Here is a 56,717-nt window from a genome sequence, read left to right as displayed (position 1 = left end):
TGGTGGCCGGCTACCTCGGGCAGACCGCGACGAAGACCGCGGAGGTGATCGCCTCCGCGCGCGGCGGCGTCCTCTTCATCGACGAGGCCTACGCGCTCGCGCTCGACCAGTACGGCGCGGAGGCGGTCACCACCCTCGTGAAGGACATGGAGGACCACCGCGGCGACCTCGTCGTGATCGTCGCCGGCTACTCCGGGCCGATGCAGGGCTTCCTCGACACGAACCCGGGACTCGCCAGCCGCTTCTCGACCACGATCGACTTCGCCGACTACTCCGACGACGAGCTCTCGGCGATCTTCGGCCGCCTCGCCGCCTCCGCGGACTTCGAGCCGACGGAGGAGGCGCTCGCCGCGTTCGCGGGCCTCGCCTCGGCGCAGCAGCGCACGGAGGCGTTCGGCAACGGGCGCTGGGTCCGCAACGTCCTCGACGCGGCGATCGCCCGGCACGCCTGGCGCCTCCGCGACGTGGAGGAGCCGACGCTCGACGAGCTGCGCATCCTGCTCCCCGAGGACGTGGTGGAGAGCCCCGAAGCCTCGAGCAGCCCGGACGGAGCCGGCGACGACGACGAGGGCGCGGTCGACGGCTCTGAGGAGGCCTTCGGGCAGGCGGACGCCGCCCCGAGCGGCACGGCCGTCCCCGTCACCGACGACCCCGAGGAGGAGAGCCGTTGAGCACCGCACCCGCCGCGCCGCCCGCGCAGAGGATCCCCGAGCCGCCCCTCGTCCAGGTCGCCAACCGGCCGGCGCAGCGGAAGCCGTCGCTGCTGGCCCGCGCGACCGCGACCACTCCGGCCACCCTGCGCCTCCTGCTCGCCCTGACGGCGCTGGCGGCCGTGCTGTTCGGCGTGTTCGCGCAGCAGGCAGGAGCGATGCAGGCGCGCGCCGCGACCACGGCCCGGGAGCAGTCGGCGCAGCTGCTCGGCGTGCAGAACGTCCGCACGCTGCTGGTGGACGCCAACGCGATCGCGGCCAACACCTTCCTCGTCGGCGGACTGGAGCCGACCGAGCTGCGGGCGTCGTACGTCTCGAGCCTCACCGGCGCCGCCTCCGCGATCGCCGGGCTCTCGGCCGCCGACTCGGCGGACACCCGGGCCCTCGCCCGGGTCGCCAGCAGCATCACGACCTACAGCGGGCTGATCGAGCAGGCGCGAGCCAACAACCGGCAGGGCTTCCCCGTCGCCTCGGCGTACCTCGACCAGGCGTCGACGGCCCTCTCGGGAGACGGCGGCATCCTCGAGGACCTCGACGGGCTCGTCGACTCCGGTGCCGACCGGGTCGCGGCCGCCTACGACGCCGTCCGATGGAGCGTCCTGCTCATGATCGGCTCGCTCGTGATGCTGGTCCTCCTCCTGGCGGCGCAGCTCTGGCTCGCCCGCCGCACGCACCGCTACCTCAACCGCCCGCTCGCCACGGGGACCGCCCTCCTGCTGGTCGTCGGCGTCGGCGGGGCGCTCGCCTACGGATCGGTCGCGGCGGACGCGGGGACGGCGCGGGTCGAGTCCTATCGCGAGGCGCTCACCGTGTCGAACGCGCTCATCGCCGCGAGCGACGCCAAGTCGCTCGAGAGCTTCACGCTGATCAAGCGCGGCTCCGGCGCCGCCCTCGAGGAGCGCTACACCCAGGCCGTCGACTCCGCCCGGGAGAAGCTCTCGGGCGACCTGCAGGACGAGCTGGCGAGGACGCGGCTCGTCGACGAGTTCGGGCAGTGGCAGTCGTTCCACGAGGAGATCCGCGCCGCGGACGACGCCGGGAACTGGGACCAGGCCGTCCGCGTCGCCACGATCACCGGGAACGGCACGCCGAACGACCTCTTCACCACCTTCTCCGACGACGCCCGCGACGTGGTGCAGGAGAAGGCTCTGGCCGCCGCCGCCACGCTCGACCGAGGTGCGGAGTTCGCGACCCTCGTCTCGTGGATCCTGCTGGCGGCCGGTCTCGCCGGAGCCGTGTTCGCCTGGCGCGGCATCGCCCAGCGACTGGAGGAGTACCGATGAACCGCCTGCGCGCCGCCGCCCTCGCCATGGCCGCCGCCGCGGCACTCTCCCTCACCGGCTGCACGACGGGGGCGGACGACCTCGGCACGCCCCTCGCCGCGGCGACCCCGACTCCGACGGCGAGCGCGTCCGCTCCCCCCGCTCCTGCCGCGGCGGACTGCTCGCCCTCGGCGGTCACCTCCTACGCGCCGACCGGCGTGACCGACAGCACCAGGCTCGCGGAGATCCGCGGGCGCGGGACCCTGCGCGTCGGCGTCTCGGCCGACACCCTCCTGATGAGCGCCCGCAACCCGATCACGGGGGCGATCGAGGGCTTCGACGTCGACATCGCCCGCGAGGTCGCCCGGGCGATCCTCGGCAGCGACTCCATCGACTACGTCGTGATCACCTCCGCTCAGCGCCTCCCCGCGCTCACCGGCGGCGACGGCGCCCCGCAGGTCGACATGGTCGCCCGCACCCTCACGATGACCTGCGACCGCTGGAGCTCGATCGCCTTCTCGTCCGAGTACTACGACGCCGGCCTCAAGGTGCTCGTCTCCGACGACCCCGACGGCGTCCCGATCACGGGCATCGGCGACCTCGACGGCGAGAGGGTCTGCGCGCCCAGCGGCACCACGACGCTCAGCCGCCTGCAGAACGACTACCCGGAGGTCGAGGCCGTCGAGGCCGCCACGCACTCGCAGTGCCTCGCCCTCTTCCAGGCCGGCGAGGTCGACGCCATCGCGGGCGACGACACGATCCTCGCGGGCTTCGTGGCGCAGGACCCGTACGCGAAGGTCGTCGGCGACGCCCTGAGCTCGGAGCCCTACGGCCTCGGCCTGCCCGCCGACGACCCCGACTTCGTGCGCTTCGTCAACGCCTCGCTCGAGAGCATCCGCAGCGACGGCCGCTGGCAGAGCATCTACGAGCGCTGGCTCGGGGTCCTCGGCGAGGCCTCGCCGCCGGCCCCGGTGTACGGCCGATGAGCACCGGTCTCGCGGAGGGAACGCCCGTCGCTCCGGGCCGGCTGGGGGAGGCCGCGCCGCAGCGCGAGCTCTTCGAGTACCTCGCCGCTCTCACCCGCTGGCTGCAGCGGACGACGCGCGAGCTCTCGCGGCTCGACGCCGCCGCGCTGGCGTCGCCGCAGGCCGAGAACTACACGGCCGACGTGGTGCTCGCCCAGTCGCTCCGCGAGTCCGTCACCCGGCGCCTGGCCGAGCTCGAGGCGGTCTGGGACTCCGGCCGCGTCGACGTCGTGGCGCGCGAGCGGATGTCGCAGCTGATCTGGGGCCGTCTCGACGCCTCCGGGAGCGGCGCGGTCTCGCTGGTGGAGGCGGTGCGCCTCTGCGACGCGGTCGTCGGCCAGCTGCGCTCCCGGCTCGAGCTCGACCCCAGCGGCACCGACGTCGCCGGGCGGATCGTGGGGGTGCGCGCCGAGATCGAGCGCTGCCGCGACCTCACCCGTGACGGCGGCGGCACGGTCGACCGCGAGCGGGCGGAGCGGGTCGCCGTGCTGCGCTCCCGCCTCGACGCGCTCGCCGAGCGGGCGGGTCGGGGAGCCGACGTGTCGGGGCCGCTCGGCCAGCTCGAGAGCGACTCCGCCCGGCTCGAGCGCGACCTGATCATCGCCGCGTCCGAGCGGCGCGGACTCGAGCGCGACCGCCGTCGGGCGCGCGAGCTGGCGGAGGCGGCCGAGCGCCGCGAGGCGCCGCTGCGCGAGCTCGTGGCCCGCTGCCGCCGCGAGATCGCCGACCCGCCGCGGCTGGCCGTGCCCGACGTCTCCCGGCTGGGCGATCCTCCGTCCGACCGCGAGGCGCTCGACGCGCACCTCGCCCGCCTGGCCGCCGTCGGCCGCGCGTTCGACGCGGTCGAGGCCGCCTACACCTCGCCGCTGCGCGAACGGGCCGCTCTGGGCTTCCGCCTCCGGGCGCTGCGGGAGCGGGCCGAGGGCAACGGCCGCGCTGCTACCGCCGTCGGCGTCGCGGCCGAGGAGGAGGTGCGCGCCGCCCTCGACGCGGTGCCCTGCTCCGTTCCGCTCGCCCGCCACCTGGTCGAGCAGTACGACGTCGTCACCCGCGACCTCCCGCACCCCGACCCCGCGCACCACCGGAAGGCCACTTTATGAACGGCGCCCCCTGCACCGCGACTCCCGGCTGCACCGGGACGATCGAGGACGGCTACTGCAACGTCTGCGGCCTCCCGCCCGAGGAGGGCGCCGCCGCCTCCACGCCGACCGCGCGTCGCGCCGCTCCGGCCTCCCCGCCCGCCACCGCCTCCGCCGCCTTCGGCACCGGCTTCGTCGAGGGCACCCCCGGCGCCACGGCACCCGGGCCTGCCGAGGAGTCGGCCACCGCGCGCAGCACGCGCACCTCCTCCGCCCGCCTCGCCACCGCCGCCCTCGGTTCCGCCCGCACGGCGCAGACCGGCTCGAAGGTCACCCGCCGCGTCGGCACCACCTCGACCCGACTGCGCGGCCCGAGGCTCGGCGCCGGGCTCACCACTGTCCCGTCCCGCCCGGCCGCCGACGCGATGGCCGCCCTGATGACCGAGGCGGTCCTCCCCGAGCGCAAGCGCTTCTGCTCGCACTGCGGCACGGCCGTCGGCCGCGGGCGCGACGGTCGGCCCGGCCGCACCGAGGGGTTCTGCCCCAACTGCCGCACGCCGTTCTCGTTCACTCCGCAGCTGGTGAAGGGCGACGTCGTCGGCGGCCAGTACGAGGTCGTCGGCTGCCTGGCCTACGGCGGCCTCGGCTGGATCTACCTCGCGCGCGACCGGAACGTCTCGGGGCGCTGGGTGGTGCTCAAGGGCCTGCTCAACTCCGGCGATCCCGATGCGTACGCGGCGGCCGTCACCGAGCGCCGGTTCCTGGCCGAGGTCGAGCACCCGCTGATCGTCGAGATCTACAACTTCGTCCTGCACGACGGCGCCGGCTACATCGTGATGGAGTACGTCGGCGGGCCGAGCCTCAAGCAGATCCTGAAGGAGCGGCTGGACGCCAACGGCGGCGCCGCGGATCCGCTGCCGGTGGATCAGGCGCTCGCCTTCGTGCTCGAGGTCATGCCCGCCTTCGCCTACCTGCACGACCACGGCCTGCTCTACTGCGACTTCAAGCCGGACAACATGATCCAGGTGGGCGACCAGGTCAAGCTGATCGACCTCGGCGGAGTGCGCCGGATCGACGACGAGGACTCCGCCATCTACGGCACCGTCGGCTACCAGGCTCCGGAGGTCGCCGACCTCGGTCCCTCGGTCGCCTCCGACGTCTACACGATCGGCCGCACGCTGGCCTCGCTGGTGCTCGACTTCCGCGGCAACCAGACGACCTTCGTCGCCTCGCTGCCGCCGGTGTCGGAGACGCCGCTGTTCCAGCGCTACGACTCCTTCTACCGCCTGATCGCGAAGGCATGCGCTCCCGACCCGCAGGACCGCTTCGCCACGGTGGACGAGATGCGCGGCCAGCTGCTCGGAGTGCTGCGCGAGGTCGTCGCGACCGACCGCGGTCCCGGACACCCCGCGCTGCACTCGACGGAGTCGGCCCTGTTCGAGGCGCCCGTGGCCGACGTGGTCGACCGCGTCCCGCCGTGGGACGCGCTGCCGGCGCTCCGCCGCGACGAGTCCGATCCCGCCCGGTCGTGGCTCGCGGGCGTGAACGTCGCCGACCCGATCGTGCGCCTGCGCGCTCTCGCGCTCGCGCCCACCGTGACGGTCGAGGTGCGGCTCGCCCGCGCCCGGGCGGCGATCGAGGCGCAGCGCTGGGAGGAGGCGGCCCGCGCGACGGGCGAGATCCTCACGGAGGACCCGTGGGAGTGGCGGGCGGTCTGGATGAGCGGTCTCGCGCAGCTCGCGCGCGGCGACGACATCGGGGCCCGCGCCTCCTTCAACACCGTCTACGGGCAGGTCCCCGGCGAGCTCGCCCCGAAGCTCGCGCTCGCCGCGGCGTGCGAGGCGAGCGGTGAGCCCGAGGTCGCCGAGTCCCTCTACGTGATCTGCGCCCGCGCCGACGCGAACTACACGGCACCCGCCGCCTTCGGTCTCGCGCGGGTGCGGCAGCTGCGCTCCGACCTCGACGGGGCGCTAGACGCGCTCGACATCGTCGCGCCCACGCGCTCCTCCTACTCCGACGCGCGCCGCCGCCGGGCGGAGCTGCTGGCGGAGTCGGGCCGCGGGCTGCCCGCGCTCTCGGCCGCCCTCGCGAGCGTCGACTCCGTGTCGATCGATCAGCGGACCCGCCTCGAGCTCACGACTCAGGTCCTCGCCTCCGCCCTCGAGCTGGTGCGGCGCGACGGCCCGGCCGAGGGAGCGACCCTCGGCGGGGTCGAGGCGAACGAGGCCGCCATCCGCGACGGCCTCGAGGCCTCCTACCGCGCGCTCGCCGCCTCCACTCGCGAGCGCGACGAGCGCCTGCGCCTCGTCGACCGCGCCAACGAGGTCCGACGCTGGACGCTGACATGAGCGGCGCGCTGTCGACTCCCTGCCCGAACTGCGGCGAGCCGGTCACGACCGGCGACGCCTTCTGCGAGGCCTGCGGGACGCCGCTGATCGTCGCGGCCGCCCCCTCCGCTCCGCCCGTCGCCGTAGGAGGATCTGCCACCTGCGTCTACTGCGGGGGAGCGGTCGCCGAGGACGGCTACTGCGAGCAGTGCGGACGCCCCGCTCCGACCGAGCGCGAGCACTGGGCCGAAGCGCCGCACCCGCTGGTCGGCGGCGTCTGCGACCGCGGGCTCCGGCACCCGGCCAACGAGGACGCGATGGCGCTCGGGGCGGTCATTGGCGCCGACGGCTCTCTGAGGACGGCGCTGCTCGTGGTCTGCGACGGGGTCTCCTCGACCCCCGACTCCGACAAGGCGTCGCTCGCCGCGGCCCGTGCGGCACTCAGTGCGCTGCAGGCCGAGGTCGGCGGGGAGAGCGCGGGAGCGGACCGCTGGCGCGCGCTGCTGCAGATGGCCACCGCGCGCGCCTCCGGAGCGATCGACGCGGCCGTGCCCGAGAAGCGGTCGAATCCGCCCTCGTGCACCTTCACCGCGGCGGTGCTGGACGGCGCGCTGCTCGTCACGGGCAACGTGGGCGACAGCCGCAGCTACTGGATGCCGGACGCGGGCGAGCCGCGGCAGCTCACGGTCGACGATTCGTGGGCGCAGGAGCAGATCGCCTCGGGAGTGCCGCGGGAGCAGGCCGAGACGGCGCCCGACGCTCACGCCATCACCCGCTGGCTCGGCGCCGACGCGCACGACGAGGAGCCGCGGGTCGCCTCCGAGGAGCTGACCGAGCCGGGCTGGGTGCTGGTCTGCTCCGACGGGCTCTGGAACTACGCGTCCGCCGCCGAGGACCTCGCGCGCGTGCTGCGCGAGGCGCAGGAGAGGGTGGGCGCGGATCCGGTCACGCTCGCGGAGGCGCTGGTCGCCTGGGCGAACGAGCGCGGCGGGCACGACAACATCACGGCCGCGCTGGCGCGGTTCGACCCGGCGGGTGCGGCGGAGACTGCGGCTGAAGCGTCCGCTGCCGAGGTGAACGGTGAGGAGACCGGTACAGCCGAGCAGGATACCGCCGACGCCGGCGCCGCCGACCTCGGCGCTGCGGATCCCGGCGCTGCGGATCCCGGCGCTGCGGACCCGAGCGCGGCCGACCCCGCCGCCTCGAGCCCCGACGCGGCCACCCCCTCGCCCGACGCCGACGCCGACGCCTCCCGTCCCACCGACTGAGCGCGCCGATCCGTCCAGACCACCCCTCCACCGCTGGACGGATCGGCACCCCCGCGGCCGTGGTCACGCCCCTACAGTCGTCGCCATGAGCATCGCCGAGCCCGCCACCGCCCTGTCCGTCGTCGGCCACTGGATCGACGGGGCTCCCTCGGCCTCCTCGTCCGGCCGCACCGCTCCCGTCTACGACCCGGCGCTGGGAGTCGCGACCAAGGAGGTCGCGCTCGCCGACTCCGCCGAGGTGGACGCCGCCGTCGCCTCCGCGAAGGCCGCGTTCCCCGCCTGGCGCGACACGTCGCTCGCGAAGCGGCAGCAGATCGTCTTCCGCTTCCGCGAGCTCCTCGAGGCGAAGAAGCAGGAGCTCGCCGAGCTGATCACGTCGGAGCACGGCAAGGTCGTCTCGGACGCGCTGGGCGAGATCACCCGAGGGCAGGAGGTCGTGGAGTTCGCGACGGGGCTCGCGCACCACCTCAAGGGCGAGTACTCGGAGCAGGTCTCCACCGGCGTCGACGTCTACTCGACCAAGCAGCCGCTGGGCGTGGTCGGGATCATCTCCCCCTTCAACTTCCCGGCGATGGTGCCGATGTGGTTCTTCCCCATCGCCATCGCCGCCGGCAACACCGTCGTGGTGAAGCCCTCCGAGAAGGACCCGTCCTCGGCGATCTGGCTCGGCGCCCTCTGGAAGGAGGCCGGCCTCCCCGACGGCGTCTACACGGTGCTCAACGGCGACAAGCAGGCCGTCGACGGGCTGCTCGAGCACCCCGACGTCCGCTCGATCTCGTTCGTCGGGTCGACCCCGATCGCGCAGTACGTCTACGAGACGGGCACGAAGCACGGCAAGCGGGTGCAGGCGCTGGGCGGGGCGAAGAACCACATGCTGGTGCTCCCCGACGCGGACCTGGACCTCGTCGCCGACTCCGCCATCAACGCCGGCTTCGGCTCGGCGGGGGAGCGGTGCATGGCGATCTCGGTCGTCGTCGCGGTCGAGCCCGTCGCCGACGAGCTCATCACCAGGATCCAGGACAGGGCGTCGAAGCTGCGCATCGGCGACGGACGCCGCGGCTGCGACATGGGCCCGCTGATCACCGAGGCGCACCGCGACAAGGTCGCCTCCTACATCGCGATCGCGGAGGAGGACGGCGCGGAGGTCGTCATCGACGGGCGCGGGATCGAGGTGGACGGCGACGCGAACGGCTTCTGGCTCGGCCCGACCCTGCTCGACAAGGTCCCCACCACCTCCCGCGCCTACACGGAGGAGATCTTCGGCCCGGTGCTCTCCATCGTCCGCGTCGCCTCCTACGAGGAGGGCGTCGCACTCATCAACAACGGCGCCTTCGGCAACGGCACGGCCATCTTCACCAACGACGGAGGAGCGGCACGCCGCTTCCAGAACGAGGTCGAGGTCGGCATGATCGGCATCAACGTCCCCATCCCCGTCCCCGTCGCCACGTTCTCCTTCGGCGGATGGAAGGCGTCCCTCTTCGGCGACACCAAGGCCCATGGAGCCGAAGGCGTCCGCTTCTTCACCCAGCAGAAGGCCATCACCAGCCGCTGGCTCGACCCCTCCCACGGCGGCATCAACCTCGGGTTCCCGCAGAATTCATAGGCTCTCTCCTCCTGGCGTCGTCGATCGCCCGCAGTCGGCTCGGGAGGGTGGTCGGGTCTTGCAGAGCGTCGCGCGTTCCGCGCACGTCGATCCGCTGGGACGCGGATCGCCGGTTGCGCTCCGCGGTGCTCGTGAGGCTCTCTCCTCCTGGCGTCGTCGATCGCCCGCAGTCGCGGCGCTGGTGAGCCTCTCTCCTCCTTCGTCGTCGATCGCCTGCGGTCGGCTGGGGAGGGTGGTTCCGTTCTCGAGGGCGTCGAACGTTCCGCGCACGTCGATCCGCTGGAACGCGGATCGCCGGTTGCGCTCCGCGCCGGCGGGAAGTGCTCGGTCGACCGGAGAGGCTCCTGAGCACCGCCGAGCGCAACCGTCGATCCGCGTGTGAGCGGATCGTCGTGCGCGGTACGCGACCCGCTCTGCGGAACGCGACCACCCTCCCCGGCCGACCGCGGCCGATCGACGACGAAGGAGGAGAGAGGCTCTTGAGCACCGCGCAACCGGCGATCCGCGTGGGAGCGGATCGTCGTGCGCGGTACGCGACCCGCTCTTCCCAGCGCGACCACCCTCCCCGGCCGACCGCGGCCGATCGACGACGCAGGAGGAGAGAGGCTCTTGAGCACCGCGCAACCGTCGATCCGCGTGTGAGCGGATCGTCGTGCGCGGTACGCGACCCGCTCTTCCCATCGTCCCCAACTTCTGAGGCCGACCGTGGCCGACCGACGACGAAGGAGGAGAGAGGCTGCTGAGCACCGCCTAGCGCAACCGTCGATCCGCGTGTGAGCGGATCGTCGTGCGCGGTACGCGACCCGCTCTTCCAGCGTCCCCACCTCCTGAGACCGACCGCGGCCGATCGACGACGCAGGAGGAGATCGGCTATGAGTGGAGCCGCAGCGCCGTCCAGAGCTCGGTGCGGGCGGAGACGTCGTCGAGGTCGAGGCCGAGGGCGCGCTCGACGGCGGTGATGCGGTTGCGGAGGGTGTGACGGTGCACGCCGAGGTCGCGGGCGGCGGGCTCCCAGGCGCCGTTGCGGCGGAGCCAGACGCGGGCGCTCTCGAGCAGCACGGCTCCCTCCGGGGTCAGCAGCGGTGCGAGCATCCGGCGGGCGAGCGGTGCGGCTCCGGCGGCGGCGAGGAGCCCGATCATCCCCTCGGCGGCGACGTCCTCGAACCGGACCACCGTCCCGTCTCCTGTCCGCTCGGCGGCGCGCCGCGCCTCCTCGAGGCCCCGGTCCAGGTCGGACCAGCCGATCGGGACGGAGGCGCCGGCGCTCGCGCCGTGCCGCTCCAGCACGGCGGTCAGCGGCTCGAGTCCGTCGGCGGCGGCGACGGCGACGAGCGAGCCGTCCCTCTCGGCGAAGAACAGGCGCGCGCCGTCCTCCTCCGCCACGACCTCCAGCTCGTCGAGGAGCGAGTCGCCGTGCACGGGCGCGCTCAGCACGACCACCCGCACGGGCTCGGCGGGCAACGGGCTCCCCAGGCGCCGTGCGGTGCTCTCGGCGACGTCGAAGGCTCCCGCCGCCAGCAGCTCGAGCAGTCCGGAGCGCAGCTGCCGGCGGGAGGAGTCCAGCGCCCGCCGCTGCTCCAGCGCGATGCTCGCCAGGGCGATGACGCTCGCGACGAGGTCGCTGCCCGCCGGGTCCAGCGGCGTGCCCGTGCCCACGGCGAGCACCCCGCGCAGGTGGTCGCGGCGCCCGATCGTCTGCAGCGTCACACCGCCGCCGTCGTCGAGCCGCAGTCCCGCTCGGCTGCCGCGGGTCAGGGCGTGCCTCGCGGCCGCGGCGACCGCCTCCTCCGCCGGCACGTCGAGCCGGGTGGGCAGGTGCACCCTCTGCCCGGCGGCGTCGTAGAGGGCGACCCAGCAGTCCAGCTGCCGCTCCAGCTCGGTGAGGATCGCCGCGAGCCCGTCCGGCCGCAGCGCCGCGCGGGCGACCCGCCGCTGCGCCTCGAGCGACCACTCCAGCCGCTCGCGCTGCTCCCGCGAGATCACGTCGGCGACGAACCGGATGATCCCCATGAACGGAGTCAGGTCCGCCACCTCCAGCAGCGGCAGGCCCTGGCGCTCGCACGCCGTGACGAGAGCGGCGGGCACCTCGTCGTGCACGATGCGGGTGGCGAAGCCGAGCGCGCGGATGCCGCGGCCGCGCAGCCGGGCGACGTACTCCTCCGAGAACTCGGCGCTGTCGTGCCCGGTGAAGTGGACGCCGTCGGTCAGCAGCAGCTGGCCCGACTCGAGCCAGGGCGTCGGATCGACGAGGTCCGAGGAGTGCGCCCACACCAGAGGGGCGTCGAGGTCGGCCTCGTCGTGGACGCCGGCGAGCACGCGGAGGCGGAAGGCCGGTTCGGCCAGCAGATCGCGGACGGTCGCGGGCATGCGCGGCTCCCTTCGACGTTCCGTCCATCGTAGGGTCCGCGGATCGACGGATCCGCACGCCCGCTTCCGAGGCGCGCGCGGCACGATGGGGAGCATGACGTCCTCGACCGCCCCCACCGTCCGCGACAACGCCTCGGTCACCGCCGCCGACCGGTCCCGCGTGTTCCACTCCTGGTCGGCGCAGGGCGCGCTGAACCCGCTGCCGATCGCAGGCGGTCTCGGCGCGGAGGTCTGGGACGTCGACGGCACCCGCTACCTCGACTTCTCGAGCCAGCTCGTGAACGTCACCATCGGCTACCAGCACCCGAAGGTCGTCGCCGCCATCCAGGAGCAGGCGGGCGTCCTCACCACGGTCGGCCCCGCCTACGCGAACGAGACCCGCGCCGAGGCGGCCCGCCTGATCACCGAGCGGGCGCCCGAGGGCATGGAGAAGGTCTTCTTCACCAACGGCGGCGCGGACGCGAACGAGAACGCGATCCGCATGGCGCGGCTGTTCACCGGCCGCGACAAAGTCGTCTCGCTGTACCGCTCGTACCACGGCAACACGGGAGCGGCGATCGTCTCGACCGGCGACTGGCGCCGCATCCCGAACGAGTACTCCCGCGGGCACGTGCACGCCTTCGGGCCCTACCTGTACCGCAGCGAGTTCTGGGCCGAGAGCCTCGAGCAGGAGTGCGAGCGCGCCCTCCACCACCTCGAGCGCGTCGTGCAGGCGGAGGGGCCGGAGTCGATCGCCGCGTTCCTCCTCGAGACCATCCCCGGCACCGCCGGCGTGCTCACCCCGCCGCCCGGCTACCTCGCGGGTGTCCGCGAGATCGCCGACCGGTACGGCATTCAGCTGATCCTCGACGAGGTCATGGCGGGCTTCGGGCGCACGGGGGAGTGGTTCGCCTTCGACGCCTTCGACGTGCGCCCCGACCTGATCACCTTCGCGAAGGGCGTCAACTCCGGCTACGTCCCGATCGGCGGCGTCGTCATCTCGGATCCGATCGCCCACCACTTCGACGAGCGCGTCTTCCCCGGCGGCCTCACCTACTCGGGCCACCCGCTCGCCGCGGCCAGCGTCGTCGCGACGCTCGAGGCGATGGAGGAGGAGGGGATCGTCGACAACGCGCGCACCATCGGCTCGGAGCACCTGGCCCCCGGCCTGGCGGCGCTCGAGGCGAAGCACGACCTGATCGGCGAGGTCCGGGGCTCCGGAGTGTTCTGGGCCCTGGAGCTGGTCACCGACCGGGCCGCGCGCACCCCGCTGCCGGCGGCCTCCGTCGCCCGCCTCAAGAACGACCTGCTGTCGCGCGGCCTCCTGCCCTTCACCGCCGACAACCGGATCCACGTGGTCCCGCCGGCCGTCATCACCCCCGCCGAGGTCGCCCGCGGCCTCGGCATCCTCGACGACGCCCTCACCGCCTTCAGCGGCTGACCGCACTCCGTTCCGCGGGGAGCGGCGTCCTCGCGGGGCGTATCCGGGGATTCGCGTTCCAGCGGATCCGCGTCGCCGTGCGCGACCCGCTCCTCGGGACCCGGCCCCGCGCTGGAGCCGACTGCGGGATGCCGCGAAGGCAGCGGCGCCCTCGCGAGGCGTATCCGGGGATCCGCGTTCCAGCGGATCCGCGTCGCCGTGCGCATCCCGCTCCTCGGGACCCGGCCATGCGCTCGAGCCGACTGCGGGACGCCGCGCGGGGAGCGGCGTCCTAACCAGCACTGTGCAAGGCGAACGCCGTCACGAACCCGAGGACCGCGTACAGCCCGGTGAGCACGTCGTCGCGGTCGAACGCCTCGGGGATCATCGTGTTCGAGATCATGGCGAGGATCGCGCCGGCGGCGACGGTCGTCACGAAGGCCACGACCGCGCCCGGTGCGGTGGCGAAGACCAGGAAGCCGACCAGCGCCGCGGCGGCCGAGATCGCGGCGATTCCGCCCCAGACGGTGAAGACGTAGCGGGCGGAGCGGCCGTCGGCTTTCATGCCGACGGTCGAGGACAGGCCCTCGGGGAGGTTCGAGATCGCGACCGCGGCGACGATGGGCACGCTGATCGCCGCTCCCGCTCCGCCCTGGGCGACCGAGAGGCCGAGCACGATCGATTCGGGGACCCCGTCGATCAGGGCGCCGGCCGCGATGGCCGCGCCTCCTCCTCCGCCCGACCCCTTCGCGCTCTTGCGGTTCCCCGCGCCGGCGCGGGTGAGCAGCGCGTCCGCGCCGACGAAGACGACGGCTCCCGCGAGCGTGCCGAGGATCGTCGGGAGCAGTCCTCCGTCGTCCGCCGCCTCCTGCACGAGCTCGTAGGCGAGCGCCGAGATCAGCACCCCTGCTCCGAACGCGGAGATCGCGGCGGTGAGCTTCGGGGGCACGCGCACGAACCAGGCGAGCGCGGCGCCGATCAGGAGGGTGGCGCCGCCGATGGCGCCGCTGGCGAGGGCGAGGGTCCAGGGAGGCACGGCTCCACCCTGGCACCGGCGGTGTCCGGCCGCGGCGGGCTTGACGGGGGCGCTCCGGCGGCGCTCGACCCGCCTCCGCCGGCCCCGACAGCTGTCGTGCAGGCGTCGGGCCGCGATGCCCGGCCGATCCTCGGCGATGGAGGGCCGCTCGGGCCGGGCGTCCCCGTAAACTGCCGGAATGGCGGAGTTCAGCGCGAGTGTTTTCCAGAACGAGTTCCTCTCGGACGGCGCCACCGACGTGCACGCCATCGTCACGGTGACCGCGTCCGGCACGGGGGTCGCCGGGTCCGACGGGGCCGCGGCCGAGATCATCATCGTGGACTGCTCCGGATCGATGACCGGCGAGAACATGACGGCCGCGAAGCGCGCTGCCGCCGTGGCCGTCGACCAGATCCTGGACGGCACCTTCTTCGCCGTCGTGGCCGGGTCCGAGCGCGCCGACCGCGCCTTCCCGTACCCCAACGCCACCGTCTCGATGGTGCGGATGGAGCCGGGGGCGCGAGCCGCGGCGAAGGAGGCGATCGGCTACCTCCAGGCCGACGGCGGCACCGCGATGGGCACCTGGCTGACCCTCGCCCGCCAGCTGTTCGCGACCGTGCCGGAGGCGACGCAGAGGCACGCGATCCTCCTCACCGACGGCAAGAACGAGCACGAGTCGCGGATGCAGCTGGACGCGGCGATCCGCGCGGCGTCGGGCGACTTCCAGTGCGACGTGCGCGGCGTCGGCTCCCGCTGGATCGTCGAGGAGGCGCGCACCATCGCGAGCGCCCTGCTGGGCACCGTGGGCCTGATCGCGAACCCGGCCGACATGGCGGCCGACTTCGAGTCGCTGATGCGGGCGTCGATGGGCCGGGGAGTCGCCAACGGCGAGCTGCGCGTCTGGACTCCGCAGGGCGCGCAGCTGCTCTTCGTCCGCCAGGTCGCGCCGAACCTCGAGGACCTCAGCTCCCGGCGGAACGCCGTGAACCCGCTCACCGGCGCCTACCCGACCGGCGCCTGGGGCGACGAGTCGCGGGAGTACCACGTGGCGGTCCGGGTCGCGTCGAAGCCGGTCGGCTCGGAGCAGCTCGCCGCGCGGGTGCAGCTCAGCGTGCGCGACGAGGTGGTCGCCTCCGCCCTGGTGAAGGCGCGCTGGACGGACGACTCCGCCCTGACCGCCCGCATCGACCCCGCCGTCGCCCACTACACCGGCCAGACCGAGCTCGCCTCGGCGATCCAGGACGGGCTCGCGGCCAAGGCGCGGGGCGACGAGGCGACCGCCACGGTCAAGCTCGGGCGCGCGGTGCAGCTCGCCTCCGTCACCGGGAACGACGAGGCGACCGCGAAGCTGCGGAAGGTCGTCGAGATCGACAACCCGAACGAGGGCACCGTGCGGCTCAAGCGCGGCGTGGACCGCCTCGACGAGATGGCGCTGGACACCGCGTCGACCAAGACCACGCGGGTGCGCAAGTGAGCTTCCGCTGCCCCGAGGGGCACACCTCGCAGTCCGGCGACTACTGCGACGTCTGCGGGGCGCCCATCGGTGCCGCTGCGGCCCCGTCGCCCGCTCCCGCCGCGCCGACCACCGCGATCCCGACCGGCCCCTCGGTCTGCCCGCACTGCTCGTTCCCGAACGAGCCCGGCGCCCTGTTCTGCGAGAACTGCGGCTACGACTTCACGACCGGCTCCCTCCCCGAGGCCGATCCGTTCACCTCCTCCGGCGCCGTCCGCGCTCCGGGCGAGGTCGGCGGCTCCGCGACGCCGTCGGGGGACCCGGCCCAGCACCTGGGCGAGGCGCCCGCGCCGCAGGCCGATCCCGCGGCTCCCACCGAGCTGGTCCCGGAGCAGGAGGCCGGCTTCGACACCCCCGTCGCGACCGCGCCGCCCGCCGCTCCGCCGACCGAGGTGATCCCCGAGGCCCCTGCACCCGAGGCCGCAGTCCCCGACGCGGCACCCGAGGCCTCAGCGTCGGAGGAGGAGTCCGCGTCCGCGCCGGCCACCGGCTCCGCCCGCCCCGCCGCCGCCTCCGCGGACCCGGACCGCCCGTGGATCGCCGAGCTCTGGGTCGACCCGGAGTGGTACGCCGAGCAGCGCGCCGACGACCCGATGCCCTCGCCCGGCCCGCCCGCGACCGTCGTCCTCCGCGAGCGCACCCTGCTCGTCGGCCGCCCGTCCGTCTCCCGCGGCATCTCGCCGCAGGTGGACTGCGGCTCCGACTCCGGTGTCTCGCGGCGCCACTGCCAGCTGAGCACCGACGGCTACCGCTGGTGGGTCGAGGATCTGCAGTCGGCGAACGGCACGTACCTCGCCCCGGCCGGGGCCCCGCTCCCGCAGTCGCCGATCGCCGCCGGTCAGCGCCGCGAGGTCGAGGAGGGCGATCGGATCTACGTAGGCGCCTGGACGCGGATCGTGCTCCGTCCCGCGTTCCCCGGCGAGGCCTAGGGCCCCGCGCCCGGTCGTTCAGCGACCGGCGAGCGCTCCGAGCATCCACGACAGCGCCGCGATCGCGCCGACGCCGACCACGCTCGAGCCGATGATCACGGAGCGCCGGATCCGTGCCGCGCGCGAGTCCGAGGCGGTCGGCGCGCCCGAAGCCGAGCCCGTCGTCATCCCGCCGCGGAGCCGGTGCGCGACCTCGTCGGCGGTCGGCCGCTTCTCCGGGTCCCTCTGTGTCATCGAGGTCAGCAGCGCCCGCCACTCCGCCGGCAGGGCGTCGGGCACGGAGGGGCTGCGGTGGAGGCGGGCGATCGCCGCCTCGAGGACGGTGCCCGAGTACTCCCGGTGACCGGTGATCGCCTCGAGGAGGACCAGGCCGAGGGAGAAGACGTCGCTCGCTCCACTGATCGGCTCGCCCGCGACCTGCTCCGGGCTGACGAAGCTCGCGGTGCCGATCACGACGCCGTCGCTGGTGAGGCGGGAGCCGTCCATGAAGTGGGCCACGCCGAAGTCGGTGAGCTTGGCGGTGCGGGTGTAGCCGCTGGAGGCGACCTCGCTGACCAGGATGTTCGCGGGCTTCACGTCGCGGTGCACGACGCCGCGCTCGTGCAGGTAGGCCAGGGCCTCGGCGAGCTGCGTGCCGATCGCCGCGACCTCCGCCGCCGGGAGGGGGCCGGACTCGAGCCGCGCCTCCATCGTGGGGTCGGCGACGAGCTCCATCACGACGTAGCGGCGGACCTCGCCGCCGAAGTTGTGCAGCCCCGCGTCGAAGAGGTTGACGATGCCGGGGTGGGCGAAGGAGCTCAGCATCCGCACTTCGCGCTCCTGGCGGGCCACGTCCTCGGGGTTCGAGGCCTCCGCGCGGAACACCTTCACGGCGACCTCGCGCTGCACGGTCTCGTCGCGGGCCCGGTAGACCGAGCCCATCCCGCCGGAGCCGATGCGCTCGATCAGGTAGTAGCGGCCGGCCACCTTCTGCTGGGCGGCGTTCGCGGCGACGGTACTCATGGCGATCCCGCCTTCCGCTCGAACGGTGCGCTCCGGAGCGCACGAGGTGGGCGCCTGCGACGACGGTACCCCGGGGCGGCGCCGGCCGGGTCGGCGGAACGGGGGGATTGACACTCCCGGCCCCGGACGGGGGGACGAATGGCCGCTCAGCGCACCGATCGGCATCCCCCGCCGCGGGGTCAGCGGAGGCCGCTGCGCGCGAAGCCCAGCACGAAGTAGCGCTGGAACACCAGGAACAGCACCACCATCGGCACGACGTTCACCAGGGCGAACGCCATGGTCGCTCCGTAGTCGCTGCCGAACTGCCCCTGGAGGAAGAGCAGCCCGATCGGGAGCGTGAACAGCGCGTTCTCCTTCAGGGCGATGAGCGGCCAGGCGAAGTCGTTCCAGGAGCCGAGCAGCGACATGAAGAAGAGCACGGCGATGAGCGGCTTCGAGAGGGGGAGGACGATGGCCGTGAACACGCGGAAGTGCCCGGCGCCGTCGATCCGGGCCGCCTCGATCAGGTCCCGCGGGATCGCGAGGATGAACTGCCGCGCCAGGAACAGCCCGAACGCCGATGCCGCCGTCGGCAGGATCACCGCCCAGTAGCTCCCGTAGAGGCCGAGGTCGGTGACGAGCCGGAACAGCGCCACCATGATCACCTGCACGGGCAGGGTGAGCGTCGACAGAGCCAGGAGGAAGAGCACGCCGGATCCGCGGAACCGCAGCTGCGCGAAGGCGTAGCCGCCGAGCAGGTTGATCGTCACGGTGATCAAAGCGGTGACCAGGCTGATCGCGAGGGAGTTGCCGAACCAGGTCGCCACGGGGAACGACGAGAACACGCGCTCGAAGTTCACCAGCGTCAGCTCGCGCGGCCAGAGGCGGAGGGTGCCGCCGAGCAGCTCGGACCGCGAGGAGAACGCGACGACGACCATCCAGTACAGCGGGAAGACGATGACCACCGAGACGGCGAGGGCGAGGGCGAGGCGGAGCAGGCGCGAGGTGCGCGACGTGCGGATCATTCGACGAGGTCCCTCGAGCGGTTGGTGCGCCACTGCACCGCGGTGAAGATCATGGTCAGGATCAGCAGCACGATGCCGATGGCCGCGGCGTAGCCCTGGTCGCGGGTGACGAATCCGGTGTCGTAGGCGTAGGTCACGAGCACCGAGGTCGCGTTCTGCGGTCCGCCGCCGGTGAGCACGAAGACGATGTCGAACACCTGGAACGAGTAGATGACGTTGAGGATGAGCAGGAAGAACGACGACGGGCCGACCAGCGGCAGCGTCACGTGGCGGAACTGCTGCCACGCGTTCGCTCCGTCGAGCCGGGCCGCCTCGTAGAGCGCCGGGTTCACCCCCTGCAGCCCCGCCAGGTAGATCAGCATGTTGAAGCCGGTGCGCCACCACAGGGTGACGAGCACCACGGAGGCGAAGGCCGCCGCTCCGCCGGACTGCCAGGCGATGCGGGGGAGGCCGATCGTCTGGAGCATGCCGTCGAGCACGCCGCTGTTCTCGTCGAAGATCAGCACGCCCATCAGCGCCGTCGCCACGCCGGAGACCGCCATCGGCAGGATGAGGATGCTGCGGAACACCGGACGCGCGGGCAGCACCGAGTTCATCAGCACCGCCGCGCCGAGGCCCAGCGCCATCGAGAGCGGGGTCACGATCAGGGTGAACAGCGCCGTGTTCAGCGTCGAGCGCCAGAAGAGGCCGTCGCCGAGCAGCCGCGCGTAGTTGTCGAGCCCGACGAAGACGCCGTCGCCGAAGCCGTTCGTGCGCTGGAAGCCGATCAGGAACGCGCCGCCCAGGGGGACGAACACGAACAGCCCGAGCATCAGCAGGTTCGGCGCGAGGAACGCGTAGGCGGCCGCCGTCTCGCGGGCGGGGGCGCGGGAGGTGCGCCGGGGGCGGGCGGTCACCGCCTCCGGCGCGAGGACCGACCGGCTCACTGCGTCGCGGCCGCGATGCCGGAGGTGAGGCCGGCGATGGTGTCCTCGGTGCTGCGCCCGCCGACGAAGGCCTGCTCCAGCTGCTCCTTGAGCACCGTGATGATCGCGGCCATGTCGGGCGAGGCGACCTGCGCCGAGTCGGACGCCTGGACGGCGCCCGCCTGGCCGAGGAACACTTCGGCGAGCTCGGGGCGCACGGCGAACTCGATGCCCGACTCCGTGAGGTCGCGACGGGTGGGGAGGAGGGAGGCGCCGGCGCAGAAGTCGCGCATCGCCTCCTCCTCCGTCACGAACGCGAGGAAGGAGGCGGCCAGCTCCGGGTTCTTCGCGGCCTTGGTCGCGACGAGGGCGTTGCCGCCGAAGTCGCCGCCTCCGCGCACGTTGCGCGGGGAGTAGGTGGCGCCCCACTCGAAGTCGAGGGTGGAGTCGGCGTCGGGGATGAGGAACGCGCCGGCGAAGGTCATCGCGGTGGTCTGCGAGTACCAGAGGTCGCTGGCGTAGGTGGTCGCCTGCACGGAGCTGCTCGGCGGCACGAGGCCGTCGGTGAAGAAGCTGCGGCTGAAGTCGATCGCGGCGCGGCCGGCGGCGGAGTCGATCGCGGGCCCGGACAGGTCCTCGGTGAGGAAGCGGCCGTCGGCCTGGAAGAGCAGGCTGAGCCAGCGCGTGACGCCGTTGCCCTGCCAGTTGTAGGCGAAGGGGTAGCGCTCGGCGGGGAGCGAGGCGCGCAGCTTCCGCCCGACCTCGGTGAACTCCTCCCAGGTCCACGCCTCCTCGGGCGAGGAGGGGAAGGAGGTGACGCCCGCGTCGGCCAGCACCTGCGTGTTGTAGAGGATCAGCGAGGTGTCGGTGTGGTGGGGGACGCCGAAGGGGCTCCCGCCGCTCTGCACTGCGGCCCAGGCCGGATCGGTGAACCGCTCGGCGACGTCGGAGTCGAGGAAGCCCGACAGGTCCAGGAGCTGGTCGCGGCCGGCGTAGCTGCCGAACGTGTAGTACGGGACCCGGAAGACGTCCGGCGGGTTCCCCGCCTGCAGCTGCGCGTCGATGTTGGTGAACATCTGCTCGTACGGGACCGCGTTGAGGGTCACGGTGGCGCCGGCGTTCGCCGTCTGGAACGCGTCGATCGCGCGCTGGAAGCCGGCCAGCTCGGCGTCGGTGCCCCAGGTGGTGAAGGTGAGGGTGTCGCTGCCGGCGCTCGCCGCGGGGCCCGCGGGGGCGAAGCCGCAGCCGGAGAGGACCGGGACGGAGGCGGCGACGCCGAGCGCTCCGAGGAAGCGGCGGCGGTCGAGGACCGCGCGTCCGAGCTGCGAGAGGTCGAGAGCCCCCGCGGGGAGCCCCTTGCTGGTCAGGCCCATGACGGCCTCCTTCCGGGGGCCAGCGGCAGGCTCCCGGGGGCAGGCTATTCCGGCAGGGCCGCGGGAATCGCGGCTGGACGGATCGGCCGATCCATGAGAGGAGCGGCCGATCCGCGCGGCGGGCGTTCAGCCGCGGCGGCCGAGCATCCCCTCGAACGAGCCGTCGAGCGCCCACGGGTCGGGCGCGGAGCCCGAGCGGGAGGAGCGGGCGGCTTGATCGGCCAGCTCGCGTCCGGCGCGCTCGATGCGCGAGGGCAGTGCCCGTCCGTCCTCGGTCGCGCCGCCCCAGTCGTCCGTCGCCGCGAACACGGTGGTCGCGAGGGGCGCCGCGTGCAGGTAGGTGAAGAGCGGGCGCATCGCGTAGTCGACGGCCAGGGAGTGGCGGGGGGACCCGCCCGTGGCCGCCAGCAGCACGGGCAGGCCGCGCAGCGCCTCCGTGTCGAGCACGTCGACGAACGACTTGAAGAGCCCGCTGTAGCTGGTGGTGAAGATCGGCGTCACGGCGATCAGGCCGTCGGCGCCGGTGACCGCGTCGAGCGCGGTCTGCAGAGCGGGGCTCGCGAAGCCGGTGAGGAGGTTGTTCGTGACGTCGTGCGCGAGGTCGCGCAGCTCCACGACGCTCCGCTCGACGGCGAAGCCCTGCTCGGTGAGGGAGGACTCGGCGGCGTCGGCCAGGCGGTCGGCGAGCAGCCGGGTCGAGGACGGCTGGCTGAGGCCGGCCGAGAGGACGGTGATCCTGCGGGTGTCCATGGAGAGCTCCTGACTAGACGGTGACAGGCTCGGCCGCGGGCTGCGCGTCGCGCGCGGCCACGAGGGAGGCATGGGTGGGGGCGTCGGGCACGTGCGCGGGGCGGCCCTCGGCTAAGCCGGCGCGGAGAGCGGGGAGGATCTCGCCGAGCATGTCCATCTGCTCCAGGACGGTCTTCAGCGGGAGTCCCGCGTGGTCCATCAGGAAGAGCTGGCGCTGGTAGTCGCCGACGTACTCGCGGAAGCCGAGGGTGCGGTCGATGATCTGCTGCGGGGAGCCGACGGTGAGCGGGGTCTGCTCCGTGAAGTCCTCGAGCGAGGGGCCGTGGCCGTAGACGGGGGCGTTGTCGAAGTAGGGGCGGAACTGCGAGACCGCGTCCTGCGAGTTCTTCGCCAGGAAGATCTGCCCGCCGAGGCCGACGATCGCCTGGTCGGCGGTCCCGTGGCCGTAGTGCTCGAAGCGCTGGCGGTAGAGCTGCACCATCTTCTGGGTGTGCGAGGCGGGCCAGAAGATGTGGTTCGCGAAGAAGCCGTCCCCGTAGTAGGCGGCCTGCTCGGCGATCTGCGGCGAGCGGATCGATCCGTGCCACACGAACGGCGCGACGCCGTCGAGGGGGCGCGGGGTCGACTGGAAGCCCTGGAGGGGCGTGCGGAAGTGGCCCTCCCAGTCGACGAAGTCCTCGGTCCACAGGCGGTGCAGCAGGTCGTAGTTCTCGATCGTCAGCTCGATGCCGCGGCGGATGTCCTTGCCGAACCACGGGTAGACGGGGCCGGTGTTGCCGCGGCCGAGCATCAGGTCGATGCGGCCGCCGGCGAGGTGCTGGAGCATCGCGTAGTCCTCGGCGAGCTTCACCGGGTCGTTCGTGGTGATGAGGGCCATCGCGGTGGAGAGCGTGATCCTCTCGGTCTTCGCCGCGAGGTAGCCGAGCGTGGTGGTGGGGGAGGAGGACCAGAACGGCGGGTTGTGGTGCTCGCCCAGGGCGAAGACGTCGAGGCCGATCTCCTCCGCCTTCAGCGCGATCGCGAGGGTCGCCTGGATCTTCTCGGACTCGGACGGGGTCCGTCCGGTCGTGGGGTCGGTCGTGATGTCGCTGACCGTGAAGATGCCGAACTGCATCAGGCGCTCCTTCTGTCCTCCGGCCCGGTGGGGCCTGGTCCATGCGTTTGCATGTACATCCTCATTCAACCACGTGCGGCCGGATCTATTCCCGTGGATCCCCGGGCCTCCGCCGGCCTGTCGGAGGACGGCGCCGGTGCCGTGCCCGGACGTCGCCGACCCGCCCCGCTCGCCCTGCGGCCGCCCGAAACATCCCCGCAATACGCCCCGCACTAGAGTCGTGCCATGGGTGACCTCTTCGACGGATACGGGTCCCAGAAGGTCGAGCGGCCCGACACGGGCGCCACCCCCTGGGACGAGATGTTCGCCGACGTGGCGTCGACCGGAGGCCCCGACGGGGTCCGCGGCGCCTACCGCGACATCTACTCCTCGCTCGCGCGGATGACCCAGGAGGAGCTGCGCGGCCGCACCGACGCGCTCGCCTCCTCCTACCTCGCGCAGGGCGTCACCTTCGACTTCGCGGGGGAGGAGCGGCCGTTCCCGCTCGACGCCGTCCCCCGGGTGATCGAGCGCGCCGAGTGGAACGAGGTGCAGACCGGCATCAAGCAGCGGGTCCGTGCTCTCGAGGCGTTCCTCGCCGACGTCTACGGCCCGCAGAACGCCGTGGCCGACGGCGTCATCCCCGCCGGGCTGATCTCGAGCTCGAGCCACTTCCACCGGCAGGCCGCGGGCATCGTCCCCGCGAACGGCGTGCGGATCCAGGTGTCCGGGATCGACCTGATCCGCGATGAGAAGGGCGGCTGGCGGGTCCTCGAGGACAACGTCCGCGTGCCCTCCGGCGTCTCCTACGTCATCTCGAACCGCCGGGTGATGGCGCAGACGCTGCCCGAGCTGTTCGTCTCGATGCGGGTGCGCCCGGTCGGCGATTACCCGAACAAGCTGCTGCAGGCCCTGCGCGCCTCCGCCCCCGACGGCGTCGACGACCCGACCGTGGTCGTGCTCACTCCGGGCGTCTACAACTCCGCCTACTTCGAGCACACCCTCCTCGCCCGCCTCATGGGCGTCGAGCTGGTCGAGGGCCGCGACCTGTTCTGCACGGGCGGCAAGGTGTTCATGCGCACCACATCCGGCCCGACCCGGGTCGACGTGATCTACCGCCGCGTGGACGACGAGTTCCTCGATCCGCTGCAGTTCCGCGCCGACTCGATGCTCGGCTCGCCCGGGCTGATGCTCGCGGCCCGGCTCGGGAACGTCACGATCGCCAACGCGGTCGGCAACGGCGTCGCCGACGACAAGCTCGTCTACACGTACCTGCCCGACCTCATCCGCTACTACCTCTCGGAGGAGCCGGTGATCAAGAACGTCGACACGTGGCGCCTCGAGGACCCGGGAGCGCTCGAGGAGGTGCTCGACCGTCTCGACGAGCTCGTCGTGAAGCCGGTCGACGGCTCCGGCGGCAAGGGCCTGGTCGTGGGGCCGGCCGCCTCGGCGAAGGAGCTCGCGGAGCTGCGGTCCCGCCTCCAGGCCGACCCGCGCGGCTGGATCGCGCAGCCGGTCGTGCAGCTCTCCACCATCCCCACCCTCGTCGACGACGGGATGCGCCCCCGGCACGCCGACCTGCGGCCCTTCGCCGTGAACGACGGCACCGACGTCTGGGTGCTGCCCGGCGGCCTGACCCGCGTCGCGCTCCCGGAGGGGCAGCTCGTCGTCAACTCGTCGCAGGGCGGCGGATCGAAGGACACCTGGGTGGTCGGCCTCGAGGAGGCGCGCAGCGCCGAGCCCGAGGCGCGCGACATCCAGGCGCTCGTCGCCGAGCAGGCCGCTGTCACCAGCTCCATCCCGATCGTCTACCCGCTCAACCACACGCCCGACCACTCGCCGCAGGACGCGCCGAACACCGACCAGGACCAGCAGCAGCAGCAGCAGCAGACGCTCGCGGCGGGGGAGGACGACTGATGCTCTCCCGGATCGCCGAGTCGCTGTTCTGGATCGGCCGCTACATCGAGCGGTCCGACGGCACCGCCCGCATCCTCGACGTCCACCTCCAGCTCCTGCTCGAGGACCCGTGGATCGACGAGGACACGGCCTGCCGCTCGCTCCTGTCGGTGATGGGCTCGACCCCGCCCGACGACATGCGCGAGATCACCCGTGCCGACGTGCTGGCGATCCTCGCGATCGACCGCACGAACCCCGCCTCGATCGCCTATTCACTCGGCGCGGCCCGCGAGAACGCCCGCCGGGCGCGCGAGATCGTCTCGACCGAGCTCTGGGAGTGCCTGAACACCACGCGGACCCGGATGCCGCGCCGCGTCTCGGGCGAGCGGGTGTCGGAGTTCTTCAGCTGGGTGCGCGAGCGCTCCGCCCTCGCCGTCGGCATCATCGAGTCGGCGACCTCGCGCGACGAGGCCTGGCAATTCTTCACCCTCGGCCGCTCGATCGAGCGCGCCGACATGACCGCCCGCCTGCTCGCCACCCGCTCGCTGACCGAGGCGAGCGGCCCGTCCTGGACCACGATCCTCCGCTCCTGCGGCGCCTACGAGGCGTACCTGCGCACCTACCGGGGCGTGCCGAGCGCGCGGAACGCGGCCGAGTTCCTCCTCCTGGACCGGCTGTTCCCGCGCTCGATCCTCTTCTCGGTCTCGCGGGCGGAGGCGTGCATGCGCGACATCGAGCCGCGCACCGGCCGCATCGGCCACTCCGGCGACGCGCAGCGCGTCCTCGGGCGGATCCGCAGCGAGCTGGAGTTCCGGCCGATCACCGACATCCTCGAGGACCTCCCGCGGCACATGGACAGCGTGCAGGAGGCGACCTCGGCCGCGTCCGAGGCGATCCGCCAGCGGTACTTCCCCACCAACGTCATGCCGAGCTGGATCGGGGAGGCGCTGTGAGCAGGCTGCGCATCAGGCACACCACGGGCTTCACCTACGCGGGGGACGTGGTCGCGTCCTACAACGAGGCGCGGATGCTCCCCGCTTCCTCGGACGGGCAGCTGGTGCTGTTCTCGAACCTCGACATCCGGCCGGTGACCTCGGTGCACGCCTACACCGACTACTGGGGCACCCGCGTCTCGTCGTTCGACGTGCTCGACGCCCACCGCGAGCTCTCGCTGACGGCGACCTCGCTCGTCGAGATCCGGCCGAAGCAGCACCCCGACCACCCGACCGGGTGGGATCAGCTGTCCGAGCAGGTCGAGACGCGCACCGAGTACGTGGAGCAGTCGAAGCAGACCCACCGCACCGCGCCGTCGGAGGACCTCGCGGCGATGGCGCGCTCGCTCGCGGACGAGGCGGCCGGGCCGTGCGAGGCCGCGCTCACGATCGCCGAGACGATCGGCCGGGCGATGACCTACCGGCAGGGCGTCACCGGCGTGCACTCCACCGCGACGGAGTCGTGGACCGCGCGCGAGGGCGTCTGCCAGGACATCACGCACATCGTCCTCGGGGCTCTGCGCTCGGTGGGCATCCCGGCGCGCTACGTCTCGGGCTACCTGCACCCCAAGCCGCACGCCGAGATCGGCGAGACCGTGGTGGGGGAGTCCCACGCCTGGGTCGAGTGGTTCTGCGGAGGAGCCTGGCGCGGCTACGACCCGACGAACCTGATCGACATCGGCGACCGCCACGTCATCGTCGGCCGGGGCCGCGACTACAACGACATCGCGCCGTTGCGCGGGGTGTTCGCCGGGCCCCGCTCGTCGAAGCTCTTCGTCCGCGTCGAGATCACCCGCGAGGCCTGAGGGCGGGCGGCGGTCGCGCCCCGCGGCGGTCGCGCCCCGCGTCGGGGGCGACCCGTCGAGTGGGCGGTCCGCGGATCCGCCCGGCGTGCGGACCGGCCGACGGAGCCTAGGCGCGCGGACGCAGCAGGGGGACTCCGCCGGTGGCGGGCAGAGCCTCCGGCCCGGGGGCCGCGAGCCGGGCGGCGCGGCGCAGGCGGAGGTGGAAGGCGAGGCCGATGGCGGCCGCCGCGATCCCGGAGGCGGCGCCGACCAGCATCGCCTGGCGCGGACCGTAGGCGTTCGCGACCCAGCCGATCAGCGGGGCGCCGATCGGGGTGCCGCCGACGAAGATGGCCATGTACAGCGCCATGACCCGGCCCCGCATCTCGGGGGCGGTCGAGAGCTGCACGTAGCCGTTGGCCGAGGTCATCAGCGTCTGCGCCGCGATGCCGACGAAGGGGAGCAGGATCGCGAACGCCCAGACCGTCGGCATGACGCCGGCCAGCGCGAGCGCGACGCCGAACGCCGCGGAGGCGCCGACGATGAGCCGGAGCATCGGGCGGTCGCGGCGAGCCGAGAGGAGCGCCCCCAGCACCGAGCCGACGGCGATCGCGGAGGAGAGCAGGCCGAACTCGCTCGCCCCCATGTCGAACTCGACGGTCGCCATCGTCGAGGCGAAGATCGGGAAGTTCAGGCCGAAGGTGCCGATCAGGAACACGATCGCGAGCACCACGAGGATGTCCGGCCGCTTCGAGACGTAGCGGAACCCCTCCAGCAGCGCACCCGGGCCGCGGGTGGCGCGCGGGGCGCTGCGGAGCTGGTCGCGGTGCAGCGCGCGCAGCGAGAGCAGGACGGCGAGGAAGCTCGCGGCGTTGAGGAGGAAGACCCAGCCGGAGCCGACCGCGGCGATGAGCACGCCCGCGAGGGCCGGTCCGATCATCCGCGCCGAGTTGAAGGAGGCCGAGTTCAGCGAGACGGCGTTGGTGAGGTCGCGCTCCTCGACCAGCGCCGAGACGAAGGTCTGGCGCACGGGCGCGTCGATCGCCGCGGCGAAGCCGAGCAGCAGGGCGAAGAGGTAGACCATCCAGAGCTGGACGACCCCGGTCACGACGATGAGCCCCAGGCCGAGCCCGAGCGCGCCCATCGCGCCCTGGGTGGCCATCAGGAGCTTCCGCCGGTCGAAGCGGTCGGCGATGAAGCCGGAGAAGGGGACCATCACGAGCTGCGGTCCGAACTGCAGTGCCATGGTCACGCCGAGCGCCGTCGCGTCGTGGTCGGTCAGGTCGTTGATCACGATCCAGTCCTGGGCCGTCCGCTGCATCCAGGTGCCGACGTTCGAGACCATTGCGCCCGCGAACCAGATGCGGTAGTTCGGCACGGCGAGGGAGCGGAACATCGCGCTCATCGGTCGGCCACCGCGCGCAGGACCGCCGCCGCGTCGTGGAGCAGGCGCAGGTCCTCGGGAGGGAGCTCCTCGAGGCGCGCCACGAGCCACGCGTCGCGGCTGCGGCGCACGTCGAGCACCAGTGCGGTGCCGGCCTCTGTGGGGCGGATGCGGGTGACGCGGCCGTCGGCGGGGTCGGCCAGGCGCTCCGCGAGTCCTTCGTCGACCAGGCAGCCGACCGTGCGGGTCATCGACGGCGGGCGGACCCGCTCCGCCTCGGCCAGCTCGCCGAGGGTCTTCGCCCCCTCGCGGTGCAGGAGCGCGAGCACGCTGAACTGCGGATCGTTGAGCTCGTGCTGGGCCTTCTCCTGCCGGAGCCGCCGTCCGAGCCGGCCGACCGCTGCCCGCACCTCGCCGGCGAGGGAGGTCAGCGGGAGATCGGTCCGCAGGGTCTCGGTCTGAGGGGTCTCGGTCTGCAGGGTCTCGGTCGATGGCACATAGTTAGCCTAACAAAAGAACTGCCGCTCAGGCGGAGGTCCGCGCGGTCCGCACCGCTCCGATGCTCGCGGCGACCACGAGCGCGATCCCGACGGCCTCGACGGCGCTGAGGCGCTGGCCGAGCACGAGGAAGCCCGAGAGCGCGGCCGCCCCGGGGGAGAGCGACATCAGGATCGAGAAGGTGGAGGAGCGCAGGCGCCGCAGCGCCAGCAGCTCCAGCGCGTAGGGCACCGCGGAGGAGAGCACCGCTACGGCGAGCCCGAGGAGCAGCACCGGCGGCACCACCAGGGCGGGTCCGGCGGAGGCGATGCCGAACGGCAGCGACACGATCGCGCCGGCCGCCAGCGCCAGCGCGAGCCCGTCGATCCCCTGGAACCGCCCGCCGGTGCGGCCGGCGAAGACGATGTACGCGGCCCAGAGCACAGCGGCCCCCAGCGCGAAGCCGACGCCGACCGGGTCCAGCGCCGAGAACCCGCCCTGCGACAGGGTCACCACTCCGGCCAGCGCGAGCACCGCCCAGACCAGGCTCAGCACGCTCCTCCCGGCGATCACCGAGAGCGTCAGTGGCCCGAGCACCTCGAGGGTGACGGCGGCGCCCTGCGGGATCCGGGCGATGGCCTCGTAGTAGCAGGCGTTCATCCCGCCGAGGGCGAGACCGTAGGCGGCGACGGTGGCCCAGTCGCTCCGGCTGTGGCCGCGCAGCCGCGGACGGCAGACCAGGAGCAGCACGACGGCCGAGAACACCAGCCGGAGCGTGACGGTGCCGATCGGCCCCGCGGCGGGGAAGAGCAGCACGGCGAAGGAGGCGCCCAGCTGCACGCTCGCGACCGACCCGAGCACCAGGCCGATGGAGCCCGCGCTCGCCGGGCGCCGCTCCGGAGCGGCCGCTGCGCTCAGCTGGAGCGCCGCTGCGTCTGGACGGGCGGGACGTTGTAGCCGAGCAGGCCGACGCCGGTCGCGTCCCAGCGCAGTGTGGTCAGCGAGACGTTGTCGACCACCGGGAAGGTGTGCCGGTACGTCTCCGGGTTGATGCCGAGGTAGGCGCACAGCAGGAGGCGGATGAGCGTGCCGTGCGCGACGACGAGCACGCGGCCGTCGGGGTGCTCGCGGTGGATGCGGGCGAGCGAGGTGTTCGCGCGGGCGACGGCGTCGAGGCCGGACTCGCCGCCGGGCATCGGCTGGATGGCCGGCGCCGCGACCCACGCGTGGTACTCGTCCGGGAAGCGCTTCTCCATCTCGTCGGTGGTCAGCCCCTCGCCGCGGCCGAAGTCGACCTCGACCAGGGCCGGGTCGGGCTGCAGCTCGAGGTGGGCCGCCCGCGCGGCGGGCACGGCGGTGCGCACGGCCCGGACCAGGGTGGAGGAGTACACCGCCTCGAGGTCGGCGTCGACGGCCCAGGCGGCCAGAGTCGCCGCCTGGTCCTGGCCCCGGGGGGTCAGCGCGATGTCGGAGGAGCCCGCGAAGCGGTTCTCGGAGTGCCAGACAGTCTCTCCGTGCCGGGCGAGGATCAGGGTCGTCACCCCCTGAGCCTACCGACCGCGCGGGCCCGCGAGCCCCGCGCTCAGGCGGCGGGGACGCCGTAGTGCGCGTCGACCATCACCGGGAGGTGGTCCGAGACGCCCTGGGGCAGCGTGGAGACCCGCTCGATCCGCACGGAGTCGCTGATCGCGAAGTCGAAGTGGCCGCTGAAGTAGCGGTAGCGCGCGTAGGTGGGGGAGTCGCTCCGCGAGACCAGGTAGCCGTTCCGGGTCATCCGGCGGTCGAGTCCGCGGAAGAACCACGGGTAGTTGTAGTCGCCGACCATCAGGGAGGGGGTGTCCGGCGCGTACTCGCGCAGCCGGTTGAGCGCCTCGTCGATCTGCTTGCGGCGCAGGGCGTTGCCGGCCGAGAGCGGGGCGGCGTGGAAGGAGGAGACCGCGATCGATCCGCCGTCGCGGTCGTCGAGGCGGACGGCCAGCAGGCGCTCGTGAGCGGGGGACATCACCCGGTCGTGCATGGACTTGCTGAGCTCGAAAGCGGCGCTGCCGGAGAGCTCGAAGCGGTCCTGCGAGTAGTAGACGGCAAGGCCCAGGCGGTTGCGGGCCGTGACGGACGCGAGCCGGAGCGAGCCCACCTCCTGCGGCAGCTTCGTGGTGTCGCACTCCTGCAGGCACAGGACGTCGATGTCGTGGCGGGCGGCGAGGGGGGCGATCTCGGCGTGCGCTCGGTGCTCCCGGAGGTTGTAGGAGATCACGCGGAGGGCGCGTTCGGTCGGCTGCATTTCGCCAGTGTAGGGCGCGCCGACCGAGCGCCGGCCGACCCTCCGGCGAACACGGAGGGACCTCCTCGGAACGCGGTCGGAACGTTCGCCGACCGGCCGGGGAGGTCCCTCGCGGAGCCGTGTCAGTGCTGCTCGGTGCCCGAGGCGTCGGTCTCGGCGTCGGTGCCGTGGACGCCGTCGGTGGGGCCCCAGTCGGGCAGCGGGGGGTTCTGCTCCTCGCCGTCGGCGCCGACGCCGTCGGCCAGGGGGGAGGCCGCGCCGCCGACCTCGTCGAGGCCCGCGGAGGTGCCGGTCTCGGTGGCGGGGTCGGGCGTGCGGGCGCCGTCGGTCGTGTCGGTGGGGGTGGGCTCGATGTCGTAGTCGGAGCTGCTCATGTCTCGACGCTACGACTCCGCCGCCCGCGGGGGCACCCCCTTGCGCTCCCGCGAACGACGGAGGCCCCCCGCACCGGGAAGGTGCGAGGGGCCTCCGAAGGGGGAGTGCTCAGCGTCCGTAGGCGGAGGCGGCGGGGCAGTCGAACGGGTCGCCGCCGGCCGACAGGCCGACCTTGTTGAGGTAGCGGACGACGATCGCGTACGACTCCATCAGCGAGGTCTCGGTGTAGGGGATCTGGTGGGTGGTGCAGTACTCCTTGGCGATGACCTGCGCACGGCGCAGCGCCGGGCGGGGCATGTTCGGGAAGAGGTGGTGCTCCACCTGGTAGTTCAGTCCGCCCATGTAGAGGTCGGTGAACCAGGTGCTGCGGATGCTGCGCGAGGTGAGGACCTGGCGGCGGAGGAAGTCGACGCGCGCCTCCTTCGGCAGCAGCGGCATGCCCTTGTGGTTCGGCGCGAACGAGGCGCCCATGTAGAGGCCGAAGACGCCCAGCTGCACGCCGACGAAGGCGAACGCCATGCCGAGGGGGAGGGCCCAGAAGACGACGGCGAGGTAGAGGCCGACGCGGGTGACGAGCATGGTGATCTCGACCCAGCGCTTGTCGACTTTGCCCTTGCCGAACACGGTGCGGAAGCCGTGCAGGTGCAGGTTGAGGCCCTCGAGCAGCAGGAGCGGGAAGAACGCGTAGCCCTGGCGGCGGGTGAGCCAGGCGTAGAGGCCGCGCGAGCGGGCCGCGTCCTCGGCGGTGAAGGAGACGACGTCGCGCTCGATGTCCGGGTCCTTGCCCAGCACGTTCGGGTTCGCGTGGTGGCGGCTGTGCTTGGTCATCCACCAGGAGTAGCTGATGCCGACGAAGAGGTTCGCGAGGGTGCGGCCGGCGACGTCGTTGGCCTTGCCGGACTCAAACACCTGGCGGTGCGAGGCCTCGTGGGCGAGGAAGGCGAACTGCGTCAGCACGATGCCGAGGGCGGCAGCGAGCAGGAGCTGGAACCAGGAGTCGCCCAGCAGGACGAAGCCGGTGACGATGCCGCCGAGCGCGAGGACCAGCGCGCCGAACATCGTGTAGTAGAAGCCGGTGCGGCGGCGGAGGAGCCCCGCGTCGCGGACCGTGCTGAGGAGACCGGAGTACTCGGTCGTCGGGTTGACGCGGCCGTCGGCGCGCGGACGGGTGCGGACGACGCGGGGGGCGCCTCCGGTGACGGACGTGGTGGTGGGGGTGCTCATCGGCGCCTCGCTCTTCGTGGTGACCGTCGGCGTCGACGGTCTCTCGGCGAGCGATCCCGACGGGGGCGGTCCGCTCATGGTTCACCGCGTCGGTAGGGGCCGGACGCGGCATCAGGGCGACCGGGGTCAAGGGCAACCTGGTGTGAACACTACGGGGACGGCGGCGGCACCGCACCATGGCGATTGCCAGCCTTCGCTCCGCGCGTGTCGGGAAGGGGAGTGCGCCTCCGGCGGGACCGCCGGAGGCGCACGGGCTCAGGAGCCGATCGAGTCCTGCGGGCGGCCGGACTTGAGCGCGGCGAGGCGCGCCTCCACCTCGGTCATCTCGCCGAGGTCCTCGAGCGACTCGAACTGCGCGTCCAGGCTCGAGGAGGCGAGCTCCTCCGCGCCGCGGACGCGCGCCTCCTCGCGGCGGATCTTCTGCTCGAAGCGGCTCACCTCGCTCGTCGGGTCCATCAGGTCGATGCTCTTCACGGCGTCCTGGACCTGGCTCTGCGCCTCGACGGTCTTCGAGCGCGCGATCAGCTCGTCGCGCTTGCTCGAGAGCTGCTGCAGCTTCTCGCGCATCTGGTTCAGGCCCGTCTTGAGCTTGTCGACGACCTCGGTCTGCGAGGCGATGGTCGGCTCGGCGTCCTTCGCCTCCTTCTCGGACTGGATCTGGCGCTGCAGAGCGACCTTGGCCAGCGCGTCGAACTTGTCGGCGTCGCCGGCGCTCCCGCCGGTGCGCAGCTCGTCGGCCTTGCGGCTCGCGGCGAGGGCCTTGCCGCCCCACTCCTGGGCGTTCTGCACGTCCTCGCGGTAGTCGTCCTCGAGCAGGCGCAGGTTGCCGATCGTGGTGGCGATCGCCGCCTCGGCGTCGCGGATGCTGTCGGTGTAGTCGCGGACCATCTGGTCGAGCATCTTCTGCGGGTCCTCGGCCTGGTCGAGGAGCGCGTTGATGTTGGCCTTCGCGAGCTGCGCGATGCGGCCGAAGATCGACTGTCTCTGTGCCATGGGTGTCTCTCCTTGCGTCGTGGGTGGTGCCGGATGTCGGAGGTGGTGCCGGAGTCGTGGGGGAGGTGGTGGTCGTCGGTCGTGCGCGGATGCCCGGGGGCGCTCAGAAGCGCCCGCCGCCTCCACGGCGTCCGCCTCCGCCGCTGCTGCGCCCGCCGCCGAAGCCGCCGCCGCCGGAGCGCCGGGACGAGCCGCCGCCGCCGAAGCCGCCTCCGCCGAAGCCGCCCGAGCGGTAGCCGCTGCGGCGTCCGCCTCCCAGGAGCGACTCGACCAGGATCCCGCCGAGGAACGCGCCGGTCGTGTCGCCTCCGTAGGGGCTGCCGACGGCGTTCGGGGCGGAGTAGGAGCCGGCGTCGGCCCGCGCCCGCTCGAGCGCCTGCTGGGCGAGCTGCGAAGCGCGCTGGGCGGAGGCGAGAGCCTCGCGGGGGTCGGTGGCGGCGATGTGCTCGGCGTACTCGGCCGAGCGGGCGGCCTCGGCGACGCGGGTGCGCGCCTCCGAGCCGACCGCGCCGCGGCGGGCCGCGATGAAGTCCTCGGCGGCCGAGACGCGGCTGCGGGCGGAGGTGAGCTCGGCGCCGAGGGCGGCCCGCTCGCGCTCGCGCTGGGCCTGCGCGTCGCGGAACCCGCCGACGGCGGCATCGATCGTGGCGTCGGCGGCGGTGAGCGCCTCGAGCAGGGCGAGCGGGTCGTTCGGCCGCACGGAGGCGGCGCGCTCGACGTCGTCGAGGGCGGCCTCGGTCGAGGCGACCGCCGCGGCGACGTTCTGCGCCTGGGCAGCGGACTCCGCGTCCTGGGAGGCGGCGAGCGCTCGTCCCTGCGCCACGTCGGCGCGGATCTCGGCGATGCGGCCGGCGAGCGACGCCTCCGCCTTCTGCAGCTCGTCACCCCTCGTCGCCACCGCGTCGACGAGTCCGGAGGCCTGCTCGGCGGCCTGCTGCCCGGCGCGCAGCAGCACGGCGGCGCGGCCGGAGTCGCCGGCCTGCAGCGCCTGCTGGGCGCCGGCGAGCTGGTCGCGGGTGAAGCGGAGGCGGTCCTCGGCCTGGTCGGCGTCGTCGCCCACGTCGTCGATCGCGGTCGGCGCGTAGCGGGAGGCGAGCTCGGCGAGGCGGGCGCGGGCCGAGGGGAGGCGGTCGCCGACCTCGGCGGCGCGAGCCGAGAGCGCGGCGGCGACCTGCGGCGCGTTCTTCTCGAGGTCGCGCAGCTCCTCGAACGCGCTCGCGCGCTCGTCGAGCGTCTGCTCGGCGTCGGCGCAGAGCTGGAGGATGCGCTGGTAGCCGTCGCGGCGCTCCTGATCGGTCTCCGGCTCGGCGTCGTCGAGGCGCTGCTGCAGGGTGAAGGCCTCGCCGAGCAGGCGCTTCGCGGTGACGAGCGCCTCGCGGAACGCGCCGGTCGCGTCGGCGCCGAACTGCGCCTCCGCGAAGCCGACCTCCTGCTCGCTGGTGCGGACGGCGTCGTCGGCGTGGACGAGGGCCGACCCGGCACGGGTGGCGAGTTCGTCGATCGAGGCCTCCACCGCCTCCTGGGCGCGGCGCTTCCGCGCGCGGCGGACGAGCAGCAGCACCACGAGGCCGACCACGACGAGGGCCGCGAGCACGCCGAGCGCGATCAGCAGCCCCGAGCCGAGGGACTCGCCGGCGCTGGGCGCGTCGAGGCGCTGCCCGATCCCGTCGGCGGCGGCCACCGCGGCTCCGGCCCAGTCGCCGTCGGCGAGCCTCGGCTCGATGTCGTCGGACTGGAGCGAGGAGACCTGCGCGTCGTCGAGGGCGAAGCCCTGCGCGACCGACACCTGGTACTGGCGGGCGTCGACCGCGACGGCCAGGAGGACGTCGTCGGTGCCCAGTCCGTTGCGGGTCGCGGTCTCGTCCGCCCACGCGGCGCGGTCGGACGGATCGGTGAAGGAGTCGACGAAGGCGACGAACAGCTGCACGCGGTGCTGGTCGTAGAGGGCCCGCGAGGCCTGCTCGATCTCGGCGGTCTCTCCGGAGCTCAGCACCCCGACCGAGTCGAGGACGGTGGAGGAGGAGAAGGAGACGGGCGATTCGGCCGTCGCCGCGGTCGCGGGGACCAGCGCGAGGACCGCGGCGATCAGGAGGGCCCCGAGCGCCGGCAGCAGCCGGGAGCTCACGGGGTGGTGGGGTCTCGCCGGCATCGCGCACACTCCTTCGTCGTCGCCTCCCGAGTGTAGACAGCCCGGGTGTCCGAGCAGGAGTCGGGAGGCGGCAGGCCGTCGACCGCGTGCCCGGGGCGCGGGGGATGGGAGAACGCCGGGAGGAGGAATGACGGTGCTCCGCTCGCGGTTGTGGCCCGGAGTGCGCCGCAGGTGCACGTGCCTCCCCCCTCAGGGCAGCCCCTGAGACAGCTCCGTAGAAAGGCGATCCCGTGGATCCGTTCTCCCCCCTCACCGCCGGCGACCTCGACCTCCCCAACCGCATCGTCCTGGCACCGATGACGCGACTGCGCTCCGACGAGCAGGGCGTGCCCGGCGCGATCGTCGCCGAGTACTACGCCCAGCGCGCGAGCATGGGCCTGCTGATCAGCGAGGGCGTCTTCCCCAGCGCCGAGTCCAAGGGCTACGCCGGGCAGCCCGGCATCGAGACCGACGCGCAGGCCGCGGGCTGGCGCGCCGTCGCCGACGCCGTGCACGCCGCGGGCGGACGCATCGTCATGCAGCTGATGAACGCGGGCCGCGTCTCGCACACCGAGATCACCGGCACCGACCGCATCGTCGCCCCGAGCGCCGTCGCCATCGACGGAGAGGTGCACACCCCCGCCGGCAAGAAGCCCTTCCCGGTGCCGCACGCGCTGACCACCGAGGAGCTGGCGACCGTCCGCGACGAGTTCGTCGCCGCCGCCCGCCGCGCGATCGACGCCGGCTTCGACGGAGTCGAGGTGCACGGCGCCAACGGCTACCTGCTGCACGAGTTCCTCTCGCCCGTCTCCAACGTGCGCACCGACCAGTACGGCGGGACCCCGGCCGAGCGCGCCGCGTTCCCGCTCGAGGTCACCCGCGCGATCGTCGACGAGGTCGGAGCGGGCCGCGTCGGCATCCGCCTCTCGCCGGCCCACAACATCCAGGACGTCGTCGAGACCGACGGCGACGACGTGCGCGCCACCTACGAGGCCGTCGTCGACGGGCTCGCCCCGCTCGGCCTGGCCTACCTCAGCGTCCTGCACGCCGAGCCCGCCGGCGAGCTGGTCCAGGACCTCCGCTCGCGCTTCGACGGCGTCTTCATCGCCAACAGCGGCTTCGGCTCGCCGACCAGCCGCGAGGAGGCGACCGAGCTGATCAGCGAGGGCCACGCCGACGCCGTGGCCGTCGGCCGCCCGGCGATCGCCAACCCCGACCTGGTCGAGCGCTGGCAGGGCGGGCACCCCGAGAACGAGGTCGTCCAGGAGACGGTCTACGGCGGAGGAGCCGAGGGCTACACCGACTACGAGCCCCTCTCGGCGTAGTCGCGACTCACGCGGAAGGCCCGCTCCCTCGAGGGGGAGCGGGCCTTCCGCGTACCGGGGGGATCAGCTCTCGCTGCCCCGGCTCTTCAGCTCGGACTCGATGCGGGCGTCCTGCTCGGGCGAGAGCTCGTGGTCCTCGTCCTCCGGGCCGGCCGTCTCGCCGACGCGGCCCTCGCCGAGGGCGTGGATCGAGGTGATCTCGTCCTCGAGCGCGGCGTCGCGGTCGTGCTCGCTCACGAGCCGGTCTCGATCTCCCCGGCGGAGACGGCCTCGGCGTACTTGCGGAGGTCCGGGCCGGGCTCGAAGTCGATGAAGCGGTCCTTGAGGCGCGCGTTCAGCTCCGCGAACACGTCCTCCCAGGGCTCGCCCTTCTTGCTCGTCGCGAGGTCGAGCACCGCCTCGCGGAGGACCCTGTCCGAGTCCTCGAGGATCTTGTCGCGGGCTTCGTCGTTCCAGCGGATGTCCTGTGCGTCCATGCTCCGACCGTAGGCGCGGGGCCGGGGCGCCCCAAGGACTTGCGGGCGGGGGGCGGGAGGCGTAGGAGCCCCCGCCGCTCCGCGCTCAGGAGAGCGCCGGCAGCACCTCGCGCTCGAACAGCTCGATGCCGGACCGGTCGTAGGCGGCGTCCGGGAAGTAGAGGATGCCGTAGTCCATCCCGCGCGCCTGCATGCCGGCGAGCCGGTCGACGATCTGCGAGGGAGTGCCGACCGCGAGCGCGTCGGGGCTGCGGTACTCGGCGACGAAGGACGCCGCTCCCTCCGCGCCGAGGTACGGGACCACGCGCTCCTCGAGACGCTGCAGCGCCGCCTCGACCTCCGCCTCCGTCTCGCCGATCACGACGTTGTAGTTCGAGCTCCGGGTGATCGCCGAGAAGTCGGTGCCCAGGCGCTCGCAGTGCCCGCGGAGGACCGAGCTCTTGTGGTCGAACGCCTCCGGGGTCCCGGCGAAGTTCGTGTACTGCGCGTACTGGGCCGCGATCCGCAGCGTGACCTTCTCGCCGCCGCCGGCGACCCACAGCGGGATGCCGCCCTCCTGCAGGGGCAGCGGTCGGTTCTGCGCGCCGTCCACCTGGTAGTAGCGGCCGTCGAGGGTCGCGGACCCGGTCGTCCAGGCCTGCTGCAGGATCTGCACTCCCTCGTCGAGCCGGCCCAGCCGCTCGGCGATCGGCGGGAAGCCGTAGCCGTACGCGCGCCACTCGTGCTCGTACCAGCCGCCGCCGATGCCCATCTCGACCCGCCCGCCCGAGACGATGTCGACGGTCGTCGCGACCTTGGCGAGGTAGGCGGGGTTCCGGTAGCCCATGCAGGTGCACATCTGGCCCAGCCGCACGCGCGACGTGGTGGCGCCGAACGCGCTCATCAGCGACCACGCCTCGTGCGTCGCCTCCTCCGTCACCTGCGGGACGGTGTGGAAGTGGTCGTAGACCCAGATCGACTCCCAGGCGCCGTCGTCGGCGTGCCAGGCGAGGTCGCTCATGGTGCGCCACTGGTCGGCGGCCGGGACGCCGACGAGGTCGTGGCGCCAGCCCTGGGGGATGAAGAGTCCGAATCGCATGCCGCCGACCCTAGGGCGGCCCGGCCCCCGAGGTCGAGGGGGTCGCAGTGCTCGCGTACGCTTCCGACCGATGCTGACCTTCACAGAGGATCTCGGACTCCCCGTCCTCGCGCTGATGATCCTCGCCGCCTTCGCGGCCGGCTGGATCGACGCGGTCGTGGGCGGCGGCGGACTCCTCCAGCTCCCCGCCCTGCTCCTCGTGCCGGGGATCTCGCCCGTGCAGGCGCTCGCCACGAACAAGCTGGCCTCGATCTTCGGCACGACCACCAGCGCGATCACCTACTACCGGCGCGCGAAGCCCGATCTGCGCACCGCACTGCCGATGGCGGCGGTCGCCCTCGCGGGCAGCTACGGAGGCGCGACGCTCGCCGGCCTCCTCCCGGCCGCGGTGTTCAAGCCGATCATCGTCGTCGCGCTGATCGTGGTCGCCGTCGTGACGATCGCCCGCCCGGCACTGGGCAGCGTCACGGTGCTCAAGCACGCGGGCCGGCGCCACCTCGTCACGGCGGCCGTGCTGGGACTCCTGATCGGCTTCTACGACGGCCTGATCGGACCGGGCACCGGGACCTTCCTGATCATCGCCCTGATCACCGCGCTGGGCTACGACTTCCTGCTCGCCAGTGCCAAGGCGAAGATCGTCAACGTCGCGACCAACCTCGGCGCCCTGCTCTACTTCGTGCCGGGCGGGCACGTGATCTGGCTGCTGGGCCTCCTGATGGGCGCCGCCAACGTGGCGGGCGCGTACCTCGGCTCGCGGATGGCCGTCGCTCGTGGCAGCCGCTTCATCCGGGTCGCGTTCCTCGTCGTGGTCGGCGCCCTCATCCTCAAGGTCGGCTCCGACGTGTGGACCGAGAACCTGGCGCCGCTGCTGCGCTAGCGCGGGCTGCGGGACCGAGCCGCGGAACGAGGACGGGACCCCCGCCGCAGCAAGGGGTCCCGTCCTCGTTCCGATCGCTCGGCGATCCGCTCCGCCGGCCTCAGCCGAAGGGGATCGAGCCGACCAGCACGCCGACGGCGAGCATGACCAGCGAGACGACGACCGCTCGCCACAGCACCTTGCGGTGGTGGTCGCCGAGGTTCACCGCGGCGAGGGAGACGAGCAGGAGGATCGCCGGGACCAGCGGGCTCTGGAGGTGCACCGGCTGCCCGGTGATCGAGGCGCGCGCCATCTCGACCGGCGAGATGCCGTAGTTCGCCGCGCTCTCGGAGAGCACGGGGAGGATGCCGTAGTAGAACGCGTCGTTCGACATGAAGAAGGTCATCGGGATGCTGAGCACGCCGGTGATCACGGCGAGGAACGGTCCGAGCGCCGGCGGGATCACCGCGACGACCCACTCCGCCATGGCGTCGACCATGCCGGTGCCGTTGAGGACGCCGATCAGCACGCCGGCCGCCAGCACCATCGACACGACGCCCACGATGCTCGGCGCGTGCTTGACGATCTCGGCCGCCTGGTCCTTCATCTTCGGGAAGTTGATCAGCAGGGCGACCGCGGAGCCGACCATGAACACGTAGGGCAGCGGCAGGATGTCGGCGACCAGCAGCGTCATCACCGCGAGGGTCAGGACCAGGTTCACCCAGATCAGCTTCGGGCGCAGCGTCTCGCGCTCGGGGTCGAGCATCGTGTCGGCCATCGCGGTGTCGGCGTCGTCGGCCTGCACGCGGGCGGCGACCGCCACCTGGGCTCCGCGCAGGGCCTGGGGACCGCGGAGGAAGGAGAAGCGCTCCCGGGCGACGGTGCGGATGCCCCCGGTCAGCGCCGCGAGGCCGCCGGTGCGGGCGCCGCCCGAGCGGGAGGATGAGCCGCGGCCGGCGCCGACGAGCTCCTGCTCGAGCATCGGCTCGGCCAGCGCGAGCGAGCCGAGGCGGCGGCGCTCGCCGAGCCCGAGGAACCAGGCGAAGACGAGCGTGACGGCCAGGCCCACCGCGAGCGAGGGGAGCATCGGCACGAAGATCTCGCTCGGCGAGACCTGGAGGGCCGCGGCGGCGCGCACCGTCGGTCCGCCCCAGGGGACGATGTTGAGCGTGCCGTTGGCCAGGCCCGCGACGCAGGTCAGCACGACCGGGTTCATCCCCAGGCGCAGGTAGATCGGGAGCATCGCGGCGGTGGTGACGATGAAGGTGGTCGAGCCGTCGCCGTCGAGCGAGACCGCGCCGGCGAGCAGCGCCGTGCCGAGCACGACCTTCGCCGGGTCGTCGCCGAGCGCGCGGACGATGAAGCGGATCAGCGGGTCGAAGAGCCCGACGTCGATCATGATCCCGAAGTACATGATCGCGAACATCAGCAGCGCGGCCGTGGGCGCGAGGCTGCCGATCGCCTCGAGGACCATGTCGCCGATGCCGAGGCCGGCGCCCGCGAAGAGGCCGAAGATCGTCGGCACGACGATCAGGGCGACCATCGGCGTCAGCCGCTTGGTCATGATCAGGGCCATGAAGGCCAGGATCATGGTGAAACCGAGTACTACCAACACAGCCGACTCCTTCGTCCAGTGCCTCCGCCCGCGCTCGGCGGGAGAGCCGGCCGGGAGATGGTGGAAACCCTAGGCAGCTCCGCGTCCGGCGCCGGGGTATCGCTCATTACGGCGACATCTGCGCATAGTGTGGCTTCTGCGCATTCTGCGCACGACGACGGCGAGGAGGCCCCGATGCGCTTCGCGACCCACGTCCTGGTCCTGCAGCTCGCCACGGTGTCGGCCGCCGTGCTGGTCTGCGCCGGCCTCGTCACCGCGCTCAGCGTCCAGCAGCTGCGCGGCGAGGCGGAGGGGACGGCGCTCGCCATCGCCCGCACCGTCGCCGAGGACCCCGACGTGCAGGACGCGGTCGCCGCGTCCTCCGCGGTGCCCGGCGCGCCCGCCGCCTCGGAGCTGCGCGGCGGACCGCTCGAGGACGTCGCCGCCGCCGTCGAGCAGCGCACCGGCGCGCTCTTCGTCGTGATCACCGACGATCAGGGCATCCGCCTCGCGCACCCCGACGAGGACCGCCTCGGCGAGCGGGTCTCGACCAGCCCCGACGAGGCGCTCGCCGGGCGCGAGAGCGTCTCGTGGGGCACCGGCACGCTGGGCGAGTCGGCACGGGCCAAGGTCCCGGTCTTCGCCGCGGGGGAGCAGCGGGTCGTCGGGGAGGTCAGCATCGGCTTCGCGCGCTCCAGCGTCTTCACCGACCTGCCGACCGCGCTGCTCGGCGTCCTCGCCGCGGCGCTCGCCGGGCTGGTGCTCGCCGCCGTCGCCTCCGTCTTCATCCGCCGCCGCCTGCTGCGCCTGACGCTCGGCCTCGCCCCGGAGGAGCTCACCTCGCTCGTGCAGGACCAGGCCGCCGTGCTCGACGGGGTCGACGAGGGCGTGCTCGCGCTCGACCGCGACGGGCGCGTCGGCGTCTGCAATGCGCGGGCCGCCGCGATCCTCGGCTCCGACGACCCGACCGGGCGGGCGCTGCACGGGCGGCCGCTCGCGGAGCTCGACCTGCCCGTTCCGCTGGCCGACGCGATCGGGGCCGCGCTGCACTCCGTCGAACCGCCCCGCCCCGGAGGCGAGGAGGGCTTCGTCGTCCGTTCCCGCATCGTCTACGTCGACATCCGCCGGGTGACCCGCGGCGACCGCGACCTGGGCGTGGTGGTGGTGCTGCGCGACCGCACCGACCTCGCCGCGCTGAGCCGGCGCCTCGACGCGGTCGGCGCGATGACCAACGCGCTCCGGGTGCAGCGGCACGAGTTCGCCAACCGCCTGCACGTGGTCGCGGGCCTGCTGGATGCGGGGCGGACCGCGTCGGCGCGCGACTACCTCGACGAGGTGCTGACCCGCGGCCCGCTCAAGTACCCGGTGCAGCACGCCGACCGGCTGCAGGAGCCGTACCTCCAGGCGCTCGTCGGCGCGAAGGGGATCGAGGCGGCCGAGCGCGGCGTGCTGCTGACGCTCGGTGAGGAGACGCTGGTGCGCGGCACCGTCGTCGAGCCGGAGGACGTCGCCACGGTGGTCGGGAACCTGGTCGACAACGCGGTGCGCGCGGCGGTCGAGGGGCGGCGCGACGTGCGCTTCGTCGAGGTCGAGCTGCTCGACGACGGCGACGCTCTCTTCGTGACGGTCGCCGACTCCGGCGACGGAGTGCTCGATCCGGACTCGCTGTTCGACCGGGCCGGCGCGGGCGACCCCGTCGAGGACGACGGCCGCGTGCACGGCCGGGGCTTCGGCCTGCCGCTGTGCCGTGAGGTGGCCGCCCGGCGCGGCGGCGAGGTCTGGCTGGCGGACCCCGGCGGAGCGGAGTCGGGGGCCGTGCTGTGCGCGCGCCTCCCCGGAGCGGTGCGGCCGCCGGAGCAGGACGGGGACGGGTCATGAGCGCGGACACGGCGCGGGAGCGCACGGTGCTGGTGGTGGACGACGACTTCCGGGTCGCGCAGCTGCATGCGGACCTGGTCGAGGCGCGGCAGGGGCTGACGGCCCTTCCTCCGGTGCACACGGCGCGCGCGGCGCGGGCGGCCGTCGCCGAGCACGCGCCCGATCTGCTGCTGCTCGACGTGCACCTGCCGGATCAGAGCGGGATCGCGCTGCTCCGCGAGCTCGACACCGACGCGTTCATCGTGAGCGCCGCCTCCGACGGGGCGACGGTGCGGCGCGCCCTGCACGCGGGGGCGCTCGGGTACCTCATCAAGCCGTTCGAGGCGCGCCTGCTCGGCGAGCGCCTCGACGCGTACGTGCGGTTCCGGAACGTGCTGCGGGAGGACCGCGCGGCCGATCAGGAGGCGGTGGAGCGGGCGCTGCGCATCCTGCACTCGGGCGACGCGACCGCCGCGCAGCCCTCGCGCTCGGCGACCGAGCAGCTCGTCCTGGCGCGCCTGGCCGAGTCGGGGGCCGAGCTGTCGGCCCTCGAGGTGGCCGAGCGCGCCGGCATCTCGCGCGCCACCGCCCAGCGCTACCTCTCGGGTCTCGCGGGCCGCGGCCTCGTCGAGATGACCCTCAGCTACGGCACCACCGGACGCCCGGAGCACCGCTACCGCGCCCGCTGACCCTCCGCGAGCGGAGTCCGCGCTCGAGCCGGCGGGGCGTTCTCGGCGGTCGGGACCCGCTCTCGGGGACCTGAGCGCCTAGGGGAGCTGACTGCGGAGCACCGGCGTGCGGTGCTCGGTCGAGCCGAACGGGGGATCCGCGTGTCGGCGGATCGTCGTAGGCGGTCGGGACCCGCTCTCCGGGACCCGACCGCCTAGGGGAGCCGACCGCGGTGCGCCGCCCCGCGGCGCACGAGACGACTCAGTGCGTCGCGTCGACGTCCGCGCCCGCGGCCTCGGCCACGCGGCGGCGCTCGGCGGCCTCGGCGGCCATGCGGCGGCCCTTGGGGCTGACGAGGGAGGCGATCACCGTGATCACCAGGACGCCGATGATGACCGAGAGCGACAGTCCGGTGCCGATCTCGAAGACCTCCACGTGCTCGCCGTTGTTGATGAACGGCAGGTTGTTCTCGTGGAGCGCGTGCAGGATCAGCTTCACGCCGATGAAGGCGAGGATCGCGGCGAGGCCGATGCTGAGGTAGACGAGGCGGTCGAGCAGGCCGTCGATGAGGAAGTACAGCTGGCGCAGGCCCAGCAGCGAGAACGCGGTCGCCGTGAAGACGAGGTACACGTCGCTGGTGAGGCCGAAGATCGCCGGCACGCTGTCGAGGGCGAACAGGATGTCCGTTCCGCCGATCGCCGCCATGACGAGGATCATCGGCGTGAGGACCTTCTTGCCGTCGATGTGCGTGTAGAACTTGTCGCCGTCGTACTGGTCGCTCGTCTTGAAGATCCGCTTGGCCAGGCGCACCATCACGTTGTCGCTGGAGTGGTCGTCGCCCGGCTTGACCAGGTTGAACGCGGTCAGCAGCAGGATCAGGCCGAAGATGTAGAAGACCCAGGCGAACGAGTTGATCAGTGCGGCGCCGAGGAAGATGAAGCCGGTGCGGGCGATCAGCGCGAAGACGATGCCGAAGAGGAGCACCTTCTGCTGGTCGGCGCGGGGCACCTTGAAGCTCGCCATGATGATGAGGAAGACGAACAGGTTGTCGACCGAGAGGGCCTTCTCGGTGATGTACCCCGCGAAGTACTCCGATCCGGGCGTCGCTCCGCCGAAGACGAGGACGCCGAGCCCGAAGAGCACGGCGATGCCGACGTAGAGCGCCGACCAGATCGACGACTCCTTCAGCGTGGGCTCGTGGGCCTTCCGGACGTGGAAGAAGAAGTCGAAGAGCAGGAGCAGGACGATGAAGACGATCGTCAGGGTCCAGATCAGGGGCGATACGGTCATGAAGGGGCTGGCCTCGCTCGTGAAGGGGGGGTCGGGGGACGGTCGCGGGGGTCGCTCGTCAAGGGAAAAGGTAGCGAGGCACCGTGACGAGCAGGGTGCCCGCCGATGGATCGTGAGTATCTTCTCAGTTCTCCGCGCGTCCCTCGCGCCCAGCGGCCGGAGCGCCACACTGGTCACCATGACCGGCGCCGCTGTCGACAGGACCTTCCAGGACGCCTCCGGCGTCGTCATCCACTACCGCTGGTGGCCGCACCCCTCGCCCCGCGCGATCGTGCAGCTGGCCCACGGGGTCGGCGAGCACTCGGGGCGCTACGTCGAGCTGGCGGAGGCGCTGGTCGCCGCCGGGTACGCGGTCGCGGCGGACGACCACCGCGGGCACGGCCGGACCGGCCTCGAGCAGCACGGCGGCGACTCCTCCCGGCTCGGACTGCTGGGGCCGGGCGGCCTGCGCGCGACCGAGGCGGCGATCCTCCGGCTGACGGAGCTGCTCGCGGGGGAGAGCCCCGGCGTGCCGATCGTGCTGCTCGGCCACTCCTGGGGGTCGCTCATGGCGCAGCGGATCGTCGACCACCACTCCGGCGCCTACGCCGCGCTCGTGCTGAGCGGCACGGCCTACCGCCTCCCCGGGCACATGAACGCGGGCGACCTGGCGAAGCGGCACCGCGTCGCCGGCGGCCTCGGCCTCGAGTGGCTCTCCCGCGACCCGGAGGTCTGGCAGCGGTTCCACGACGACCCCCTCACCTTCACCACGCCGCTCGCGAAGCGGATCGGGCTGGTCGAGACCCTGCGGCTGGTCGGCCGCCCGAAGCGCGGGCCCGAGCATCCGCTGCCCCTGCTGCTGGTCGTGGGCGCCGATGACACCCTCGGCGGCGAGCGGTCGGTGCGCGCGCTCGCCCAGGCCTACCGGCGGCGGGCCGGGTACACGGACGTCTCGGTGCGGGTGTACCCGGGGGCGCGGCACGAGCTGTTCCAGGAGCTCAACCGGGCCGAGGTCACGGCAGATCTCGTGGAGTGGCTGGGCGAGCGCTTCCCCGCCCCGGCTCGCGCCTAGGCTGGCGTCATGCATGGCGAGTACAAGGTCCCCGGCGGAAAGCTCGTGGTCGTCGACCTCGACGTGGTCGACGGGAGGTTCGCCGGGTTCCGCCTGGCGGGCGACTTCTTCCTCGAGCCCGACACGGCCCTCGACGACATCGATCGCGCGGTCGTGGGCCTCCCGGCCGAGACGGACGCGAAGTCCATCGCCGCCGCCATCCGGCAGGCGCTCCCGGCCGACGCGGTCCTGCTCGGCTTCACGCCCGAGGCCGTCGCGGTCGCGATCCGCCGCTCGCTGCAGAAGGCGACCAGCTGGCGCGACTACGACTGGCGCATCGTGCACGACCGGGCCGTCCCTCCCGCGACCCACCTGGCGCTCGACGAGGTGCTGACCGCCGCGGTCGGCGAGGGCCGCCGGGAGCCGACGCTGCGGATCTGGGAGTGGGACCAGCCCGCCGTCGTCATCGGCAGCTTCCAGTCGCTCCGCAACGAGGTCGACCTCGACAACGCGGCGAAGTACGGCGTCGACGTGGTCCGCCGCATCTCGGGCGGCGGCGCGATGTTCATGGAGGCGGGCAGCGTCGTCACGTACTCGCTCTACGTCCCCGGCGACCTCGTCCAGGGGCTGACCTTCGCCGACTCCTACGCCTTCCTCGACGAGTGGGCCGTCAGCGCGCTGCAGTCGCTCGGGATCGACGCGGTCTACCAGCCGCTCAACGACATCACCTCGCCCTCGGGCAAGATCGGCGGCGCCGCGCAGAAGCGCCTGGGCTCCGGCGCCGTCCTCCATCACGTGACCATGAGCTACGACATCGACGCCGAGAAGATGGTGCAGGTGCTGCGGATCGGCCGCGAGAAGCTCTCGGACAAGGGCATCGCCTCCGCCGTGAAGCGCGTCGACCCGCTGCGCAGCCAGACCGGGCTCAGCCGCGCCGAGATCATCGAGCGGATGAAGGCGACCTTCGTGCAGCTGCACGGCGGCGAGGCGGGGACGCTGACCGAGGAGGAGTACGCGGCGGCGGAGGAGCTGGTGCGGACGAAGTACTCGACTCCGGAGTGGCTGCGGCGCGTCCCCTGACCGGCGGGTCCGGGGCGGCGGTCGCCGGCGCGTGGACCCGGAGCGGAGCGCGGCGGACCGGTCCGGCGGGCGCCCCTCAGCTCGCGAGGAGCTCCTGGTAGTCCGGGTGCTCGGCGATGAACTCGGCGACGAACGGGCAGGCCGGGACGATGCGCCCGCCGAAGCGCTCGTGCGCGTCGTCGAGGGCCGCCTCGACGAGGGTCTCGCCGAGGCCCTCGTGGCGGTGCTCGGGCGCGATCTCGGTGTGGAGGAAGACCACGTCGCGGCCGCGGACGGCGTAGTCCGCGACTCCGACGGTCTCGCCGTCGAGCCAGAGCGTGTAGCGGGACGAGTCCTCGTCGTGGCGCACCTCGGAGATCATCGCGCCACTCTACGCCGGAGCCTCCCCGGCATCCGTCGAGCCCGGGCGCGAGGCGCGGAGCGTGTCGCCGGGCTCGCGCGCACTGGCACAATTGCCGGGTGCCCAGGACGATCCAGATCGCGGACGGCGTCCCGGAGTCGCGGAGCGCGGTGTTCCACGCCGACAACCTCGAGGTCCTGCCGCAGCTGGCCGACGGCGCCTTCACCGTCGTCTACCTCGACCCGCCGTTCAACACGGGCCGGGCGCAGGTGCGCACCTCGACCACCTCGGTGCGCTCCACCACAGGCACGATCGCCGGCTTCAAGGGGCGCAGCTACGAGCGGATCCGCGGCGACCTGCTCCGCTACGACGACCGCTTCGACGACTACTGGTCGTTCCTCGAGCCGCGTCTGGCCGAGGCGTGGCGGCTCCTCGCCGACGACGGCACCCTCTACCTCCACCTCGACTACCGCGAGGCGCACTACGCGAAGGTGCTGCTCGACGCGCTCTTCGGCCGCGAGTGCTTCCTCAACGAGATCATCTGGGCCTACGACTACGGAGCGAAGGCCACGCGCCGCTGGCCGACCAAGCACGACACGATCCTCGTCTACGTGAAGGACCCGCGCGGCTACCACTTCGACTCCGCCGCCGTGGACCGCGAGCCGTACATGGCCCCGGGCCTGGTGACCCCCGAGAAGGCCGAGCGCGGCAAGCGGCCGACCGACGTGTGGTGGCACACGATCGTCTCGCCGACAGGCCGCGAGAAGACCGGGTACCCGACGCAGAAGCCGGAGGGGATCCTCCGCCGCATCGTGCAGGCGTCCAGCCGCGAGGGCGACGCCGTCCTCGACTTCTTCGCCGGTTCCGGCACGACCGGCGCCGTCGCGCACGCTCTCGGCCGTCGCTTCGTCCTCGTCGACGAGCACGCCGACGCGGTCGCCGTCATGCGCCGCCGCTTCGCCGCCCTCGACCCGGCGCCGCTCTTCCTCTGACGCGGGCCCTCTCGACTCCTCAGACGTGTCGAGGTCGGTCGCTCCCACTGTCCAGAAGGTGTCGCACTCGACATCGATCGCTCCGACTGTCCAGGAGTTGTCGCACTCGACGCCGACTGCGACAACTCCTGGACAGTCGTGGTGGGAGGCGCGCCTCCCCAGGTGCGGGATCAGGGGTTCGTCCACAGAATGCGGATCGCGGGAGACGGACGAGGATCACGGACCCCCAGAATCGCGGCATGTCCAGCACCGACCTCGGAGCCTTCACCCGGCGAGCGGCACTCCGCGCCGGGATGACGGACGCCCGGCTGCGCACTCCCGCCCTGGCCAGCCCCTTCCACGGAGTGAGCACCCGGGTGGCGCCCGTCACGCACCTGGAACGAGCCGTCGCCTATCTGCCGCGGCTGCGGCCCTGGCAGCTCTTCTCCCACCTGACCGCGGCCGAAGCCTGGGGAGTGCCGCTCCCGGCGCGACCCGGCGAGGACGATCCGATCCACGTGTCGGCGGCGACGCCGCACCGGCCCCCCAGGACCCGGGGTGTGATCGGCCACACCCTCACGGAGACGGACAGGGTCGAGCGGCACGGCCTGCCGGTGACGGGAGCGGTGTCGACGTGGATCGCGCTCGCGCCACTGCTGTCCGCCCGCGATCTCCTCGCGGCGACGGACCACCTCCTGTTCGAGCCGCGCTACCCGCGCCGGGACGATCCGCGTCCCCATGTCCGGCTTCACGAGCTGCAGGACCGCCTGGCCTCCCATCGGGGCCGGGGCCGACGCGGCCTGGCTGAGGCTCTGCGGCTGGCATCGACCGGAGCCGCCTCGCGGAGGGAGACCTGGCTCCGCGCTCTCGTCGAGGAGGCGGGACTGCCCTCGCCCGACGTGAACGCCGAGATCAGGATCGGCGGCCGACTGCTCGCGGTCGGCGATCTGGTCTTCGAACGGTGGAAGGTGGTGGCGGAGTACGACGGCGGCCAGCACCGGACGGACGACGCGCAGTTCTCACGCGATCGTGAACGGCTCCTGGCCCTGCACCTCGCGGGCTGGATCGTCGTGGTCGTCCGCGCGGAGGGTCTGACCCGGGGCAGGGCGCGCACGATCGCCGAGCTCCGTGCCGCTCTCGTGGCCCACGGCTGGCAACCGTGACGCACCCCGTCGACGGATCGACCCGCTCGTCCATCCCCGCCCCGCCGCCCGCGTCCGCCCCACCGTCCGGATCCGCCCGCCGGTCCGCATCCGATCGAGCACGCGGAGCCCTCCGACTACGCAGGAGTAGTCGCACTCGGCGTCGACTGCGACGACTCCTGGACAGTCGCGGGCCGGGGTCAGCTGCTGGCGCGGACGACCAGCGACGTCGGCATCAGCGTGCGGTGCTCCACGGGGAGCCCCTCGATGCGGGCGGTCAGCAGCTCCACCATGCGGGCGCCGAGCTCGTCGGGGAGCTGGCGAACGGTGGTCAGCGCGGGGACGGCGTTCCGCGCGAAGAGATCGTCGTCGAAGCCCACGACGGACACGTCCTCGGGGATCCGGCGGCCGGCCTCGCGGAGGGCGGCGTAGGCGCCGACCGCCATCTGGTCGTTCGCGGCGAAGACGCCGTCCAGGTCGGGGTCGCGGGCGAGGAGGCGGCGCATCGCCTCGGTGCCGCTGGCCGGCGAGAAGTCTCCCCACTCGACGAGGTCGTCGGCGAGGCCGGCGTCAGTGAGTGCTCCGCGCCAGCCGATCAGGCGGTCGACGCCCGGCGGCATGTCGGCGGGGCCCGCGATGGTGGCGATCCGGCGCCGGCCGCGCTCGATCAGGTGCGCGGTGGCGACGGCCGCCCCCTCCGTGTTGTCCACGTCGACGAAGTAGGAGCCGCGCTCGTCCGGCGAGAGCGGCCGGCCGCCGAAGACGATCGGCAGCGTGCCCGAGAGCGCCGCGTAGGAGTGGTCGCCGGAGTGGTGCGAGACCACGAGCGCGCCGTCGACATTGCCGCCGAGCAGGTACCGCCGCGTCTTCTCGCCGTCCGTCTCGGACGCGATCAGCATCGAGAGCGTGTAGTCCGTGTCGGCCAGGCGCATCGCGGCGCCCTGCACGATCGAGGCGAAGAACGGGTCCGCGAAGACGCGCGCGGTCGACTCCGGCACGATCAGCGCGATCGACTGCGTGCGCCGCGAGGCGAGCATCCGCGCCGCGTGGTTGGGCACGTAGTCGAGCTCGCCGATCGCCTTCTCGACGGCGGCCACGATCTCGGCCGCCACCTGCGGGGCGCCGTTGACCACCCGCGAGACCGTCGCGCGCGAGACTCCGGCCCGCGCCGCGACCATCTCGAGGGTGGGGGAGCGGCCCCCGCCGCGGACGCCCGTCGGCTCGCTCACGGGTCAGTCCAGGATCGCCGCGGCGCTGCCGCCGAGCAGTCGGGAGTAGACCAGGCCCGAGTCCTTCACGATCCGCTCCTGCGTGTCGTAGTCGACGCGCACGATGCCGAAGCGCTTCTCGTAGCCCCAGGCCCACTCGTAGTTGTCGAGGAGGGACCAGACGAAGTAGCCGCGGACGTCGGCGCCCTGGTCGATCGCGTCGGCGACCTTCTCGACGTGGTCGAGCACGTACTGCGTGCGGTCCGCGTCGTGCACGCGGCCGTCCTCGACGACGTCGTCGTAGGCGGCGCCGTTCTCGGTCACGTAGAGCGGAGGGAGGTTCTCGTACTCCAGGCCCAGGCGGGTCAGCAGGTAGCGCAGCCCGTCGGGGTTCACCTCCCAGTCCATCGCGGTGCGCGGCAGACCGCGCGACGGGAAGGTGATGAACTCGGAGCCGACCCAGGGGGAGCCGACCTCGCGGTCGGTCGCCTGGGCGAAGTCGTCGGCTCCGGCCGGCAGCGGATGCGCCGAGACGTTGTCGTCGTGGTAGTGGTTCACGCCGAGGAAGTCGAGCGGGAGCGAGATGAGATCGAGGTCGCCGTCGACGATCAGCTCGTCGAGCCCGAGCCCTTCGACGTCCTCGAGCAGGTCCTCGGGGTACTCGCCGCGCAGCAGCGGGTCGAGGAAGATCCGGTTCTGGAGCGCGTCGAAGCGGCGTGCGGCGTCGAGGTCGGCCTCGTCCTCGGGGTCGTCGGGGACGGCGTTCGAGAGGTTGAGCGTGATGCCCAGGTTCTGCGCTCCGAGCTGCCGGAGCGTCGAGACGGCCAGCCCGTGGGCGAGGTGCGTGTGGTGCACGGCGGCGAGGGCCTTCTGCTGCGAGATCACGCCGGGGGCGTGCACGCCCGCGCCGTAGGAGAGCAGGGTCGAGCAGAACGGCTCGTTGAACGTCGTCCAGTGCTGCACCCGGTCGCCGAGGCTCTCGTAGACGGCCTCGGCGTAGTCCCGGAAGCGCTCGGCGGTGTCGCGGTTCGCCCAGCCGCCGGTCTCCTCGACGGCCTGCGGGAGGTCCCAGTGGTAGAGGGTGAGCCACGGCAGCACGCCGGCGCCGAGCAGCTCGTCGACCAGGCGGGAGTAGAAGTCGAGGCCCTCGGGGTTCACGGCGCGGTCGCCCGGCTTCACGCGCGCCCAGCTGACCGAGAAGCGGTAGGAGCCGAGCCCCAGCTCCTTCATCAGCCGCACGTCCGCCGGCATCCGGTGGTAGTGGTCCACCGCGACCTCGGGGGTGTCGCCCTTCGCGACCGCTCCGGGGACGCGGGAGAACGCGTCCCAGATGCTGTCCTCCTTGCCGCCCTCGTGGCCGGCGCCCTCGATCTGGGCGGCAGCGGTCGCGGATCCCCAGAGGAAGCCGGCGGGCCAGTCGCGGACGGCGAGCCGGTCGGCGCGGGCGATCTGCTCCGAGAGGCTCGGGGTCGCGGGGGAGGGGGTGGGGGCGGCGCTCATTGCGGACTCCTTCGGCAGCGGTCCGACCATCCTAGAGCCCCGGTGGAGCGCTCTCTCGCCCCGGAACGCGGGACATCGCACCCCGGACGACCGTGCGGCGCCGCCTCCCCGGCCGGACACCGCGGTGAGGGCGGTGTCCGGGCGGCGGAGGCGGCGCCTCGGAGGAGAGCAGCGGAGCGCAGGACGCGGTCGGCCGGCGCTTCCCGATCAGGCCCGGTGGGCGCCGTGCCCGTCGCGGGGAGGAGCGGTGCGGATCGAGTCCGTCCGGACGTCCGGCTCGATGCTGCCCGCGGCCAGGTCGGCCCCGGCGCGCGCGGCCAGCTGCGGGTCCGTGCGGCGCAGCTCCTCCGCGCTGTCCTCGGCCGCGAGGTCGTGCGCCTCCTGCATGGCCGACTTCGCCCGCAGCGGCGGGGTCTTGAGGAACCACGAGAGGACGAAGGCCAGCAGGACCACGCCCAGCGCGACCTGGAACACGGTCACGGTCGCGTCGTTGAACCCGGTCAGGAACGGGGCCGACAGGGCGCGGTCCGCGGTGTTCAGGAACGACGTGTCCCCGTCGAGCGCGGAGCCGATCGCGGCGGTATCCTGCGACTGCAGCAGCTTCAGGATCCCGGCATTGGCCGGGTCCGCGGCGACGGCCGGATCGGTGACGGCCCGCTGCAGATCCGCCGCGAGCGCCGGGTTCTTGAAGGCCGCGGCGATGGTGTCGGGGATCCGGCTGAACAGCACCGAGAAGATCACGGCGGTGCCCAGGGTGCCGCCGATCTGGCGGAAGAACGTGGAGGCGCTGGTCGCGACTCCCATGTTCGCCACGTCGACCGAGTTCTGCGAGGCCAGGGTGAGGGTCTGCATCATCTGCCCGAGCCCGAGGCCCAGCATCAGCATCCCGCCCATCATGAAGATCACCGGCTTGTCGATCGTCACGAAGGTGAAGTAGAAGAACGCGGCCGACATCAGGAAGGTGCCGACGATCGGGAAGGCGCGGTAGCGGCCCGTGCGCGAGATGATCTGACCCGAGACGATCGAGGCGATCATCAGGCCGAGGATCATCGGCAGCATCAGGAAGCCGGACTCGGTCGGCGTGGCGCCGTTCACCAGCTGCAGGTACAGCGGGATCGCCATCATGCCGCCGAACATGCCGAAGCCGACGAGGACGCCCAGCACGGTCGCCATCGAGAAGGTCGGCGAGCGGAAGAGCTTGAGGGGGATGAGCGCGTCGTCACCCATCATCCGCTCGGCCGCGATGAAGCCGATGACGCCCAGCGCGCCGACGATGTAGCAGACCCACGCGATCGGCGAGCCCCAGCCCCACTCGCGGCCCTGCTCGGCGATCAGCAGCAGCGGTCCCGCGGCGATGACGACGAGGGAGGCGCCCCACCAGTCGATCCGCACCGAGCGCTTGCCGGCGGGCTTGGGCAGGTGGAGGAACCGCACAACGATGAAGAGCGCGACGGCGCCGATCGGGAGGTTGATCAGGAAGACCCAGCGCCAGCCGGTGATGAAGAGGATCTCGGGGGTGCCGGCGAGCAGGCCGCCGATGAGCGGTCCGACGACGCTGGAGATCCCGAAGACGGCCAGGAAGTAGCCCTGGTACTTGGCGCGCTCGCGCGGGGGCAGGATGTCGCCCATCACCGTGAGCGCGAGCGACATGAGCCCGCCGGCGCCGAGGCCCTGCACGGCGCGGAAGCCCGCGAGGCCGAGCATCGAGGTCGAGAAGCCGGCGAGCGTCGAGCCGATCAGGAACAGCACGATCGCGATCAGGTAGAGCGGGCGGCGTCCGAAGATGTCGGAGAGCTTGCCGTAGATCGGCGTCGCGATCGTCGAGACGATCAGGTAGGCGGTGGTCACCCACGCCTGCTGCGAGAGGCCGTCGAGGTCGTCCGCGATGGTGCGCATCGAGGTGCCGACGATGGTCTGGTCGAGCGAGGAGAGGAACATCCCCGCCATCAGGCCGAAGATGACGAACAGGATCTGCCGGTGCGACATCACGGCGCCGGACGGCGTCGAGGTCGGAGCGGATGGAGCGGAGGCGGAGTCGGCCACGGTGGTCCCCTTGTCTGGCGGACGCGTCCAGGCACGGCGATCCGCCGCAAACGTTGCGTGCTGCGCAAAGTTACACCGCGTGCGGAGAGCGCGACAGAGCGTCCGGCGAGCCTGAACGGGATCTCAGGGCGGCCGTGCCGGGGCCGTGCGTCAGGCCGGAGCGGGGACCGCCTCGTCCGCCCAGCCGGCCTCACGGAGCGCTGCGCGGGCCTCGGCTCGGGCCGAGTACGGCGTGCGCACGCCGAGGATGTCGCGGTAGTTCTGGTGCCCGGGGCCGGCCCAGAGAATGGCGTCGCCCTCGTGCGCCAGGGACACGGCGACGCGGATGGCGCGCTTGGGGTCGTCGACCTCGTGGATCTCGGCGTCCGGACGGGCGGCGCGGGCGGCCTCGACGAGGGTGCGCCGTATCGAGGCCGGGTCCTCGAAGCGCGGGTGGTGGTCGGTGACGACCAGCACGTCGCTGCCCAGGACGGCGGCTTCGGCCATCGCCGGGCGCTTGAGCGCGTCCCGGTCGCCGTCGGCGCCGAACACCATGACCACGCGGCCGGGAGTGACCTCGCGGACGGCCTCCAGGGTGCGGGCGAAGGCGTCGGCGCTGTGTCCGAAGTCGACGTACACCGTGGGGCCGCGGTCGCCCGAGACGCGCTCGGTGCGGCCGGGGAGGGAGGCGTCCACTCCGCCGTCGCGGTGCAGCGCGGCGCGGATCTCGCCGATCGGCCGACCGGACTCGATCAGCATCACGATCGCCAGACCGGCGTTGGCGGCCATGTGGGTGCCGATGATCGGCACGGAGGTCGTGATGGCACGGCCCTCGCGGTTCCCGATCCGGAAGCGGGTGCGGCCGAACTCCTGCTCGAGCACCGTCACGGTCCAGTCGGCGTCGACGCCCGGGAGGGAGGTGATCGTGGTGACCGGCACGCCGGCGACCTCGACGAGGCGCGCGCCCGCGGGGGAGTCGAGCGAGACGACGGCCCGGCGCGCGCGATCGGGCTGGAACAGCTGGGCCTTCTCGTCGAAGTAGGTGTCCATGTCGCCGTAGTCGTCGAGGTGGTCGTGGCTGAGGTTCGTGAAGCCGGCGACGTCGAAGACCACGCCGTCGACGCGGTGGCGGGTGAGCGCCTGGGCGCTGACCTCGATCGCGGCCGCGCCGACGCCCTCCTCCTCCATGCGGGCGACGAGCGCGTGCAGCTCCGTCGCCTCCGGGGTGGTCAGGCCGCTGGTCACCGAGGTGTCGCCGATGTGGCGCTCCGCGGTCGAGCTGAGGCCGGGCACGACGCCGAGCTGGCGGAGGATCCCCTCGAGCATGTGGACGGTCGACGTCTTGCCGTTGGTGCCGGTCACGCCGAGCAGCACGGGGGAGCGCTCGGCCGTCCCGTAGACGGCGGCGGCGACGGCGCCCAGGCGGGAGCGGGGGTCGTCGACCACGAGGACGGGCAGACCGGTCGCGCGCGCGGCGTCGGCGCCCGCGGTGTCGGTCAGCACGGCGGAGGCGCCGCGGGCCACGGCCTGCTCGACGAACTCGGCCCCGTGGCGGTTGACCCCGGGCAGGGCGACGAAGAGGTCGCCGGGCTCGACGTCGGAGGCGATCAGCGTCACTCCGCTGATCTCGGCCGTCAGGCCGCCCTCGTCGCCGATCTCGAGCGTCCGAGCGAGGGCGGCGAGAGGGACGGAGGGTGCGGTGAGGGGTCGGAGCATGGGGTCCTTCCATCGACGGCTCCGTGGGGGGCCGTGCAGCCGAGGGGGCGGTCGCACGCGGAGTCGTGGCTGTCACTCAAGCTAGGGGGTCTGCTTATGTGAATCCTTAGAGGATATGCGCGACCCGCGTGGAGGGGCACGGGTGGACAGAACCGATCGCCGGTGCTTCAGCAGATGCGCAGGAACGGGTCTGTCTAGGCTCGGAGGATGACGTCGAACGAGAACGAGCCGACCGATGGGCGCCCCGTCCGCCGCCGAGCCCTGGTCATCGGGGGTGTGGCCGCCGCGGCGGGCCTGACCGCGCTGGGGGTCGGAGCCGCCATCGGGAACGGAGCGCCGGCGCCCTCGCCGACCCCCTCGACGGCGCCGCCCGCTCCGTCGCCCTCCGCGGCCGCGACCACCTCGACGCCCACGGCGGTGCCGACCGCCACTCCGACTCCCACACCCACTCCCACCGCCTCCGGGATCGACCTCACCGCGCAGTCCGTCGACGACCCGGCGAGCACCTGGGTCGTCGTCAACAAGCTGCGGACGCTCGCGCCGGTCGACTACGTCCCCGCCGACCTGACCTTCCCCGACGTGCCCTACGTCAACCGGCAGCCGATGCGCCAGGCGACCGCGGACGCCCTCGTCCCGCTCTTCGCCGCCGCCCGCTCCGAGGCCGGCCTCTCGCTGGCGGTGCAGAGCGCCTACCGCTCCTACGACACCCAGGTCAGCGTCTACGCGGGCTGGGTGTCCTCGCGCGGGCAGGCGGGAGCGGATGCGACGAGTGCGCGCCCGGGGCACAGCGAGCACCAGACCGGCTGGGCGGTCGACGTGGTGGGAGCGTCGGGCGCGTGCGCGCTCGAGATCTGCTGGGGCGACACTCCGGAGGGGCAGTGGGTCGGCGCCAACGCCCATCGCTTCGGCTTCCTCGTGCGCTACAAGCCCGACGCCACTCCGATCACGGGGTACGAGTCGGAGCCGTACCACCTGCGGTACGTCGGGACCCAGCTCTCCGGGTACCTGCACGACTCCGGCATCGAGACGCTCGAGCGCGCCTTCGGCCTTCCGGATGCGCCCGATTACGCACCGGGGACCACTTCCTAGGCGGTCTAGCGATCACAGACGGACACGATCGGGCGTGACACGCGCCGCTCGTTACCGTACTGTTATTCGGAGCGCTTTCGGAGGCCCGTCTGACGGATCTCCCACCCCCGCCTGGTGACATAGCCGCTTCCCCTGCTCCCGAGCCCGGTCCCCCGCCGAGCCGCCGACCCGTGAGACCTCTCTGTGCCCCCTCGCTCCACCCGCTCCACCCTGCCCGCCGACGGTGAGGCTCAGGCTCGACGCGACGGCCACGACGACGAGCCCGCCGGAGACGGCGAGCGCCAGCGTGCGCGGGGACGGGCGGAAGAAGGAGGC

General features: G+C 73.0%; 49 protein-coding genes (1 of these 49 running past the window's edge). 22 read left to right on the top strand and 27 right to left on the bottom strand.

What is annotated here, in order from left to right; all coding sequences use genetic code 11:
• The 7 genes from C5B98_RS03640 to C5B98_RS03610 all read left to right on the top strand — a co-directional run.
• Positions 1-671, top strand: the 3' portion of a protein-coding gene (locus tag C5B98_RS03640) for an AAA family ATPase (RefSeq protein ID WP_258063429.1). Its footprint begins 892 nt before the window's first position; only the last 671 of its 1,563 coding nucleotides appear in the window; the start codon falls outside the window, past its left edge; it ends in the stop codon at positions 669-671.
• Positions 668-1,993, top strand: coding sequence for a hypothetical protein (locus C5B98_RS16820; protein ID WP_181065450.1), 1,326 nt, complete (start codon positions 668-670; stop codon positions 1,991-1,993). Before C5B98_RS03640 ends, C5B98_RS16820 begins: the two co-directional genes overlap by 4 nt.
• Positions 1,990-2,958 carry a glutamate ABC transporter substrate-binding protein gene (locus C5B98_RS03630; RefSeq protein ID WP_104327340.1) on the top strand — a complete coding sequence of 323 codons (969 nt, stop codon included), beginning with the start codon at positions 1,990-1,992 and terminating at the stop codon, positions 2,956-2,958. Before C5B98_RS16820 ends, C5B98_RS03630 begins: the two co-directional genes overlap by 4 nt.
• A complete protein-coding gene (locus tag C5B98_RS03625) occupies positions 2,955-4,097 on the top strand; it encodes a hypothetical protein (RefSeq protein WP_104327339.1) in 1,143 nt (380 codons plus the stop codon). The genes C5B98_RS03630 and C5B98_RS03625 overlap by 4 nt, the downstream gene beginning before the upstream one ends.
• Entirely contained in the window at positions 4,094-6,424 is a 2,331-nt protein-coding gene (locus C5B98_RS03620) for a serine/threonine-protein kinase (protein WP_104327338.1), read from the top strand. The genes C5B98_RS03625 and C5B98_RS03620 overlap by 4 nt, the downstream gene beginning before the upstream one ends.
• Entirely contained in the window at positions 6,421-7,671 is a 1,251-nt protein-coding gene (locus tag C5B98_RS03615; protein WP_146076881.1) for a PP2C family serine/threonine-protein phosphatase, read from the top strand. Before C5B98_RS03620 ends, C5B98_RS03615 begins: the two co-directional genes overlap by 4 nt.
• 85 nt (positions 7,672-7,756) lie before the next feature.
• Positions 7,757-9,274, top strand: a complete 1,518-nt coding sequence (locus C5B98_RS03610; RefSeq protein WP_104327337.1) for a CoA-acylating methylmalonate-semialdehyde dehydrogenase — start codon at positions 7,757-7,759, stop codon at positions 9,272-9,274.
• An 870-nt stretch (positions 9,275-10,144) separates the two neighbouring features.
• Here the strand turns inward: C5B98_RS03610 and C5B98_RS03605 are convergent.
• Entirely contained in the window at positions 10,145-11,641 is a 1,497-nt protein-coding gene (locus C5B98_RS03605; RefSeq protein WP_181065449.1) for a PucR family transcriptional regulator, read from the bottom strand.
• A gap of 94 nt (positions 11,642-11,735) precedes the next feature.
• On the opposite strand from C5B98_RS03605, the gene C5B98_RS03600 reads away from it, so the two are divergent.
• On the top strand, positions 11,736-13,061 hold the full coding sequence (locus C5B98_RS03600; RefSeq protein ID WP_104327335.1) for an aspartate aminotransferase family protein: 1,326 nt from the start codon (positions 11,736-11,738) through the stop codon (positions 13,059-13,061).
• 271 nt (positions 13,062-13,332) lie between these two features.
• Here the strand turns inward: C5B98_RS03600 and C5B98_RS03595 are convergent, their stop codons facing one another.
• Positions 13,333-14,076, bottom strand: a complete 744-nt coding sequence (locus C5B98_RS03595; protein WP_104223842.1) for a ZIP family metal transporter — start codon at positions 14,074-14,076, stop codon at positions 13,333-13,335.
• A gap of 178 nt (positions 14,077-14,254) precedes the next feature.
• Here C5B98_RS03595 and C5B98_RS03590 point away from each other — a divergent pair, with 178 nt between their 5' ends.
• Entirely contained in the window at positions 14,255-15,529 is a 1,275-nt protein-coding gene (locus C5B98_RS03590; protein ID WP_104238603.1) for a VWA domain-containing protein, read from the top strand.
• A complete protein-coding gene (locus tag C5B98_RS03585; protein WP_104327334.1) occupies positions 15,526-16,497 on the top strand; it encodes an FHA domain-containing protein in 972 nt (323 codons plus the stop codon). Before C5B98_RS03590 ends, C5B98_RS03585 begins: the two co-directional genes overlap by 4 nt.
• 18 nt (positions 16,498-16,515) lie before the next feature.
• Here the strand turns inward: C5B98_RS03585 and C5B98_RS03580 are convergent, their stop codons facing one another.
• The 6 genes from C5B98_RS03580 to C5B98_RS03555 all read right to left on the bottom strand — a co-directional run bounded on the left by C5B98_RS03580 (position 16,516) and on the right by C5B98_RS03555 (position 22,645).
• Positions 16,516-17,499: a serine/threonine-protein kinase gene (locus C5B98_RS03580; protein WP_181027112.1), complete on the bottom strand. Its 984-nt coding sequence runs from the start codon at positions 17,497-17,499 to the stop codon at positions 16,516-16,518.
• Between the two features lie 179 nt (positions 17,500-17,678).
• Positions 17,679-18,503 (bottom strand): carbohydrate ABC transporter permease, encoded by an 825-nt coding sequence (locus C5B98_RS03575; RefSeq protein WP_104327332.1) that lies wholly within the window; start codon positions 18,501-18,503, stop codon positions 17,679-17,681.
• Positions 18,500-19,399, bottom strand: a complete 900-nt coding sequence (locus tag C5B98_RS03570; RefSeq protein ID WP_244229482.1) for a carbohydrate ABC transporter permease — start codon at positions 19,397-19,399, stop codon at positions 18,500-18,502. The genes C5B98_RS03575 and C5B98_RS03570 overlap by 4 nt, the downstream gene beginning before the upstream one ends.
• A gap of 26 nt (positions 19,400-19,425) precedes the next feature.
• Entirely contained in the window at positions 19,426-20,781 is a 1,356-nt protein-coding gene (locus C5B98_RS03565; protein ID WP_104327331.1) for a sugar ABC transporter substrate-binding protein, read from the bottom strand.
• Positions 20,782-20,907: 126 nt separating this feature from the next.
• The gene (locus tag C5B98_RS03560) at positions 20,908-21,531 is read right to left on the bottom strand and encodes an FMN reductase (protein ID WP_104327330.1); all 624 of its coding nucleotides are present in this window, start codon (positions 21,529-21,531) and stop codon (positions 20,908-20,910) included.
• A gap of 13 nt (positions 21,532-21,544) precedes the next feature.
• A complete protein-coding gene (locus tag C5B98_RS03555) occupies positions 21,545-22,645 on the bottom strand; it encodes an LLM class flavin-dependent oxidoreductase (protein WP_104327329.1) in 1,101 nt (366 codons plus the stop codon).
• 225 nt (positions 22,646-22,870) lie between these two features.
• Between C5B98_RS03555 and C5B98_RS03550 the strand changes: the two genes are divergently transcribed.
• Genes C5B98_RS03550 through C5B98_RS03540 form a run of 3 tightly spaced genes read left to right on the top strand, consistent with a single transcriptional unit; the run spans position 22,871 to position 26,318 of the window.
• A complete protein-coding gene (locus C5B98_RS03550; RefSeq protein ID WP_104327328.1) occupies positions 22,871-24,541 on the top strand; it encodes a circularly permuted type 2 ATP-grasp protein in 1,671 nt (556 codons plus the stop codon).
• Entirely contained in the window at positions 24,541-25,473 is a 933-nt protein-coding gene (locus tag C5B98_RS03545) for an alpha-E domain-containing protein (RefSeq protein WP_104223851.1), read from the top strand. Before C5B98_RS03550 ends, C5B98_RS03545 begins: the two co-directional genes overlap by 1 nt.
• A complete protein-coding gene (locus C5B98_RS03540; protein ID WP_104327327.1) occupies positions 25,470-26,318 on the top strand; it encodes a transglutaminase family protein in 849 nt (282 codons plus the stop codon). Before C5B98_RS03545 ends, C5B98_RS03540 begins: the two co-directional genes overlap by 4 nt.
• Positions 26,319-26,424: 106 nt before the next feature.
• On the opposite strand, the gene C5B98_RS03535 is transcribed toward C5B98_RS03540, so the two are convergent.
• The 9 genes from C5B98_RS03535 to C5B98_RS03495 form a co-directional block, all read right to left on the bottom strand.
• Entirely contained in the window at positions 26,425-27,702 is a 1,278-nt protein-coding gene (locus C5B98_RS03535; RefSeq protein WP_104327326.1) for an MFS transporter, read from the bottom strand.
• Positions 27,699-28,178, bottom strand: a complete 480-nt coding sequence (locus C5B98_RS03530) for a MarR family winged helix-turn-helix transcriptional regulator (protein WP_258063428.1) — start codon at positions 28,176-28,178, stop codon at positions 27,699-27,701. The genes C5B98_RS03535 and C5B98_RS03530 overlap by 4 nt, the downstream gene beginning before the upstream one ends.
• A 28-nt stretch (positions 28,179-28,206) precedes the next feature.
• Positions 28,207-29,019, bottom strand: coding sequence for a DMT family transporter (locus C5B98_RS03525; protein ID WP_244230592.1), 813 nt, complete (start codon positions 29,017-29,019; stop codon positions 28,207-28,209).
• 53 nt (positions 29,020-29,072) lie between these two features.
• Positions 29,073-29,699 (bottom strand): histidine phosphatase family protein, encoded by a 627-nt coding sequence (locus tag C5B98_RS03520; protein WP_104223854.1) that lies wholly within the window; start codon positions 29,697-29,699, stop codon positions 29,073-29,075.
• A gap of 41 nt (positions 29,700-29,740) precedes the next feature.
• Positions 29,741-30,439 (bottom strand): endonuclease/exonuclease/phosphatase family protein, encoded by a 699-nt coding sequence (locus C5B98_RS03515; protein ID WP_104223855.1) that lies wholly within the window; start codon positions 30,437-30,439, stop codon positions 29,741-29,743.
• Between the two features lie 122 nt (positions 30,440-30,561).
• Entirely contained in the window at positions 30,562-30,813 is a 252-nt protein-coding gene (locus C5B98_RS03510) for a hypothetical protein (protein ID WP_104246865.1), read from the bottom strand.
• 109 nt (positions 30,814-30,922) lie between these two features.
• Positions 30,923-32,038 (bottom strand): acyl-CoA desaturase, encoded by a 1,116-nt coding sequence (locus C5B98_RS03505; RefSeq protein ID WP_104226226.1) that lies wholly within the window; start codon positions 32,036-32,038, stop codon positions 30,923-30,925.
• Between the two features lie 255 nt (positions 32,039-32,293).
• Complete coding sequence (locus tag C5B98_RS03500; RefSeq protein ID WP_104273526.1) at positions 32,294-33,031, bottom strand: PspA/IM30 family protein; 738 nt, start codon at positions 33,029-33,031, stop codon at positions 32,294-32,296.
• Between the two features lie 103 nt (positions 33,032-33,134).
• Positions 33,135-35,180: a TPM domain-containing protein gene (locus C5B98_RS03495; protein WP_104327325.1), complete on the bottom strand. Its 2,046-nt coding sequence runs from the start codon at positions 35,178-35,180 to the stop codon at positions 33,135-33,137.
• A 230-nt stretch (positions 35,181-35,410) separates the two neighbouring features.
• On the opposite strand from C5B98_RS03495, the gene C5B98_RS03490 reads away from it, so the two are divergent.
• Entirely contained in the window at positions 35,411-36,484 is a 1,074-nt protein-coding gene (locus tag C5B98_RS03490; RefSeq protein ID WP_104226205.1) for an alkene reductase, read from the top strand.
• A gap of 63 nt (positions 36,485-36,547) precedes the next feature.
• Here the strand turns inward: C5B98_RS03490 and C5B98_RS16815 are convergent, their stop codons facing one another.
• The 3 genes from C5B98_RS16815 to C5B98_RS03480 form a co-directional block, all read right to left on the bottom strand.
• On the bottom strand, positions 36,548-36,721 hold the full coding sequence (locus C5B98_RS16815; protein ID WP_160035225.1) for a hypothetical protein: 174 nt from the start codon (positions 36,719-36,721) through the stop codon (positions 36,548-36,550).
• Positions 36,718-36,960, bottom strand: coding sequence for a hypothetical protein (locus C5B98_RS03485; RefSeq protein WP_068251275.1), 243 nt, complete (start codon positions 36,958-36,960; stop codon positions 36,718-36,720). Before C5B98_RS03485 ends, C5B98_RS16815 begins: the two co-directional genes overlap by 4 nt.
• An 85-nt stretch (positions 36,961-37,045) precedes the next feature.
• Positions 37,046-38,038, bottom strand: a complete 993-nt coding sequence (locus tag C5B98_RS03480) for an LLM class F420-dependent oxidoreductase (protein ID WP_104327324.1) — start codon at positions 38,036-38,038, stop codon at positions 37,046-37,048.
• Between the two features lie 70 nt (positions 38,039-38,108).
• On the opposite strand from C5B98_RS03480, the gene C5B98_RS03475 reads away from it, so the two are divergent.
• Positions 38,109-38,915, top strand: coding sequence for a TSUP family transporter (locus C5B98_RS03475; RefSeq protein WP_104223862.1), 807 nt, complete (start codon positions 38,109-38,111; stop codon positions 38,913-38,915).
• A gap of 100 nt (positions 38,916-39,015) precedes the next feature.
• Here C5B98_RS03475 and C5B98_RS03470 read toward each other — a convergent pair whose 3' ends face one another.
• Positions 39,016-40,485: a CitMHS family transporter gene (locus C5B98_RS03470; RefSeq protein WP_104233156.1), complete on the bottom strand. Its 1,470-nt coding sequence runs from the start codon at positions 40,483-40,485 to the stop codon at positions 39,016-39,018.
• A 198-nt stretch (positions 40,486-40,683) separates the two neighbouring features.
• Here C5B98_RS03470 and C5B98_RS03465 point away from each other — a divergent pair, with 198 nt between their 5' ends.
• Together C5B98_RS03465 and C5B98_RS03460 are read left to right on the top strand one after the other, a co-directional pair.
• Entirely contained in the window at positions 40,684-42,366 is a 1,683-nt protein-coding gene (locus C5B98_RS03465; protein ID WP_104283199.1) for an ATP-binding protein, read from the top strand.
• Positions 42,363-43,034: a response regulator gene (locus C5B98_RS03460; protein ID WP_104262727.1), complete on the top strand. Its 672-nt coding sequence runs from the start codon at positions 42,363-42,365 to the stop codon at positions 43,032-43,034. The genes C5B98_RS03465 and C5B98_RS03460 overlap by 4 nt, the downstream gene beginning before the upstream one ends.
• A 241-nt stretch (positions 43,035-43,275) precedes the next feature.
• Here C5B98_RS03460 and C5B98_RS03455 read toward each other — a convergent pair whose 3' ends face one another.
• The gene (locus C5B98_RS03455) at positions 43,276-44,304 is read right to left on the bottom strand and encodes a TerC family protein (RefSeq protein ID WP_104223866.1); all 1,029 of its coding nucleotides are present in this window, start codon (positions 44,302-44,304) and stop codon (positions 43,276-43,278) included.
• Between the two features lie 178 nt (positions 44,305-44,482).
• On the opposite strand from C5B98_RS03455, the gene C5B98_RS03450 reads away from it, so the two are divergent.
• Positions 44,483-45,355: an alpha/beta fold hydrolase gene (locus tag C5B98_RS03450; RefSeq protein ID WP_104327323.1), complete on the top strand. Its 873-nt coding sequence runs from the start codon at positions 44,483-44,485 to the stop codon at positions 45,353-45,355.
• 9 nt (positions 45,356-45,364) lie between these two features.
• A complete protein-coding gene (locus C5B98_RS03445) occupies positions 45,365-46,414 on the top strand; it encodes a biotin/lipoate A/B protein ligase family protein (protein WP_104225162.1) in 1,050 nt (349 codons plus the stop codon).
• Positions 46,415-46,490: 76 nt separating this feature from the next.
• Here the strand turns inward: C5B98_RS03445 and C5B98_RS03440 are convergent, their stop codons facing one another.
• Positions 46,491-46,775, bottom strand: a complete 285-nt coding sequence (locus C5B98_RS03440; RefSeq protein WP_104233160.1) for a GNAT family N-acetyltransferase — start codon at positions 46,773-46,775, stop codon at positions 46,491-46,493.
• Positions 46,776-46,873: 98 nt separating this feature from the next.
• On the opposite strand from C5B98_RS03440, the gene C5B98_RS03435 reads away from it, so the two are divergent.
• Complete coding sequence (locus C5B98_RS03435) at positions 46,874-47,746, top strand: site-specific DNA-methyltransferase (RefSeq protein WP_104225160.1); 873 nt, start codon at positions 46,874-46,876, stop codon at positions 47,744-47,746.
• A gap of 239 nt (positions 47,747-47,985) precedes the next feature.
• Positions 47,986-48,888, top strand: a complete 903-nt coding sequence (locus tag C5B98_RS03430; RefSeq protein WP_104327322.1) for a hypothetical protein — start codon at positions 47,986-47,988, stop codon at positions 48,886-48,888.
• 179 nt (positions 48,889-49,067) lie between these two features.
• Here the strand turns inward: C5B98_RS03430 and C5B98_RS03425 are convergent, their stop codons facing one another.
• From C5B98_RS03425 to C5B98_RS03410, 4 genes are all read right to left on the bottom strand, one after another.
• On the bottom strand, positions 49,068-50,045 hold the full coding sequence (locus C5B98_RS03425) for a LacI family DNA-binding transcriptional regulator (protein ID WP_104225165.1): 978 nt from the start codon (positions 50,043-50,045) through the stop codon (positions 49,068-49,070).
• Positions 50,046-50,099: 54 nt separating this feature from the next.
• Positions 50,100-51,575, bottom strand: a complete 1,476-nt coding sequence (locus C5B98_RS03420; protein WP_104327321.1) for a GH1 family beta-glucosidase — start codon at positions 51,573-51,575, stop codon at positions 50,100-50,102.
• Between the two features lie 207 nt (positions 51,576-51,782).
• Positions 51,783-53,561, bottom strand: a complete 1,779-nt coding sequence (locus C5B98_RS03415) for an MDR family MFS transporter (protein WP_104246965.1) — start codon at positions 53,559-53,561, stop codon at positions 51,783-51,785.
• Positions 53,562-53,768: 207 nt separating this feature from the next.
• Positions 53,769-55,313 carry a Mur ligase family protein gene (locus C5B98_RS03410; protein WP_104327320.1) on the bottom strand — a complete coding sequence of 515 codons (1,545 nt, stop codon included), beginning with the start codon at positions 55,311-55,313 and terminating at the stop codon, positions 53,769-53,771.
• Between the two features lie 207 nt (positions 55,314-55,520).
• Between C5B98_RS03410 and C5B98_RS03405 the strand changes: the two genes are divergently transcribed.
• Positions 55,521-56,402 (top strand): D-alanyl-D-alanine carboxypeptidase family protein, encoded by an 882-nt coding sequence (locus C5B98_RS03405; protein WP_104224948.1) that lies wholly within the window; start codon positions 55,521-55,523, stop codon positions 56,400-56,402.
• The last annotated feature ends 315 nt before the right edge of the window (positions 56,403-56,717 follow it).

The sequence above is a fragment of the Rathayibacter sp. AY1A5 genome, assembly GCF_002930875.1.
GTDB lineage: Bacteria > Actinomycetota > Actinomycetes > Actinomycetales > Microbacteriaceae > Rathayibacter.
The sequence above is the reverse complement of the archived record's forward strand: the minus strand, read 5'-3'. Positions and strand labels throughout refer to the sequence as shown.

Coding starts and splice junctions, on each gene's coding strand:
- C5B98_RS03630 (WP_104327340.1), top strand. CDS start 1,990: ATGAACCGCCTGCGCGCCGCCGCCCTCGCCATGGCCGCCGCCGCGGCA.
- C5B98_RS03625 (WP_104327339.1), top strand. CDS start 2,955: ATGAGCACCGGTCTCGCGGAGGGAACGCCCGTCGCTCCGGGCCGGCTG.
- C5B98_RS03620 (WP_104327338.1), top strand. CDS start 4,094: ATGAACGGCGCCCCCTGCACCGCGACTCCCGGCTGCACCGGGACGATC.
- C5B98_RS03615 (WP_146076881.1), top strand. CDS start 6,421: ATGAGCGGCGCGCTGTCGACTCCCTGCCCGAACTGCGGCGAGCCGGTC.
- C5B98_RS03610 (WP_104327337.1), top strand. CDS start 7,757: ATGAGCATCGCCGAGCCCGCCACCGCCCTGTCCGTCGTCGGCCACTGG.
- C5B98_RS03605 (WP_181065449.1), bottom strand. CDS start 11,641: ATGCCCGCGACCGTCCGCGATCTGCTGGCCGAACCGGCCTTCCGCCTC.
- C5B98_RS03600 (WP_104327335.1), top strand. CDS start 11,736: ATGACGTCCTCGACCGCCCCCACCGTCCGCGACAACGCCTCGGTCACC.
- C5B98_RS03590 (WP_104238603.1), top strand. CDS start 14,255: ATGGCGGAGTTCAGCGCGAGTGTTTTCCAGAACGAGTTCCTCTCGGAC.
- C5B98_RS03580 (WP_181027112.1), bottom strand. CDS start 17,499: ATGAGTACCGTCGCCGCGAACGCCGCCCAGCAGAAGGTGGCCGGCCGC.
- C5B98_RS03575 (WP_104327332.1), bottom strand. CDS start 18,503: ATGATCCGCACGTCGCGCACCTCGCGCCTGCTCCGCCTCGCCCTCGCC.
- C5B98_RS03565 (WP_104327331.1), bottom strand. CDS start 20,781: ATGGGCCTGACCAGCAAGGGGCTCCCCGCGGGGGCTCTCGACCTCTCG.
- C5B98_RS03560 (WP_104327330.1), bottom strand. CDS start 21,531: ATGGACACCCGCAGGATCACCGTCCTCTCGGCCGGCCTCAGCCAGCCG.
- C5B98_RS03555 (WP_104327329.1), bottom strand. CDS start 22,645: ATGCAGTTCGGCATCTTCACGGTCAGCGACATCACGACCGACCCCACG.
- C5B98_RS03550 (WP_104327328.1), top strand. CDS start 22,871: ATGGGTGACCTCTTCGACGGATACGGGTCCCAGAAGGTCGAGCGGCCC.
- C5B98_RS03545 (WP_104223851.1), top strand. CDS start 24,541: ATGCTCTCCCGGATCGCCGAGTCGCTGTTCTGGATCGGCCGCTACATC.
- C5B98_RS03535 (WP_104327326.1), bottom strand. CDS start 27,702: ATGAGCGCGATGTTCCGCTCCCTCGCCGTGCCGAACTACCGCATCTGG.
- C5B98_RS03515 (WP_104223855.1), bottom strand. CDS start 30,439: ATGCAGCCGACCGAACGCGCCCTCCGCGTGATCTCCTACAACCTCCGG.
- C5B98_RS03510 (WP_104246865.1), bottom strand. CDS start 30,813: ATGAGCAGCTCCGACTACGACATCGAGCCCACCCCCACCGACACGACC.
- C5B98_RS03505 (WP_104226226.1), bottom strand. CDS start 32,038: ATGAGCACCCCCACCACCACGTCCGTCACCGGAGGCGCCCCCCGCGTC.
- C5B98_RS03500 (WP_104273526.1), bottom strand. CDS start 33,031: ATGGCACAGAGACAGTCGATCTTCGGCCGCATCGCGCAGCTCGCGAAG.
- C5B98_RS03495 (WP_104327325.1), bottom strand. CDS start 35,180: ATGCCGGCGAGACCCCACCACCCCGTGAGCTCCCGGCTGCTGCCGGCG.
- C5B98_RS03485 (WP_068251275.1), bottom strand. CDS start 36,960: ATGGACGCACAGGACATCCGCTGGAACGACGAAGCCCGCGACAAGATC.
- C5B98_RS03480 (WP_104327324.1), bottom strand. CDS start 38,038: ATGCGATTCGGACTCTTCATCCCCCAGGGCTGGCGCCACGACCTCGTC.
- C5B98_RS03475 (WP_104223862.1), top strand. CDS start 38,109: ATGCTGACCTTCACAGAGGATCTCGGACTCCCCGTCCTCGCGCTGATG.
- C5B98_RS03470 (WP_104233156.1), bottom strand. CDS start 40,485: ATGATCCTGGCCTTCATGGCCCTGATCATGACCAAGCGGCTGACGCCG.
- C5B98_RS03465 (WP_104283199.1), top strand. CDS start 40,684: ATGCGCTTCGCGACCCACGTCCTGGTCCTGCAGCTCGCCACGGTGTCG.
- C5B98_RS03460 (WP_104262727.1), top strand. CDS start 42,363: ATGAGCGCGGACACGGCGCGGGAGCGCACGGTGCTGGTGGTGGACGAC.
- C5B98_RS03455 (WP_104223866.1), bottom strand. CDS start 44,304: ATGACCGTATCGCCCCTGATCTGGACCCTGACGATCGTCTTCATCGTC.
- C5B98_RS03450 (WP_104327323.1), top strand. CDS start 44,483: ATGACCGGCGCCGCTGTCGACAGGACCTTCCAGGACGCCTCCGGCGTC.
- C5B98_RS03445 (WP_104225162.1), top strand. CDS start 45,365: ATGCATGGCGAGTACAAGGTCCCCGGCGGAAAGCTCGTGGTCGTCGAC.
- C5B98_RS03440 (WP_104233160.1), bottom strand. CDS start 46,775: ATGATCTCCGAGGTGCGCCACGACGAGGACTCGTCCCGCTACACGCTC.
- C5B98_RS03430 (WP_104327322.1), top strand. CDS start 47,986: ATGTCCAGCACCGACCTCGGAGCCTTCACCCGGCGAGCGGCACTCCGC.
- C5B98_RS03425 (WP_104225165.1), bottom strand. CDS start 50,045: ATGGTCGCGGCGCGGGCCGGAGTCTCGCGCGCGACGGTCTCGCGGGTG.
- C5B98_RS03420 (WP_104327321.1), bottom strand. CDS start 51,575: ATGAGCGCCGCCCCCACCCCCTCCCCCGCGACCCCGAGCCTCTCGGAG.
- C5B98_RS03415 (WP_104246965.1), bottom strand. CDS start 53,561: ATGTCGCACCGGCAGATCCTGTTCGTCATCTTCGGCCTGATGGCGGGG.
- C5B98_RS03410 (WP_104327320.1), bottom strand. CDS start 55,313: ATGCTCCGACCCCTCACCGCACCCTCCGTCCCTCTCGCCGCCCTCGCT.
- C5B98_RS03405 (WP_104224948.1), top strand. CDS start 55,521: ATGACGTCGAACGAGAACGAGCCGACCGATGGGCGCCCCGTCCGCCGC.